Here is a 55,828-nt window from a genome sequence, read left to right on the forward strand (position 1 = left end):
TTAAGTTCATCGTCATCGCCCGCGCTCGTGTGTGTGGCGCCACCACGTGGCGATTGTGACTCGCGGACGGCCGTCGCGGTGTCACTGGGGTACCCGGTTGGGAGCCGGATGACGGGGTCGAACACGGCGGCGAGTCCGCCCCGCCGGCGCCGTCACTCCGTGACGGTGAACGACCCGGTCATCCCCACGCTCCGGTGGGGCCGGCAGAAGTACGCGTACTCGCCGGGGACCTCGAAGGTGTACGCGTAGGTGTGGCCGGTGTCGAAGGTCTGACCGTCCCCCGGGGTGCCGGTCCAGTCGCTCCCGTCGGGCGTCGACGACGGCTTGACGTTGTGGTTGCTGCTCGCCCACTCCCACAGGACGGTGCTTCCGGCGGGGACCGAGAACGTCTCCGGGTCGAAGACGAAGTCGCCGGGGCCGACCGCCACGCGCTGGGCGGCCTCGGTGGCCGTCTGTGTCGGGGTCGCGGTCGTGGTGGTGGGCGTGGCCGTCCGTGTCGGCGTCGCCGTCGCGGTAGCAGTCGCCGTCGCCGTCTCGGTGGGTGTCGGTTCCTCGGTGGGCGTCGCGCCACTGCCGCCGTCGCTCCCACACCCGGCGAGCGCGCCGGTCAGTCCCGCGGCGAGTGACGCCAGGAAGTGGCGTCGGGGTCGACTCATACCCACGTTCGGGCCCGGCGACGCTTAACGCTGGGGCCGACGCCCGTCTGACGCCCCGTGGCGTTTATGGTACCGGACTCGGAAAGGGAGGTATGGCAGAGATACTCGCAGAGAACCTCTCGGGGAAGGACGTGATGGGGGCAGACGGTTCCGAACTGGGAAGCCTCTATAACATCACGATGGACCTCTCCTCGGGGGCGCTGAAGAACCTCGTCATCGAACCGTCCGAGACGCTTCGCAACACCGACTTCGAGTACAGCGACCAGGGGCGACTCGTCGTCCCAGTCGAACGGGTCCGCGCGGTCAAGGACCACATGATAATCGACCGGTAGATGTACGTCCTGGATTCGTCGGCCTTCATCAACGAGTACCACACCGACGAGCAAGTCGCGTCGATACCGCTCGTCCGCGAGGAACTGGAGGGCGAGGCGGCCTTCCGCTTCGACGCCCTCGAGGGGTCCGGGATGCACCTCCACATCCCCGAGGGGAACACCGTCGAACGCATCGAACGCGCGGCCCGCGAGACGGGCGACCTCGCCGAGCTCTCGGAGACGGACATTCGCCTGGTGGCCGCCGCCTTCGAACTCGACGGCCGTCTGGTCACCGACGACTATGCGATGCAGAACGTCGCCGAGAAACTCGACGTGCGCGTCGAGGTCATCGCTCGCGACGGCATCACCGAACAGCGCGACTGGCACTTCCAGTGTGCGGGGTGTGGCCGCGAGTTCGACGAGAACCACGACCGCTGTCCCGTCTGTGGCAGCTCGCTCTCGCGGAAGAACCCGGCCTAGACCGGCCGTTCCCCGAGCGATTCCAGCCCCAGGTCGACCAGCTGCTGGAGCACCTCGTCCTCGGTGATACCGTACCGGCGCGCCAGCATCTCGACGGCCCGGGCCTGGTCGTCGTCACACACGACCGTAAACCGGGTGGGCATACCACGACGTATTCCAACGACCGGCTTAAACACCCGTCAGACAACCGTCATGCGGCGAGCGGGTCAGACCGGGAGGTCGACGCCGACGGCCGAGAGATACTGCGTCAGGAACAGGGTCGCGTTCCAGAGGGCGTGAGTCAACACGGGCACCAGGATAGACTCGGTGTACTCGTAGAGCACACCGAGAATCACCCCGAGCGAGGCGGTGAGAAAGACCATCGTCCACGCGTCGCCCGCCGAGAGCGCGAAGACGTGGCCGAGGCCAAAGAGGAGGCTCGCGAAGACGATGCCGGGGACGACGCCGAACGAACGGCGCAGGAGTCCCTGGACGACGCCGCGAAAGAGGAGTTCCTCGGCCGGACCGACGAACAGCAACTGGAGCGGGATGAGATACAGGAACAGCTCCGGATTGGCCTGTCCGATGTCGATGATCTGGTTCGTCGCCACGGTCGTCGAGACGCCGAAGACCGACTCCAGCATCGAGATGATGGCGTCCAGCACGGCGCCGACGGCGACGGCGGCGCCAAACAGGACCGCGACGCCGCCGAGAACCCACCCCGCGTCGGTCCACCGCGGCGTCCGGACGTGGATCAGGGGCTCGTCATGACGCAGCTTGAGGACCCAGAGCACCGTCGCGAAGAACCCGAGGAAGAAGGTGGCGTTCGCGACGAAGTAGAGCGGCGGCGACTGCCGCAGTGTCTCCTGGGACGGAGAGCCCAGCATCGCGACGAAGACGCTCTGGAAGATCGACCCCAGCAGGAACGCGCCGGCGACGACGGCCAGGGCACGGACGACGTTGACGACCAGCAGTTGCCTGTCTGCGACCTCGACGTACGGGCGAGAGAGGGCCATGCGATGTATGTCACCGGTTTGGGGGCCGACGTTCAAGACCCCACCGGTCGGCCCCGCCGGGACCGTCGCGTCAGTCGATGCGGTAGGTGGTTCGCTCGGCCACGGTACGGGTCTCGTCGGTCTCGACGCCCCGTATCAGTCCCCGGGTCGCGTTCTTGCCCCACTCGACGGCCGGCTGGGTGAACGTCGCGACGTCGGCGAGTTCGCCCACGAGGACGCAGGCGGCCTCCATCGCATAGAGCAGTTCGCCGACGGCCTGCGCGTCGAGCCGGTCGACCTGGAGGTCAAGCGCCGGCCGGTCGGCCGCCGGGAGGCTCGCCACCGTGGCCTCGTACTCGGCGTCGATGAGCTCGCCGAGGTCGGTCCCCGAGAGATAGGCCAGCGAGTCGTGGTCCGGGTCCGGAATCGGGACGTCGGCGCGCTCGCCGGGGCGGACGAACGTGACCACCTTGTCTCCGGGGCCGGCGCGGTACAGTTGCAGCTGGGAGTGCTGGTCGGTCGCCCCGAGCGCTCGCGCGGGCGTCTGGCCGCGACCAGCCTTCCCGAGGCTCTCGGCCCACAGCTGGGCGAACCACTCGGCGAAGACCTCCAGGCGCTCGGCGTAGGGCATCATCGCGTTGACCGACGCGCCCGCCTCCTCGAGGGCGTAACAGACCGCGCCGTAGGCGTAGGCCGGCGAGTCGAACAGCGACGGGCCGAGGTCGTCGGCCACGCTCGCCCCGCCCGCGAGGACGCCCTCGATATCGATCCCGAGGATCGCCGGCGCGACCAGGCCCACCGACGACAGCGCCGAGAACCGGCCGGGGACCCCCTCGGGGACCGGGAGCGTCGGGAGGTCGTGGTCGTCCGCGAGTTCGCGGAGCGGCCCCGCCTCCCCCGTCGTCACCACGATCCGGTCGGTCCAGTCGACGTCGGCCCGCTCGTAGGCGTCGCGGACGACCAGGAAGTTCGCCAGCGTCTCGGCGGTGGTCCCCGAGCGCGAGACGACGTTGATCGCCGTCTCGGCGAGCGGGAGGTCCGCGAGCGTCCGCTCGACGTGTTCGGGGTCGACGTTGTCGAGGACGACGTGGCGCGCCGGGTCCTCGGCCAGGGCCGCCGTGATGGCTTTCGCACCCAGCGCGGACCCGCCGATACCCACGGTGAGGACGTACTCCACGTCGGTGACGGGATCGACGGCCGCGCGAAGCGCGTCGGCGTCGGTGGTCTCGGGCAGGTTCAGCGCCGCGTAGCCGAACTCGTCGTCGGCCATCCCCGCCGCGATGCGCTCGTGTGCCGACGCGACCCGGTCGTCGAGTGGCTCCAGGCCCGCTTCGTCGATGCCGGGGTCCGTCGCCGCCAGGGCGGGACCGATGTCGAGGTGCATACGCGGGGACTCTCGCCCCGCCCACAAATACTGTTGGCACACGGACTGGCGGCTCCTGTCGACGCTGCCGGGACGAAACACGGCGTTTAACCACCTCCTGGCCCCTAGCCCGGGTGATGACAGACACGTCGACGGAGTCGGCGGCCGACGCCGTGCCGGAGCCCTACGACGGGCTCCCTGGGGCGTTCCCCTACGCGTTCCGGGCCAGCGAGTCGTGGCTCTTCAAGAGCTACGTCGCAGTCGCCGTCCTCCTCTCGCTTGCCATCGCGCTGGTGTTCGTCCTCGGACTGGTGGTACTCCTGGGTCAGTCGGCCGCCGTAACCGGGGGGACGTTCACCTTCTCGCGGGCCTTCGTCATCGTCGTCGGCCTGCTGGTCGTGGCACCGCTGGTCGCGCCGGTGTTGCTCGTCGCGCGCCGCCACCGCCGGACCGGGTCGTCGCGGCGGTACGACCGCGCGCTCGCGCTCTCGGCGCTCGTGTTCGTCGCGTCGCTGTACGTCGGCCTCGTCGCGTCGGTACCCCCGAGCCTCCAGGAGCCGACCGACAGCGCCGTCGTCGGCCTGCTCTACTCGCTCCCGCAGCTTGCCGGCCTCGTGCCGCCGATCCTGGCCGTCGGCCTGATGTACGCCGTCCACCGCTCCCTCCGGGGCGACGTGGACGCCTGAGGCGGGGCCGTGCCGGGCCGCTTCGAAACCCCGAAGAGCGCGCACCGACTACCGGGCGACATGACCACGAAGGAGGGAACCTTCCTCGTCGTCCACGCCGAAGCGGCGACGGCCACGCTCCGCGACGTCGCCGACGCACAGGTGCTGACACTCTCGGAGAACCCCGGGGTCGAAGCCGGCGAGGTCGTCGAGGCCACCGTCGAACCGGAACCGCCGATGGAGGTGACCTACACGGCCGAGATACGCGACCGGCGGACCATCCCCGTCGAGCGGGTGGCCCTCGAGCCGACCGCACAGGTCAGGTCCCTCGCGGCCGAGCAGTCGGTCGGCGAACTGACCACGCGCGAACGGGCCGGCGAGGGCGAGATCCACGTCCTCACCGTCGCCGACGAACAGACAGACGCCGCCGCCGCTGACGTCCTCGAGGACGAGGCGACGGTCACGCGGGCCGCCCGTCTCGGCGTCGACCGGGTCGAGGTTCGGACCGCGACCGGGGTCGTCAGCGTCCGGTACCTTCCGGACTGACGGGCCGTGGGGCGGTCGGCCGGGATTGAGAAGGCTTATTCGGAGTCGTACCACACCGTCGCGCATGGTCGAGTACGAGGTCCCGGAGGTCGATTACACCCAGTACACGAACCGCCAGCTGGTGGCGATACCGCTGGCGGTGCTGGTGCTGGCGCTGGCGGTCATCGGTGGCTGGTGGGCAGTCACCGGGGCCCCCGTCGCCTTCGGCATCGACTTCACCGGTGGGTCGGAGATCACGGTCGAGACGACGCTGTCACACGAGGAGATTCGCGCCACCTTCGACGAACCCGTCTCGTCGGTACAGGGCATCGAACAGGCCGAGAATCGCTACATCGTCACGTTCGAGTCCTCGAACATCGGCGACATCCGCGACACCGCGGAGGCGACGGAGGGGATGACCGTCCTGGGCAGCGGCTCTACCTCGCCGATATTCGGCGCGGAGAACCAGCGCCTGGCAGTGCTCGGACTGGGCGTGGCCTTCGTCGGGATGAGCCTGCTCGCGTTCGTCTTCTTCCGGACCTTCGTCCCGAGCATCGCCATCGTCATCTCGGCGTTCTCGGACATCGTCATCCCCGTCGCGGTGATGAACCTGCTGGGCATCAAGCTCTCCCTTGGGATCGTCGCCGCCTTGCTGATGCTCATCGGGTATAGCGTCGACTCGGACATCCTGCTGAACAACCACGTGCTGCGCCGGTCGGGCAGCTTCTACGAGTCGACCTACCGCGCGATGCGGACCGGGGTGACGATGACGATAACCTCCATCGCCGCGATGGCCGTGATGGCCGTCACCGCGACGCTCTTTGGCATCGACCTGATGGCAGACATCGGCCTCGTGCTCGTGCTCGGACTCTCCGCGGACCTGATGAACACCTACATGCTCAACGTGACGCTGCTTCGCTGGTACAAGTACGAGGGGGTGAACCGATGAGCACGCTGCGGGACAACTGGCGCATCGCCTTGCTCGTGGTCCTCCTGCTGGCGAGCACCGTCGCGCTGTTCGTCCCGGGCACGCCGCCCGGGGCGTCCCCCGACGACGGCGCGGCCGCGGAGGACCAGTTGACCAATCTCCAGTACGGCATCCAGCTCAGTGGCGGGACGCGCATCCGCGCGCCCGTCGTGGGGATGACCGCCGAGGGCGTCGACGTCGCCTTCGACAACGAGTCGGCCGTGACCGAGGCCGTGGCCGACGAACTCGGCCTGGACCCCATCGACGTGCGCGCCGCGAACGAGACGCGGACCGTCGAGGTCTTCACGAAGAACGTCACCGAATCGGAGTTCCGCGCCGCACTCGAAGCGGAGGGCTACCAGCCGGAGACGATACGCGACGGCGTGACCGACGAGACCCGGAGCCAGGTCGTCGATAGCGTCCAGCGGCGTATCACAGAATCGGCGCTCAGCGGCGGGTCGGTCCAGGAGGTCAACGTCCCGGGCGGCCAGACGTTCATCAGCATCACCGCCCCCGACAGAGACCGGAGCGAGCTGGTCGGGATTCTCGAGGAACGGGGCGTCGTCCGCGTCTACGCCGTCTACCCCGTCGAGAACGGGAGTCACGCCCGCCAGCAGGTCCTCGACCAGGACGAGTTCGCCGGCATCGGGACCGCGCGCCAGAGCGACTCCGGACCGGGCGTGCCGGTGACCGTCGAGGCCAGCGCCGCCGAGGAGTTCGCGAGCACGATGGCCGCCAACGGCTTCGACGGGCAGACGGTCTGTAATCCGAACAACTACAACCACACCAACCCCAGCAGCCTCAACTCGAACGAGCGCTGTATCGTCGCGACGCTGAACGGCGACCCCGTGTTCGTCGCACCCGTCACGCAGGGACTGGGCGAGTCCTTCGCCAACGGCGAGTTCGTCAACGACCCGACGTTCGTGATGTCGACGAGTTCGATGGAGGAGGCCCGCGAGGTCGAACTCAGCCTCAAGTCCGGTCGCCTGCCCGCGCCGCTCGACTTCGAGAACGACGACAGCCTCTCGCTGGACCCCGCGCTCGCCGAGGGCTTCCAGCAGAACTCCCTCATCACGGGCATCATGGCCGTCATCGCGGTCAGCCTCGTGGTGTACGTCCGCTACGGCCGAATCGAGGTGGCGGCCCCGATGGTCGTCACCGCGCTCTCCGAGGTGTTCTTGCTGCTCGGCTTCGTCGCGTTCGTCCAGTACCCGCTGAACCTCTCACACCTGGCCGGGTTCATCGCCGTCATCGGGACGGGGGTAGACGACCTCATCATAATCGGAGACGAGATCCTCCAGCAAGGGGAGGTCCGGACCGGCCGCGTCTTCGAGAGCCGGTTCCGCAAGGCGTTCTGGGTCATCGGCGCCGCGGCGGCGACGACCATCATCGCGATGAGCCCGCTGGTCGTCCTCCCGCTGGGCGACCTCTCCGGGTTCGCCATCATCACCATCGTCGGCGTCCTGCTGGGCGTGCTGGTCACCCGGCCGGCCTACGGCGACATCCTGCGGAACCTCGTGCTCGACGAGGACTGAGGGGGTCGCGTTTTTCGACGGCACAATCAGGCACGGGCCAGCGACGCGCCTGCACCACGTTCGTGTCAAACAATGCAAAATATTTATAGAATGATTTATTACCCCTGCCGTCCTATCTTCACTTCCCGCTGGAACGCGGGGACACACTGGACGACGCATCTCAGACCATCCGTACAGGAGGAGACGGGATGCGTTGGGGGCAACAACCAAGCGATCCGTAACAGGATTCCGAGGGTAACGCTCTGAAGCAGAACCGCCACAGCCCACACCCGCTCCGGCCGGCCGGAACGGTGTGAAGGCCAAGTACCGGACGTCGGGTGACCGGCGTTCGGGAATCCAGCACGCCGACAAAAGCTGGTGAAAGCCCAGCTAAAGTCCGCGAGGACAACGCCGGTGCAAGCCCGGCTAACGTTGGCATCGCTGCTGGACGGGCCGAACGGGCTGTCGAAAACATCTGCCGTCCAGGTCCAAACCGTGTCCAGGGGGATTCTTCCGTCGCTACCGCCCGTGAGCGGCTGTGACGTCGCGCTCAGAACTCGCCCAGCGACGCCTGCTGGGCGGCCGCCAGCACGTCCGTGCATGTCGACCACGACGTCCGCGCACACGCGGGCAACTCGCCCTCGCGCTCGACGTACTCGGCCAGGAACTCGCGGGTCGCGGGGTCGCTGGGATAGCCCGACCCAACCGGCCCGTACTCCTCGGTCAACCGGTCGACGTGAGCGTCACGGGCGACCTTCGCGACGATGGACGCCGCGCCGACCAGCGGGTCTATCTCGTCGGCCCCGTGTTCGGCACGCAGATCGACGACGGGGTCGACCCGGTCGGCCACGCGCCGCCCGAACCGCTCGGCGTCGGTGTCGCCCGCGTCGACAGTCCCCGAGAGGTGCTCCGTGGCGACCCCACCGAGCGCCTCGGCGTGGGCATCGACGGTCAGCGTGTTCATATCCGTCTCGGGGTCGTCGATGCGGGCGACCGGGACCTCGGCGACGGCGACGGCGTCGGCGACACCGCGGATCGTCCGATCGAGTTCCTCGCGGCGCGCCGGCGCGATGGCTTTCGAGTCGCCCACGCCGTCGGGGAGCACTGCCGGGTCGGCCCGGACCGCAGCGGCGAACATCGACCCGAGGACGGGACCCTTGCCGGCCTCGTCGACGCCGAATCGCATGGCTGGTCGGTTCGGGGGCCGAAAGATAGTCGTTGTGGTCGGTGGCCACGGGCGCCACTCCACACTCCGTTACTCCGGTGCAGCCTCGGTCTCGGCCCCTTCGACGCCATCTGCATCGCCGCGTCGCTGCGCGAGTTCCCGGTCGATCAGCAGGAGCCCGGGCCCGTCGTCACCGACCAGTCTGAGCTGGTCGAGGATGTCCTGTGCCGTCGCCTCCTCCTCCACCTGCTCGGCGACGAACCACTGGAGCATATTCTCGGTCGCGTTGTCGTTCTCCTGGCGAGCGAGCGCGACCAGGTCGTCGATCAGCCTCGAAATCTCCACCTCGTGTTCGTACGCGTCCTCGAAGGCGGTCACCGGGTCCGGCCACGCCGTCTGTGGAGCGTCGATGGCATCCAGCATCACGCGCCCGTCTCGCTCGAGTACGTAGTCGTAGATCCGCATCGCGTGTTCGTGTTCCTCGTCTGCCTGGGCCCGCATCCACGACGCGAATCCGGGGAGCCCCTCGTCCGCGAAGTACGCGGCCATCGAGAGGTACAGGTACTCGGAGAATAGCTCGGCGTTGATCTGTTCGTTCAATGCATCTTCGATCGGGTCTTTCAGCATAACTCCCGAGACTACTCACCAACACAGCATCACTATTGGGGTCGACCCACCGACGCTCGGCGAATGCCTTCGATACGACCGCCTGAAGGGTGCCGAGAGATACCCGTGCCGAAACGACGACTCCTCCCCCACGAAGTCCGCGGCCCTACTCTTTCAGGAACGCCGCTTTCTCGAACGGCTCGTCCTCGCCCTCGACGTCCACCACGTCGAGCGCCGTCACCGCCGCACCGACGCCGAGTAGCCCGGCAAGACTCGGCTCGGTCCGGCCCTCGTCGCTGGAGACCAGTTCCTTCACGTAGAGGCCCCCGGCCCCGTGGATGCGGATGTCGGCGTGCCGGTCGTCGAGGAGTTCCCCGGACACGTCGTACACCTCCCGCGTACGCGTGAGGTCGGCCCGCCGGTGGGCGACGCGCTGAGGCGTCTCCTGGTGGACCGTCGCACCGGTGAGTTCCTCGAGGGCGGCCTGCAGAGTCTCGGCCTCGACCGGCGCGTCGAACTCGACGTCCATCCGGTAGGTCTTCGAGGCCTCCAGTTCCTTCACCCGCTCGACCATCTCGTAGGTCGCCAGGCGCAGGCCCTCGACCTCGACCTTGCCGTCGGCGAAGTCGTTGACCCCGCGCTCCAGTCGGTCCGTATCCACGTCACGCACCCGCGGTTCGTCGACCTCGATGACGAACGGGCGGCCCGACTCGAGCATCAGGGCGTCGACGTCCTCGCGGCCGGCACCGTGGAAGGTCGCGCTCTCGCCGTCCATCGCCTCCAGCACGACGGGCGCGGTCAGTTGCTCGACGCTCTCGTCGTAGCGGTAGCCCGTGCCGTCACACCCCTCGCAGGGTTCGCCCTGCCAGAGGCCGGTGCCGTTGCAGTCGTTGCAGGGCCACTTCGTCTGGGGGATGTGCCGTTCGAGCTTCCGGTAGCGGCCGTAGACGAACGCGGAGTTGACCTGCACGTCGACCTCGTCGGTCGCCAGGTCGAGCGTGAACTGGACGTCCGGGCGGCCAAAGTCCACCTCGGCGCCCGTCCGCTGACCGATGCGCTTGCCGACCTCGCGGTTGAACTCCGTCTTCAGGGCCTCGCCGGCGTCCTCGTCGAGGCCGACGTCCTCCCGGAGGAGGGCGTCGTTCTCCTCGAACAGTGGCGGGACGCGCGTCCCGACCTGGTAGGTCGAAAAGTCGTAGCCCCGGGCGGCGGTCGCGGCCTGCTCGGCCCACCAGTCGAACCGGTCGGTCTCAGTCTCACAGACCCAGCAGTCCTCGGCCGACTCGAACGGGTCGTCGTCCTCCAGGGCGAGCGTCACCCGGAGCGCGTGGCCCCGTTCGGCGTTCGCGAGGCCGAAACTGCGGTCTGCGAAGAGGCGGCCGAGACAGGAGTCACAGAGCGGACCAGTCGCCAGGGCGGCCCGGGCGTCCTCGAGTAGCGTCATTGTCGGGGTGACGCGACGGGTCCGTAACTGCGTTTCGACCTCTGTCGGGGCGGTCTGGACCCGCGGGCCCATCTCAGACCACGAAGTTTTGTACCGGGTCGAGCCTAAGCGGACGTCATGGCCGACCCGGAGTACGAGATCGACGACCTGGACCGACGCATCATCTACGCCCTCCAGGAGGACGCCCGACACACGTCCGCCAGCGAGATCGCCGAGTCCCTCGAGGTCTCGGCGCGGACGGTCCGTAACCGCATCGCCAAACTGGAAGAGGCAAGCGTCATCCGAGGGTACGACGTCGACGTGGACTACGAGGCCGCCGGCTACCAGCTGCACACCCTCATCGTCTGTACCGCCCCGATCCACGAGCGCGAGGAGATCGCGCGGCGCGCACTCGACGTCGAGGGCGTCGTCGCCATCCGGGAGGTGATGACCGGCGCGGAGAACGTCCACATCGAGGTCGTCGGCACCGACGGCAACGACCTCAGCCGCATCGGTCGGGACCTCAACGAGATCGGCCTCGAGGTGGTCGACGAAGACCTCATCCGCAACGAGTACACGCGCCCGTTCCACCCGTTCGACGTCGCCGCGGCTGGCGACGACCAGTCGTGATTCCGACTATATAATATATATTCCTATAATTTCCGAGTCGGAACTGTATCCTAGTGTTTTATCCGATTTCGGAATGTACGTTCAGATAGTAACGGTGGCCGACCACAGAAGTGAGCCGATCGGGCGCGGGTGACCGACCGACCCGGTACCCGGCGCTCACCTGCCGACATCGAATCGACCTGTCGCGTCACCGTTACCCCCCTACCCGATGACACTTCGACCCTCACTCCGAGACGCGCTCGCCCGCACCACCGGACCACCGACCCTCCTCGTCGTAAGCGACTGCCACGTCGGTTCGACGCTCGCGTCGGCGTTCGACGACGGCGCCGACGTTCGTCTCGTCACAGACCACGAGGGCGTCGCCGCGACGGTACGCGACGGCGTCGACGTGACAGTCGGTGACGTGACTGCACTCCGAACGCTGCAAGCGGCCGACGGCGCCACGGCCGCTGTCGTCGCGCTACGGCGGGACCGACAGGCGATACTGGTGACACAGCTGCTCCGAGCGCACTTCGACGTCGAGACGGTCGTCGTCCTCCTCAACGACCCGGAGCGCCGGGAAGCAATCGAAGACATCGCGACGGCGGTCGTCTGTGGCGCTACGTCCCTCGCGACGGAACTCCAGCGCGCGGTCGAGACGACGCTCACGGGATCGGAGCCGATCTGACGATGACGAAGGACCTCGAACGAGACCTCGGTCTCCCGGCCGTCCTGGCCATCAGTATCGGCGCGATGATCGGTAGCGGCATCTTCATCCTGCCGGCGCTCGCGCTCGAGATCGCCGGACCCGCGGTCATCTTCGCGTACGCGCTCGCTGGCCTCCTCGTCGTCCCGGCTGCCCTCTCGAAGTCGGAGATGGCGACCGCAATGCCCGAGGCGGGCGGGACGTACATCTACATCGAGCGCGGGATGGGGCCGTTGCTCGGAACCGTCGCGGGCGTCGGGACGTGGTTCTCGCTGTCGTTCAAGGGCGCGCTCGCGCTCGTCGGCGGCGTCCCGTACCTGCTCTTACTGTTCGACCTGCCGCTGAAACCCGTGGCGCTGGGCCTGGCAGGAGTGTTGATACTGGTGAACCTGTTCGGCGCGAAACAGACGGGGCGGCTCCAGGTCGCCATCGTCGTCGTCATGCTCGCGGCGCTTGGCTGGTTCGCCGCCGGGAGCGCGTCCAGCGTGCAGTCTGCCAACTACGTCGACTTCTTCGACGCAGGTATCGGTGGCCTCCTGGCGGCGACCGGACTGGTCTTCGTGTCCTACGCGGGCGTCACGAAGGTCGCGAGCGTCGCCGAAGAGGTCGAAGATCCCGGCCGGAACATCCCGCTCGGCATCCTCGGGTCGCTGGCGTTCACGACCGTGCTCTACGTGGCAATCGTCGCGGTACTGGTCGGAATAACGGACCCGGGCACCGTCGCCGGGTCGTTGACGCCGGTCGCCGTCGCCGCGGAGGTGACGCTCGGACAGGCCGGTGTCATCGCCGTCATCCTCGCGGCCATCCTCGCGCTCATCTCGACGGCCAACGCCGGTATCCTCTCCTCGTCACGGTATCCGTTCGCGATGAGTCGGGACAACCTGGCGCCGCCGTCGCTCTCGTCGGTCAGCGAGCGGTTCGGAACCCCGGTGACCTCGATCACCCTCACGGGTGCGGTGCTGCTGGTGCTCATCGCGTTCGTTCCGATTCTGGAGATCGCGAAACTCGCCAGCGCCTTCCAGATTATGGTGTTCGGACTCATCAACGTGGCGCTCGTCGCGTTCCGCGAGGGGAACGCGGAGTACGAGCCCGAGTTCACGTCCCCGCTGTATCCGTGGGTACAGATCTTCGGCGCCGTCACCGGCGTGGCCCTGCTGACGCAGATGGGGACCGTCGCCCTGGCCGGTGCCGCGCTCATCACGCTTGGCAGCGTCGTCTGGTACGTGCTCTACGTCCGGCCCAGAGTCCGCCGAGAAGGCGTCGCGACGGACGCGATCCGTCGCCAGGTCGGCCGGGACGCGCTCACCGACGTCGAGTCCACGTCGGGCGAGACGCCCCAGGAGGTGCTGGTCGCACTCACGAAAGGCGGCGACGAGGCTCGCGAGCGGGCACTGATCGCACTGGGCGCAGACCTCGTCCGACCGGACGACGGCCGCGTGGTCGCCGTCCGCTTCGAGGAGATCCCCGATCAGGCACCGCTGACCGAGGACGCGACCGCCCAGTCGTCGTCGGATCTCGCGTTCGAAGACCGGGCGGAGGCCCTCGCGACGGAGTTCGGCGTCGACGTCGAGGCCGACGAGATCGTCAGCCACGACACGAAACACGCCGTCGTCAACTTCGCCGAGCACCGCGGCGTCGACGCGATACTGGCCGAACACGAGGCCCTCCGACTCCGCTCGCGGCTGTTCGGGGACCCCATCGACTGGATCGTCAGACACGCCCCCTGTGACGTCCTCCTGGTCGACAACCTCGGCTACGAACGCCCGAGACACGTCGCAATCTCGGGCGACGGCGGCCCCTACCCGCCGCTCGCGGTACGCGTCGCCGAGACCGTCGCCACGGCCAACGATGGACAGATATCGCTGTGGAACCCCGCCGAGGACACCGGGCCCGACCAGCGCGCGGTCACGAGAGACGACTACCTGACCGAGCTGTCCGAGATGCTCTCGGTGCCGGTCACGGTCGAGTCGTTCAGGACGGACGGTGGGCGAACGGGGCAACCGGAACTGCTGGTCCGGCGCGGGGCCGACCACAGGCTCCGACACGTGCTGTTCGACGAACGACCGACGGTCCCGAGCCCGGGGTGTACGACCGTCACGGTCTACCCCCACGAGTCCGACCGCCCACCGCTCGCACAGCAACTGCTCGAACGGGCGCTGTTCTGACCGGTCGAACGTCGTGCGCAGTCACGGGATCGGGCGTAGTGGTCCCGCTGGCCGGAGGCAGACGGTCAGTCGCTCGCGTCGACGAGCAGGTCGAGCAGCGGTTCGATAGTCTCGAACTGTCGCCCCCGCGACAGCTCTCGACCGAGGCTGTCCCACTCGACGAGTTCCATCTCTATCAGTTTGGGCAGATGCGAGTGGTAGATAGACACCAGTTCATCGTTCGAGAAGTCCGTCGCGGAACTGGTCACCGTGGCGGTTCCGTCGTCGGCAACGGCCACCAGCAACTGCCGCCGCAGTGGATGCGAGAGTGCCTCGAACGCCGCATCCGTCTCTCCACCCGTACGCGCCCCCAGGAACGTTCGTGTACGCTTCTTCTTCGATTGCACAGGGAGCGGTTGGTTCAGGAGAGCCTAAACTGTACACCGTGACTATTCACGGCACCTTACCGGGGTCCGGCGACGTCTCGAAGAGGACGCGAAAGAACTCGGCCTCGGCGTTTCGCAGGTGGCGGTGGAACGTCGTCGTGGTCACGTCCATCTTCTCGGCCAGTTCCGTGCCGGTCCGCCGCCGAGGCTGTTCGAAGTACCCGGCGTAGTAGGCCCGCTGTACCGTCGTCCACTGGCGCCCGGTCAGGTGTTCCTCGGCGAGTTCGCTGAGCAACCGGGGGGTGTAGACGAGCCGGCGCTCCTCGAGCGAGAGGTCGGGGTACAACGCGTGTCCGGCCTCGACGACGCCGTCGACGTCGGCGGCGGCGGGGAACTGCGCTACGACGTAGAGCGCCTCCTCGGTGAGGGTCGCACCGGTTATCCGGCCGTCGAGTGCGCCGAAGGCCGCACTCAGCGACTCGCTGCTGGTGTGGACCTCGACGAGCAGGCTGTCACCGGACCGCTTGAGCAGGTCGACGTCGAGGACAGTCGGTCTGTCCCGGACGGCACGGACGAACGCGCCCGCTTCGACGCCGCTGACGGTCCAGTACTGCAGCGGCGTGCCGTCCTCGCGGTTGACCGTTCCCTCGACGGTCAGCTCGACGTCGTAGCCGAGTTCCTGGAACCGCTCGCCGAGGTGTTCGGAACGAAATGTGAGTTCGACGTGCTGGTCGCTCTGGAGGCGTTCGGCAGCCTCGAGCGCGTGCAGGCCGTGGCCGACCATCTCGCCGAGTTCCGCCAGCAGCGCCCGCTCGTCCGCGTCGAAGGCGGCGGGCTGTCTGGCGTAGACCCCGAGGACGCCATAGACGACGTCACGGTGGACGAGCGGGATGGACGCGTACGACCGGAACTGCAGGGCCTCGGCCGCCGCCTCCCAGTACGCGGCGGGGAGGTCGGTGATGTTCTGGACGGCCTGCACCTCGCCGGTCTTGGCGGCCGTCGCGGCCGGGCCGTCGTCGACCAGTGGTGCGTCGGGGCTCTCGATTATCGCCTCGATCTCCTCCGCACCGACCCCCACAGCACTCCGGACCGTGAACGCCGTATACGACGCCGAGAACTCCCCGAGGACGGCAAAGAGGTAGAGGTCCGAGTCGGCGACGAGGCGACAGATGTCGCGTTCGAGCGCCTCGCGCGTCCGCGCGCTCGTGACGGCGTGTGAGACGCCACGGACGACCGAGTTGACCCGGTTGAGCCGCATGAGTTCGGTTCGCTGTCCCTCCAGGTCGGCCTCGCGAGCGTGGTCGACGCTGACGTCCGTGACCGCCAGCCCGACCCCCTCGACGGACCCGTCTTCCGTCGTAATCGGGACGGCGTCGACGGCGACGCGCTCGACGGCACCGGCCACACCGTCGCGTTCGTATCGGGCATCGACGACCGGGGTGGCCGTCGCTGCGGCCCGAGTTATCGGTGACCGGGTCTGGGAGAGCGACCGCCCGTCATCGTCACGGACGTCCTCGAAGAGCGAGTGAGCCGGCAGGTCCTGGAGGGAGTCCTCGGCCCGCCCGAGCAGGTCGCCGAGACTGTCGTTCGCGAACGCAATGGTCCCGTCGGCGTCCACGATGGCGATGCCGACCGGGCTCGACGCGAACAGCTGCAAGACGAGTTCCGTCAACGGCAACCCGAACCGGTCGGCGAACGCGGGGCCGTCCGGGGCCCGGCCCTCGGCGCCGGTCGGGAGCCACCACACGCGCCCTTTCGCCCCGACCTTCTTCGTCGCGAGTCGGTCGGCCGCCGCCAGCCGTCGCAGCCGGTTGTACGCCGTCCGTCTGGAGCAGCCGACGCCGGTCGCCACCTCCGTGGTCGTCAGCGGCGTCCCGTCCGCGGCATCCCGCTCGAACAGCGCCAGGACCGCCGCATTCGCCTCCTCTTCTGGAGGGGGAGCCATACCGTACTCACGGAGAGCCAGGAGATAGCCGTTCCGTTGCCGACGGTCAGTCCGCGCCGGACGGCGGCTGTGTCACTCGGACCCGAACAACCCGCCGGGCACGTCGGTCACCGACACCGCGACGTCCCGTTGCGGGAACGGAATCTCGATGCCCTCGGCCTGGAACCGGTGGTATATCTCCCGGTTCAGGTGGTGGGTCGCCCGGGCTGTCAGCGCGGGGTTCGACACCCAACAGAGCAGTTCGAAGTTCAGCGAGGAGTCCCCGAACTCGCGGAATCGAACCCGCGGCTTCGGGCGGTCGATGACGAGGTCCTGGCCTCCGGCGGCCTCGAGCAAGATCGCCTCGACGGCGTCGATATCGGTGCCGTAGGCGACACCGACCGGCACGCGGATGCGGCGCTTGCGCCGCGGCGTCGACTCGTTGACGATGGCGGCGCTGTTCAGCGTCGCGTTCGGGACGGTCACGAGGATGTCGTCGCGGGTCCGGATGACCGTCGAGCGGACCGAGATGTCCTCGACGCGGCCCCGCTCGCCGGTCTCCAAGACGACGAAGTCGCCGACCTTGTACGTGCCGTCGAGGTACAGCGACAGCGACCCGAAGAAGTTCGCGAGCGTGTCGCGGGCGGCCAGGCCGACGATGATGCCGACGACGCCGGCCGACGCCAGCAGGGGCGTGACGTCGACGTCCCAGAGCACGAGCAGGAGGAAGACGCCGACGCCGGAGACGATGGCGCTCCAGACGTTCTGGAGGATGGGGACCACCTGGCGGTCGACGTACCGGCTGTCGGTGACCGCTCCGGAGACCTTCCGCCCCAGACGGACCAGCAGGAGCATCCAGACGACGATGACGACAGAGAGCGTCCCGGCCTCGAGGGGGACGGCGACGTCCGGGGACACCTCGTACACCTGCGTGCCGACATAGAGGCCGCCGACCGAGAGGGTGAGATAGAGCCCGGTGTGGACCGTCCGGAGGACGATGTCGTCGACCTCGCCGTCGATACGCTCGGTGACCCGGCGCATGTACCGGTCGCCGAGCACGTTGACCAGCGCGGCGAGGACGAGGCCCGACGCCACGAGGACGGCAAAGCCCTGCCAGACCGGCAGGGCCGCCAGGGCCTCCATGAGAGCATGTGCCAGTTGCATATCAATCAATGAACATCGCGGTATAAATACTGGCCGCTCCGGCCGACGAACGGGAGGCGGCGACCGGGCCGGGAGCGTCCGCGAAACCGAACCGCCTATGTCCGAGAACCGACTGCACCGTGCATATGAACCCGATGCTGGTCGCCGTCGTGCTGGGGGTCCTCCAGGGCGTCCTGGAGTGGATCCCCGTCTCCAGCGAGGGCGGCGTCGCGCTGGCGTCGACGGCACTCACGGGCGTCTCCTCGGCGGCCGCGACCCGACTGGCGCTCTTTCTCCACGCCGGAACGGCCGTCTCCGCCGTCGTCTACTACCGCGCCGAGGCCCGCGAGATAGTCGCCTCCGTACGCGACCTCTCCCGGCGCCCCTTCGCGTCGGAGACGGCCGACCTCTCGTTCATCGCGGTGGCGACGGCCGCGACGGCCGTCACCGGGCTCCCGGCGTACCTCCTGCTGGACGCTGCCGTCTCAGAGCTCGAGGGCGGCCTGTTCCTGGCGTTCGTCGGCGGCCTGCTGGTCCTGACGGGCCTGCTCCAGCGGTTCGCCGTGGCCCTATCGCTGGGCGAACGGGAGATTCCGGACGGTCTGGACGCCGTGTTCGTCGGCGTCCTGCAGGGACTGGCCATCCTCCCGGGCGTCTCGCGGTCGGGAACCACCGTCAGCGCCCTGCTCCTGCGGGGCCACGAGGGCGAATCGTCGCTCCGGCTCTCCTTCCTGCTGTCGATTCCGGCCGCGCTGGCGGCCAACGCACTCGTGCTGGTCGACGACGGCGTCCCCGCCATCGAACCGGGCGAGGCCGTCGTCGCACTCGGGATCAGCGCCGTCGTCGGGTACCTGACCGTCGGTGCGCTGGTCCGCCTGGTCCGGACGGTACCGTTCTGGGCTGTCTGTACCGTCTTCGGCGGCCTCGGCGTCGTCGGGGGCCTCCTCGTCGCGCTCTGAGAACACGATGGAAGTTATATATCGTTCGGCGACAACGCTCCAGTAGTTGCGGCCATGAGTGGCGACGAACAGAAGGTAGTGGACACGTCCGGCGACTTCCAGTACGTCGTCCGGGACGGGGACCCGGTCGCGGACCCCCAGTGGCAATCCTGCCGGTTCGTCGTCACCAACAAGCGCCTCATCCTGGCCACCAACGGCGGCAAGCAGCAGATCCCCCACTCGAAGATACGCGTCCCCAGCGACCCCGACACTGTCGTGCCGGACGGGCTGGCGGGCGACACGGCAGCGCTCGAGATCGGGAACAACGTGCTCGTCGTCGACGCCAGCTCGGTCGACGACTTCGAGACCGAGTACTGCCGCGCGACGCTGCACGGGCAGGTCATCCTCGCGCGGGACCCCGCCGTCGTCGGCGGCGTCGTGCAGGACGACGCCGAGTGGAGCAAGGCCCGGTTCCGGCTCGAGGACGACGTGGTCCGCCTGCAGTTCCCCGGCGGCGGGTCGACGACCTTCGAGGTTGAGGACGTCGGGACCATCGAGACCGACGAGAGCGTCGTCATGGGCGAGACGCGGGCGGTCATCGAGGTGGAACACACCGACGAGGAGGACCGCAGCGTCGAGACGCATCTCTCGGGCATGCCCCACCACACGAACGCGCTCGAGACGCTCTTCTCGCGGGTCGTCGAGCGACACGAAGACGACTACGAACTCACTGACCTCGAGAGCCAGGTGCTGATGGGGCTGTACTCCGGCGTCTCGCCGTTCGAGATGGCCGACTTCGTCGGCATCGGTCCGGACGAGGTCGAGGAGATCTACCAGAAACTGCTCGACGTCGGTGCCGTCGACAAGGTGCGGACCCGGACCGAGGTGACGCTGAACGCCCAGGGGCGGAATATGGCGAGTGAAGCGATGAGTGAGCAGTAGCGAGGGGCGCGAACGAGTGGAGCGAGTGAGCGGCCCTCGAAACGCGAACGGCGACCGGCGGGAGCCGTGAGCAATAGCGAGGCCCTGAGCGCAGCGAAGGGCCTCGACGCGTAACGGTGAGCAACGCGAACCGCGGTACAAGTCCCGAAAAGCGCGACCGCAGGGAGCGGCCCGCGAAAGCACAGCGGGAAGCGACCCTCGAGACGCGACCGCCACCCATCGTGGCCGGGCACACCCGCCGCTCACGGACGTCTGCCCGACGAAAAGCGACGGCGACCGGTCAGAGGGCCTCTTCGCCCTCGACCGCGACGCCGTAGTCCGTCTCGACGAGGCTGAGGTCGGCCGGGAGCGACGACTGGTCGACTGGCGTCAGTTCGAGCATCTGGCCGTCCGCGGTCTCGACCCACTCCTTCTCGGAGTCCTCGTCCCAGTTGATGGGTGTCCACTCGCCCGACTCCAGGCGCCGCCAGAGCTCGAGGGTGCTGTAGTAGCGCCCGCTGTCACTCCGGTAGATCGTGTCAGAGGAGGTCATACCGGGAGCATGTGTCCCAGAGCTTGTAGGGAACCCGCCTAGCCTTGTTAACCGCAGCGAGGTGGTAGGGCGTGGGTCAGGTCCCCTCGTCGGCCGCGACGGCCTCGAGCGTCCAGAAGAACCCGTAGTAGGCGACGATGCCGCCCAGCAGCGTGAGGTAGTAGAGCCACTGCGGCGCGCTCATGAGCACGTCGAGGACGACGGTGACCACCGTCACCCACGCGATGGCGAAGACCATGTCGACGACCATCCCCGAGCGGTGCTCCCGGATGTGCCGGCCGATGGCTTCGAGGCGGCTCATCGGGCGCCTCCGCAGTGGCGGGTCGCCATCGGCTCAGTCCTCACCGTGCTCGTCGACGACCAGCACCGGCCGGTGGGTCGAGCGCAGGACGCGCTCGGTGACGCTCCCGAGGAGTGCGCGCTTGACGCCCGAGCGGCCGTGGCTGCCCATGACGACGACGTCGATGTCGTTGGCGTCGGCGTAGTCGGCGATGACCGAGTGGGGCCGCCCCACACGGACCTCCTCGACGACCTCGAGTCCGTGTTCGGCGGCCGCCTCGGCGACGACGCCGGTGGCGGCGTTGGCGTTCTCCTCCAGTTCCTCCATGTCGCCGAAGTGGCCCTGCCGGATGCGGTCGACCTGCTCGGTCCCGAGCCCGAGGTTGACCGCGTCGATGTCCACGACGTAGAGCGCGTGGATCGTGGCGTCGTACTTGCGGGCGAGGTCGACCGCGTGGTCGACCGCGGCTTCTGCAACTGTGCTACCGTCCGTCGGAATGAGTATGCGTTCGTACATTGTTAGTCGTCGGAGGGGGTACCGCCGCTGCCACCGCTCACGATGTCTTCGGCGGTCTGTTGCTGGCCCATCGGTTCGGGGCTGTGACACTGGCGAACCAGTCGCTTCGTCTCCATGTCGGGTTCGGGCGTCGCCATCGAGACGAGGATGGTGACGACGAACACGAGCGGCGTGCCGACGAGCGCCGCGCCGATCGGCGGGACGTACTGTGCGTAGATGGGCACGAGCGCGCCGCCCTCACCGGCCACCGCAGCGAGCGAGCCGATGTAGTTGGGTAGCACGCTGTTGATGATGGAGCCGATCCAGAGGAGCAGGCCGACGGACATGCCGGCCAGCGCGCCCTGTCGGTTGGTGTTCTCCCACCACAGACCGAGGAAGAACATCGGGAACAGCACCGTCCCCGCGAGCGAGAACGCGTACGCGACCAGCTCGCCGATGAGCGCCGGCGGGTTGAACGCCGTGACGGTGACCAGCGCGCCGATACCGATGATGGTCGCGCGGCCGATGAGGATCTGCTGGCGCTGGGTCGCGTCAGGGTTGATCAGTTCGGAGTAGATGTCGTGGGCGACGGCCGACGAGGCGGTGATGAACAGCCCCGCCGTCGTCGCGATCGCGGCTGCCATCGCGCCGGCGGCGACGAGGCCGACGAACCACGACGGCAGGTTGGCGAACTGCGCGGCCAGGACGACGATGACGTCGCCCTCCGCGCCCGACATGCCGCCGGCGTCCGCACCGGCGAACACCGTGTCCGGCGAGATGTTGTTGACCGCCGCGAACAGGTCGACGCCGAAGGCCGCCATCGCGGGGGCGGCCCAGTACAGCAGGAGGATGAAAAAGAGGCCCCAGACGGTCGACCAGCGGGCGGTCCGCTCGGACTCGACCGTGTAGAACCGCACGAGGACGTGCGGGAGGCCACAGGTCCCGAAGATGAGCGAGAACGCTGTCGCGACCCACAGGTAGTAGGAGTTTCCGCCGATGAACGGCTCGGAGAACTGGCGGCTGAGCTCGGAGAAGAGCGCGCCGTACTCGATCTGTGGGAGGACCGTCGAGTAGCCCTGCGTCCAGCCGACGACGTAGACGCCCGCGAGGAACGCGATGATGAGGATGACGTACTGCACCGCCATGTTCTTGGTCGCGCCCAGCATCCCCGACAGCGCCAGGTAGCCGACGGTGATGGTCATCATCACGACGATCATCGGGATGATGTCGAGGCCGAAGACGTACTGGCCGACCAGGCCCATGCCGCGGGCCTGCCCGACGGAGTAGACGTACGCGATCAGTAGCGTCGTGAACGCTGCCAGCGCGCGGGCGGTCGGCGAGTTGAACCGGTCGCCGACGAAGTCCGGCGCGGTGTACTTCCCGAAGCGGCGCATCTGGGCCGCCAGGAAGATGAGCAGGACGAAGTAGCCGGTCGTCCAGCCGACGATAAAGGCCAGGCCGTAGAAGCCCGCGAGGGCGACCAGCCCTGCGAGGCCGAGATACGACGCGGCGGACATCCAGTTGGCCCCGATGGCCATGCCGTTCTCGATGTTCCCGATGCCGCGGCCGGCGACCCACATGCCCTCGGTGTCGGCGACCTTGAACAGGTAGCCGATGACGAGGAAGGAAGCCATCATCAGGAAGACGATGATGGCGGGCAGGAGCTTAAAGGAGATGTCGAGCGCCTCGGCCTGTAGCGGGACCGTCATTCCGCGACCCCTCCGTCGGCCGCCGCGGTTTCACCGGACGTCTCCTCGTCGTCGGCGCCGGCGCCGGGCTTGCTGTGGTCGATGCCGTACTTCTGGTCGAGCTTGTCCCGCTGGCGAGCGTAGACCGCCGCGAGCACGAGCGCCCCCGTCGGCGCACAGAACGCGACCAGGAAGTAGTGCAGCGGGAAGCCCAGTCCGGGGATGATCGTCGACGTCATCACGCCGGGGGCGACGGCCGTCGCGGTCACCGGCCCGAAGACGATGAGCGCCCAGACGACGAAGCCGGCCCAGACCACGCGCAGGTGGTCGCGCATGAACGCGGTGCTGGGCTTCAGGATGTTCACCTCCCTGTCGAGGTAGTCCGTGTCTCTGTGCTCCTGTGCAGCCTGTGTCACCTGTGCCGTGCCACCGTCGGAGACGAGTGATTCGTCTCCCGAATCGGTGTGCGAGTCAGTGTCTGTCATGTTCGTATCTTGTGGTGTCGTGTCGTGTCTGTGTCTCAGTGAGCCGGTGAAATCGGTCCTGGCGCGGTCAGTCGCCCCGGACCTTCGCTTCGATGTCTTCGACCACGTCGGGGTTGCGCAGCGTGCTGGTGTTACCCAGTTCCTCGCCGTTGGCGATGTCCTCGAGCAGTCGGCGCATGATCTTGCCCGAGCGCGTCTTGGGCAGTTCGGGCGTGAAGATGACCTGTTCCGGCCGTGCGATGGGGCCGATGGCGTCCTCGACGCCCGTGATGATGCGCTCGCGCAGGTCCTCGCTCTCGTCGTAGCCGTCCTCGGTGATGACGTAGGCGTAGACCGCCTCGCCCTTGATCTCGTGGTTCCCTCCGACGACGGCCGCTTCGGCGACGCCCTCGACGCCGACGATGGCGCTCTCTATCTCCATGGTCCCCAGGCGGTGGCCCGAGACGTTCAGCACGTCGTCGACGCGGCCCAGCACGGTGATGTAGCCGTCGTCGTCGATCTTCGCGCCGTCCTCGGGGAAGTAGACCCACTCGTCGCGCTCGGGGTTGGAGTACTCGTCCCAGTACTCGTCGATGAACCGCTCGTCGTTCTTGTAGAGCGTCCGGAGCATCCCGGGCCACGGCTTGTTGACGACGAGGTAGCCCGCGCGGCCGGCCTCGACGGGGTCGCCGCTGACGTCGACGATGTCGGCGCTGATGCCCGGCAGCGGCGGACCCGCGGAACCGGGTTTCATGTCGCCGATGCCGGGGAGCGTCGTCAGCATCATGCCGCCCGTCTCGGTCTGCCACCAGGTGTCGACCACCGGGCACTCCTCGTTGCCGATGTGCTTGTAGTACCACTTCCAGGCCCGCGGGTTGATGGGTTCGCCGACGGTGCCCAGCAGGCGCAGACTCGAGAGGTCGTGGGCCTCGGGGAACTCCTTGCCCCACTTCATGAACGCCCGGATGGCCGTGGGCGCGGTGTACAGCTGCGTGACGTCGTAGTCCTCGACGATTTCCCAGAGGCGGTCCTTCTCGGGGTAGTCGGGGGTCCCCTCGTACATCACGGTCGTCGTCCCGAGCGCGAGCGGGCCGTAGACGATGTAGGAGTGGCCGGTGATCCAGCCGATGTCGGCCGAACACCAGTAGGTGTCCTCGGGCTTGATGTCCAGCACCGCCTGGCTCGTCCAGGCGGCATACGAGAGGTAGCCACCCGTGGTGTGTTTCACGCCCTTTGGCTGGCCGGTGGTCCCCGAGGTGTACATGAGAAAGAGCATGTCCTCGGCGTCCCGGGTGACCGGGTCGACCTCGGCGCCCTCGTACTCGGCGACGAGCTCGTCGTAGTCGTGTTCGCCGTCTTTCATCGGGTGGTCGTAGTCGTCGTCGAGACGGTCGACGACGACGGTCTCGACGTCGTGGCCGACGTCCTCGAGGCCCTCGTCGGCCTTCTCCTTGTGCTCGAGTGGGTCGCCGCGACGGTAGTAGCCGTCGCAGGTGACCAGGAACTCCGAGTTGGCCGACTCCATCCGCGTCGCCAGCGCGTCCGCCGAGAAGCCCGCGAAGACCACGGAGTGTGGCGCGCCGATGCGGGCACACGCCAGCATGGCGATGGGCAGCTCGGGGATCATCGGCATGTACATGGTGACCACGTCGTCCGCCTCGACGCCCAGGTCTCGCAGCGCGGCCGCGAACTCGTTGACCTCGCGGTGGAGGTCGTCGTAGGTGTAGGTGCGCTCCTCGCCGAGCTCGCCGATCCACTCGATGGCGGCCTCGTCGCCGCGCTCGTCGAGGTGGCGGTCCAGGCAGTTCGCCGAGGCGTTCAGCTTGCCGTCGACGAACCACTCGTAGAACGGCGCGTCGCTGTCGTCGAGCACCTGGTCCCACTCCTCGTCCCAGTCCAGCAAGTCGGCAGCGCGCTCCCAGGCCTCGGGCCAGTTCTCCTCGAACTCCTCGTAGATCGACTCGTCGGAGACGTTCGCCTGTTCGACGAACGACGCCGGCGGCTCGAAGACTTCCTGTTCTTCGAGTCGCGCCTCGAGTTGGACATCGTCATCTGACATGGTCTATCACCCACAATTAACAGCGGCCATATAAACGGGGTGTCTAACTATCTCACGGGGTGACAACAATTCGGGGCGAGGTCACTCCGCGAGCGAGAGGGGCTGTCGGCTCGTCGCCTCGGTGAAAAACTCCGTCAGCAGCGCCTGCTGGGCCTTCCTGAGGTGGTTGTGCAGCGTCGGGGAGGCGACGTCCAGCGAGTCGGCCAGTTCCTCGGCGGTGGTGCCGCGGGGCCACTCGAAGTAGCCGCTGTGGTAGGCCGCCCGGAGCACCGTCTCCTGGCGGTCGGTCAGCCGGTCGTCGAACCGCTCGCGGAAGCCGACGTCCGTCTCGACGGGGCGTTCGGCCTCGCGCTTGGCGGTGAGCGTCGTCTCCGGGTAGGCGTCGACGACGGCGTCGACGACGGGCCGGACGTCCGCCTCGCCGGGCAGGTCCACCAGGACGGCGGCCGACCCGCCCTCGGCCGAGAGGTCGCGGATGCGGGCGCCGCTCTCGACGAGCGTCAGCGCCGGCGCCGCGCTGACGACCACCTCGATCAGGGCGCCGTCGCCGTAGTTCTCGATGAGCCGCGAGTCGGTGACCGTCGGGTCGTCGACGGCATACGAGAGCACCTCGGCCGCGGGCGCGCCGTCGACGACGAGGTAGTACAGCAGCGACTGCCCGCTGACGGGGACGACGCCCGAGAGGTCCACCGAGCAGTCGAGCTCGCCAGAGAGGCCGACGGTGAAGGCGGTCGGGTCGCTGCAGTCGAACGCCAGTTCGGTGACGACGTCGGCGAGCAGCAACCGCTTGCGCTCGATGGCCGTCACGGCGTGGCCGACCTGTGTCCCCAGCGCGATCAGCGACTGCCGTTCGGTGTCGTCGACGGGGGCCTCGGTGCCGACGGCGAGGACGCCCGTCGCGGCCGCGTCGCCGACGATCGGGACGAACGTGAGCGAACCCTCGGTCCCCTCGGCGGTCTGGGCCTCGCCGTCGTCCAGCACCCGCCGGAGGTCCGTGCCGTACTCGACCAGCTGCGCCTGGATGCGCTCGGAACCCAGGCCCGCCCTGCAGTTCTGGGCGAGGCCGTCGCCGGTCCGCTCGGCCGTCCACGCGAAGCGAAAGCCCTCGGTGTCGGCGAGGCGGTCACACACCGTCTGTTCGACCTCCGTGCCCGTCGCCGCACGGTGCAGCGCCTCACCGACCTCGGCTGCGACCCCGACCGTCCGGTGGAGCAGCGCCGACCCGCCGGCGTCGGCGCCGTCGGCCATCGCCGCGACGGTCGCATCGCGGTCCGGGTCGTCCAGCAGCGGTTCGAGGCGGGCGAGGCGGTCCCAGCCCCCGAGCGCACAGACCACCTGCGGGGGGACGCCGTCCGCGAGCAGACCGGCGGCGAACCGCCAGCGGAGGTCCCGCGAGGAGACGTCGCCGACCTCCGGAACGCGGTCGGCGACCTCGCCGACGAGCATCTGGAGGCGGCGGGCCGACACGGAAAAGAGCGGGTCGGCGGTGGCGCTGTCGGTCGCACTCGCGTACTTCCGCAGGTCGTGTTCCACCCCGCCCGGCAGGTACGCCTCCCGGGTGACGCCGTCCTCGCCCCGGACCGCGAGGAAGAAGTGGTCCCCGTGACTGGCGACGTCCTCGAGGCGCACGCGCGTCATCTCGGCCGGTCGCAGGCCGACCTCCGCACCGAGTCGCAAGACCAGGTCCTCGCGGTGGGTCCCGGCAGCGCGACGGAGGAGCTCGTAGCCGCGCTCGCCGAGGACGTCCCTCGTCGGTGCCATGTTGTTTCGGAAGTTCATCAGAATGCGAAATAAATCTACCGCAATCGGTGCCGTCGAAGGCAGAGTTTCGTTATATCGTGGAACGAATGCGAAACCGAAGGTATTTAGACTGGTTTCGCTTTGTTCGATGTCGACGAACCAGTCACTCGTCGTTCGTGGCCGACTGGAGTTCGCCCAGAATCTCCGGGTTGCGGAGGGCGCTGGTGTCGCCCAGGTCGTCCCCGTTGGCGACGGCCGTCAGGAGGCGCCGCATCACCTTGCCCGAACGGGTCTTTGGCAGGTCCGGCGTGAAGACGATCTCCTCGGGCGTGGCGACACCGCCGATGGCGTCGGCGACGGCCGCCTCGATGCGGTCGTGCAGGCCCCCTTCGTCCTGGCCGCGTTCGGGCGAGACGTACGCGTAGATGGCCGTGCCGGTCGTCGCGTGGTCGGCGCCGACGACGGCCGCCTCGGCGACGCCCTCGACGCCGGCGATGGTCGACTCCAGTTCCATCGTGCTGAAGCGCCGGCCGGCGACGTTGATGGCGTCGTCGACGCGCCCGAGGAAGGTCACGTAGCCGTCCCCGTCCATCGTCGCCCCGTCCTCGGGGTAGTAGCGCCACTCGTCGGCCCTGGTCGGGGACTCGCCCCACGCCTCGCCGGCAAGCAGCGACGTGGGCATCCCCGGCCAGGGGCGCGTGACGACGAGTTCGCCGGCCTCGTTCCGGTCGACCGCTTCGCCGGCGGGGTCGACGACGGCCGTCTCGATGCCCGGCAACGCGCGGCCGGCCGACCCGGGCTTCATCTGGTCGACGCCGGGCAGCGTCGAGACGAGGATGGCGCCCGTCTCGGTCTGCCACCAGGTGTCGACCACGGGGCACTCCCCGCCACCGATGTGCTCGCGGTACCACTTCCAGGCCCGCTCGTCGATGGGTTCGCCGACCGTCCCGAGCAGGCGCAGACTCGAGAGGTCGTGGGCCTCGGGGTACTCGGCGCCCCACTTCATGAACGCCCGGACGGCGGTCGGCGCGGTGTAGAACACGTCGACGGCGTACCGCTCGACGAGTTCCCACAGGCGGTCCTTCTCGGGGTGGTCCGGCGTGCCGTTGTAGAGGACGGTCGTCGTCCCGAGCGCGAGCGGCCCGTAAACGATGTAGGAGTGGCCGGTGATCCAGCCGATGTCGGCCGAACACCAGTAGGTGTCCTCGGGCTTGATGTCCAGCACCGCCTGGCTCGTCCAGGCGACGTGGGCGAGGTAGCCCCCGGTCGTGTGGTCGACGGCCTTCGGTTCGCCGGTGGTCCCCGAGGTGTAGATGCGAAAGAGCGGGTCGTCGGCGGCCTGCGGGACCGGATCGACCTCGGCGCCGCGGTGGGTCGCCAGCAGGTCGTGGTAGTCGTAGTCGTCGGGGCCGAGGTGGACCTCGCCGCCCAGGTGGTCCAGTACGACCATCGAGACGTCCTGGTCGACGGCGATGCGGGCGTTGTCGGCCTTGTTCTTCTGGGCGACGGCGCTGCCCCGTCGGTAGTACCCGTCGCAGGTGACGAGGTGGGCAGAGCCGGTACGCTCGATCCGCTCGGCCAGCGCGTCGGCCGAAAAGCCCGCGAAGACGACGTTGTGGGGAACGCCGAGTCGCGCACAGGCCAGCATCACGACGGGGAGTTCCGGCACCATCGGGAGGTAGACGGTGACGACGTCGTCGGGCCCGACGCCCCGGTCGCGCAGCGCCGCCGCGACGGCGTTGACCTCGCGGTGGAGTTCGAGGTACGTGTACGTGCGCGACTCGCCGACGTGGCCCTCCCAGACGAGCGCCAGCTGGTTCTTGCGCTCGGGGAGGTGCCGGTCGATGCAGTTGTACGCGGCGTTGAGCCGGCCGCCGGGGAACCACTCGAAGGGCGGCGTCTCGCCGCCCCGGAATACCTCGTCGTAGGGCGTCTCCCAGTCTAAGAGGTCGCCGGCCCGGTCCCAGCAGTCGGGCCACTCTGCGTCGAAGGCGTCGTAGAGGCTGGCGTCACGGACGTTGGCCTGCTCGAGGAACCACTCGGGCGGGTCGATGGCCGACCGGTCCGACAGGGACACGTCGCGACCGGTACCGTCGCCGGGTGTCATCGTTTACTCCTGTGGACGAGTTGCTAAAAGGATTCCTGCTAATCTCTTTTGCCGGCGCGGAGCGCTCCGTACTCACGGCGTGCGTGAGTGTCGAACCACCGAAGGGCCGGCCGCCCACGTGTTTCCCCGGCCTCGTTCACTCGGGGGGCGTGAACTGTCAGCGATCCCTGGACGTCGCCGCCGGCGGTCGCTCGAAGTAGTCCGGGGGACCGTGGCGCAGTCGCCGTCACTCGGAGGAGCCGGAGATTGTAGAATTGATAATTTCAACACAAATTTTATATCCTACTGTTTTCGAGTAATTATCAATAGCGTATCGACTGTGGAAAATGGGTATGGGCACCTGATACTGAGATTGCAAACAAATGAGTACAACGACACAGCGAACGCGGCTCGGGGCACTGGTGATGGCGGTCGTGGTGACCACGGCGGTACTCGCAGCGACGGTAACGTTCTCTGCGAGCGCCAGCGCGGCCGTCAACACGGGTACGTTGGAAGTGACCGACGACCCCGTCCAACCGGACGGGAGCATCGAGGTCACGGGGGATCTGGATTCGGAGAGTGCCGTTACGTTTCTGATCCAGGACCCTGACGACAACGATTACGCAACGGTCACTAGAACGGGTCTGAGTGGGACCTTTACAGAAACTATCGACCTGTCCAACCTGGACTTCGGTGACGGTCTGGACGACGGCGAGGCCACGATATCGGCGGACACAGGGTCCGAGTTCAACTCCAAGAACGCTGACTCGACGACGTTCGTGGTCGACGACGAGTACCCGACGGTGAGCATCGACGCTCCGGACGGTGGTGCCGAACTGACCGACTTGTCCGACGCGACGATCGAGGGGACTGCATCCGACGACAGCGGACTGAAAAGCGTCGAAATCGCCATTCAAAGAAGCAACGGGGACTACTACCGCGGGTCGTCGTCGTGGGGCGACAAAAAGTTCCTGAGCGTGGCCACGGAAGCCGGTGATTGGAGTTACGACATGGAGAGCAACGGAATCACCGGCGACGACTCGTATACCGTGACGGTCAGGGCGACCGACGAGGCCGGAAACACCCGAACGGGCTCGTCCGGGCCGCCGGTTCCGTCCGGGGACACGTTGCAGGTGGAGTACACCGTCGACACGACCGCGCCGGACCTGACCGACAGCGACGTGACGGTGACAGAGAAGGGGGCCGACGACACGGTGTCGGTCGGTGATACGGTCAAGGTCTCGGCGACGGTCACCGACGCGACCGCAGGCGTGGAATCCGTCGAGGTGGACGCCTCCGCGCTCGGTGGCTCGGAGACGCTCAGTCTCTCGAAACAGGACGGCGACACGTACTACGATTCCTTCACCGTCCAGAGCCCCACTGCGAGCGACGGGTCGGTGTCGCTCGACGTCAAGGCGACCGACGAGTTCGGAAACACGGCGTCTGGCAGCGATAGCGTGACGCTGGAGACGGAGATATCCTCTGTCGAGACGCTGACGGTCGATCATAACTTCGTCGGCATCGTCGACGATACGGACTCAGTCCGGGTGACCGCGACCGGCGTCGAGGACCCACAGGGCAACGCCATCGCGAGCGGCGACGCGAGCACCGAGACGGCCACGCTGGAGATCGCGGGGACGAGTTACTCGGTCGACGTCGACGGGGGCGAGATCGACGCCACCATCGACCCCACGAAGATCCCCGACGACACGGCGACCGGGGAGGCGACGGTCTCGATCGCCGAAGCCGACTCGCAACCGCCGACCGACGTCACGCTCGTCCACGAAGCCCGGGGGTTAGACGGGGGGTACCAGCTCGCCGGCACGCCGATGGACGCCCAGGACGTCGTGTTCCAGGACGTGAGCGACGTCACCACCTACGACCCGACCGCGGAGAACACGAAGTGGATCTCGCCCGACGAGCAGCAGGCGGGGTCGGGCTATTACGTCCACGGTGAGTCGTCGGACGCCCGTGTCGGCTACACCTTCGAGGAGAGCGGTGAGCTCCGCTCTGAGAAACTGCACGAGGGGTACAACCTCGTCGCCGCGACGCCGGATCTGAACGTCAACGACGGCGCACAGATCGGGTCCGACCTCGGCGACGGCGTCACGGTCGACGGGAACGCCGACGTCACGGTCTACGTCCGCGACGAGAGCGTCGACCTGACCGACCCGTCCGGCAACGCGGATACGTCCGCGTTCACGGAGGTCTCCGGTACGACGACGGTCGACGGGTTCGACGGTTACTTCGTCTACGTCGACTCCGGCGAGGAGATCCGGACGGTCGACGACGAGGGCTACGACGCCAGCGAAGGGAGCTGACCGGATAGATTGTGCAATTCGACGGGCGCCCTGTCGTCGGTCACAGCGAACAGCCGGGACGCCCGGCCTCCATCTCGATAACTCGCTATCTCGCCATGCAAACTCGATGTAGGTTGTTTACGAGCACCGTGTTGTGGACCCGTGCGGGGAACGAAACGCGAGCAAGGGGGCGAAAGCCCAGAGAGCGATGAGTCGGGCAGCCACGGTCAGCGTCGGCCTCCTCGTCCTCGTGCTCGTGGTCTGCGCCACCGGGGCGGGCATCGGCCAGTCGCTCGCCCAGACGGCCCCACCCAACTCCTACTACGGGGCCGCCGAGTCCAGCACCGGAACCGAAGCCCCGGAAGGGACGACCATCGTCGCCGTCGCGAACGGCGAGGTACAGGATTCGATCACCGTCGACCCGGCGGGCCAGTACGGGAGTTCGGAGCCGACCGGGGACAAGCTCCGCGTGAGCAGCGACGTCGATTCGGAGGTTACCTTCCACGTCGGCGACGCTGACGGGGCGCAGGCGACGGAGACGGACCCCGACCCGGAGGGGGAAGTCGAGCAGTTGGATCTCACGTTCCCCGCCGGGACGTTCGGCGGCCCGACGCCCACACCGACACCGACGGAGACGGAGACACCAACGGAGACCGAGACAGAAACAGCGACGCCGACAGAGACCTCGACCGACACCCCGACAGAAACCGAGACAGAAACCCCGACAGACACTCCGGCCTCGACGGATACGCCGTCGTCGGAGTCCGAGACGGAGACCCGGACCGAGGCGGCCGACGAGACGGCTACTGCCACGCCCTCGACGAGCACGGCCGGCACCACGACGCAATCGGGCGGGCAGCCCGTCGGAACGAGCGAGAACGGGACGGTCGTGGTTCGCACCGCCTCGCTCAATCGGACGAGCGCGAGTGTCGGCGGGACGGTCGCCGTCGTGGCGACGGTCGCGAATACCGGGAACGACAGTCAGTCCGTCACCCTCCCGCTGTTCGCGAACGGCGCGTCGGTCCAGACCCGGACGACGACGGTGGGTGCGAACGGAACTCGGCAGGTCGAGTTCCGGTATCGAGTGAACCAGACCGGGAACGTGACGCTGCGCGTCGGGCCCACGACGGCGGGCACCGTCACCGTCGGACAGAGCGGTGGCCTCGTTCCCTGGGGGCTCCTGCGTACGATCGGGCTGTACGTCGGCCTGCCGATCGCCGTCATCTACGCCATCCTGAAGGCGCTGGCCATCTACTACGGCTACTGAGTTCGGGCTACCGGTTCGGATGGGACCCCCGACCGCGAACACGGCCGACGGCATCCGACCGGTCGACGGCATCCGACCGGTCGACGGCACCTTTTTCGTCCGTCCATCCGTCTCCAGAGACATGAGCGACGAACTCCCGGCGGAGCTCCACCCGGAGGACCTGCCCGACGACCCGGACGTACTGAAACGACTGGTCTGTGACCTCTACATGACGGCGATGGCCTCCGAAGAGCTCATCGAGGCCATGGAGGGGGGCCCCGCGGCAGACGAGACGAATCTCGGGTGGCTCTCCGAATATCTCGAAGCCGGCGGTCCGGCCGGACACGAGCCCCAGGAGTAGCCTGCAGGAACCGCGCAGGAGTCAGCACCTTCTGACGGCCGTAGAGGAGACCTGCCCCCATCGTGATTTGAGAGGGGTTCGATACGTCGCGACCGGCGGTGCCGTGCGGTCACTGCCGCCGTCGCGCCAGGAATATCGAGCCACCGATGGCGAGAACGGTCACCAGGATCGTGAACCCAGGGCCGGACCCGCCAGTCGAGGGTTCCGGGGACGGCGACGACGGGTCGAGGACACCGTCTGCTGACGGTGTCGCCGCCGTCCGCGTACTCGAAGACGTGGTGGTCGGTCGTGTGCTCGACTGGTGCTCGGTGACAGTATCGGTCGATGCTGTCTCCGTGTCGGTAGTTCGGTTGGTCCCGGTCCGGACTGCCGTCTCGGTCTGCCTTGCCGTCGACGTCTCAGTTACCGTCGTCGTCTCAGTTACCGTCGTCGTCGACGTCGCAGTCGCACCACCGGCCGGTCCGCCACCACCTCCAGTTCCGCCGCTGGTCCCTCCCGAGGACTCGGTCGCCGTCGACTCTTCCTCGACGGATAGTTCGACAGGGTCACTGACGCGGAGGTGTCGACTGTCCTGGTCGGCATGGACGACCTGGTCGAACAGCTCACCGTTTCGTTGCTCACGCGGGGCCACGTGCTCCTCGAAGGGGTGCCAGGCGTAGCAAAGACCACGCTGGCGAATACGTTCGCACATGCGAGCGGGCTCAGCTACAAGCGAGTGCAGATGGCGCCAGACATCCTCCCGGCCGATATCACGGGAACGAGCGTCTATCGCGAGCAGACCGGGGAGTTCGAGTTGCGCAAAGGCCCGGTGTTCGCGAACGTCGTCGTGGCCGACGAGATCAATCGGGCGACGCCCAAGACCCAGTCGGCCCTGTTGGAGGCGATGGCGGAAGCACACGTCTCCATCGACGGGGAGACACTGGAACTCCCGGACCCGTTCCTCGTGATCGCCACGCAGAACCCGATCGAGATGGAAGGGACGTTCGAACTGCCCGAGGCCCAGCGCGACCGGTTCCAGCAGAAACTGACCGTCTCGCTCCCCGACGTAGAGATGGAGCGGGAGCTGCTCGCGCGGTTCGACGGCTCGCCGACGATGGGGGCCGAAGATATCGACGCCGTCGTCTCGCCTGCAGACGTCCGGGCAGCGCGCGACGCGGTGACCGACGTCCGCGTCGAAGACGTCGTTCGCGACTACATCCTCGAGCTCGTCGGCGCCTCGCGTGACCATCCCGACGTCGCCCACGGCGCGTCGCCCCGGGGGTCGCTGGCCCTGTTGCAGACGGCGAAGGCCCGGGCGGCCATTCGCGGCCGTGACTACGTCATCAGCGACGACGTGAAGTCGATGGTCGAGCCCGTGCTTCGCCATCGGTTCGTGCTGACGACCGACGCCGAGTTGAGTGACGTCACGCCCAGCGAGGTCATCGACGACATCAGCTCGTCGGTCACACCACCCGAAGGCAAAGTGACGGAGACCGACCCTGCCGGCGAGATTGCCGAAGAATCGGAGTGACTGCACAACCCAGCCGGGTTCGACAGGAAGGCCGCCTGTCATCCCACGTATTAATACTCAGGAGACCGGGTGTGTAGTCATGTCAGAGATACCCACATCGCTGCGTCTGCTGTTCGAAGCGTCACTGGAACGGGATGGCGACCGGTACGTGATCCCGATCCCACCCACGCTCGTCGAGAACGGGTCGCTGTCGACCCGGGAGAGCTACCGCATTGCGCTGCTGGACCAGGTCGGAGAGACAGAGCAGGGTGCCACTGAGTCGACTGCCGCGACGCACGAGCATGAACAGCAGTCGCGGGAGCCGGGCGAATTCTCCGGGCCGCCAGTAAGTGAAGGCGAGACCCGCAAGGTCACCATCGACACGCTCGGTGACCAGGGCGACGGCATCGCCAAGGTCGAACGCGGCTTCATCGTCATCGTGCCGGAGACCCAGCCAGGCGACGAGGCGACGGTCGAGATTACGGACGTCCGCGAGAACGTGGCATTTGCCGAGACGATCGGTGACCCGACGGTTCGGTGAGACAGGGCACGCAGAGAGACCGGGTGTCGCGGTTCGATCGGCTACGCACTGCGTTCGTCTTGCTCGTCCCATCGACAGGTGACGAGCGCCTCGACGTCGCCGTCGGACTGCGCCGTGACCTCCAGCGAGACTGGCCGGTCCAGTCCTCGTGCGAGCCCGACGGCCAGAAACGACGCGATCGGGTGGTCGAACGTATCGAGCGGGCCATAGACGGACCCACTGATGGCGACGGTCAGTCGCCCCTCGTCGGGGTCGCTCTCCGCCGACGCCGATCGCGCGAGTTCGAACTGCTCGACGAGGGCCTCTGTGAGTTGGTCGCCGAGCTCGTCCGGGGCAGCGCCCACCGGACCGGTCAGTGCCTCTTCGAAGGCGCGAAACAGCCGCTTTCCGCTCGGGTCGAGTGCGAGTCCACGTCGCGCTCCGTCGTCGGGCACGACGATCGTCTGCCCGAGCGCCTCGTCGTCGGGTACTGCAGCGTTCTCGTGCTGGGGGACGAACAGCCGGACGCTGCTGTCTCCGGTCTCGAGTGGCACGTAGCGCCGTGCATCTGACAATCCGAGTTCGCCGACCAGCGCCGCTTCGTTGCCAGCGAGCGTCGCGTAGACGTCACGGCCGACGTCCGCCGAGACGAACTGCTCCGGCGTGAGAAAGTACGTCAGGACTCCGCCGAACAGCCCGATACCGCCAAGGGCGAACAGGATCGTGCTCGCACGTGGAACAAGGAGGGCGCCAGCGGCAGCGCCGAGGCCGACGGCGGCGAGGCCGAGTGCCGTCTGGCGATACGTCGTCCGTTTCGCCTGTGTGTAGGACTCGCGGAGTTGTTGATTCTCCTCGGCAAGGAGTTCGAGCTGCGTCGCCAGCTCGTCGCGAGTCGGTGAAGCGCCCTCTTGGCCCCCCTCGTCAGTCTCAGCGGATCGATTCGTACTCATCAGGCGACACCAGTCAGGTTCCTGTGCGTGTCTGCTTCCTGTAGCCGGATTACTGTGTCGCTTTCTGTCGTTTCCATCACGGGTGGTGTCCGGAAACGGAAGCGGCGTCGTAGACGCACGCGTGCGTAGATGGGCGAGCATGGATCCGGGTCGGACACCGAGACGTTGACCCGAGGGACTCCCGACGGGATCGCGCTCACCGCGTTTTCGCGAGCAGGGAGACCCGTGGCGCCGGGGCGTCAGCCGCAGGCCGAAATCCCACCGGACGGAGCCACCAATCGCGAGTCGGTCACGGCCACCACCGCATGTCGTGGGCCGACCGGACACGCTCGAGAATCCCCTCGATCTCGGGCAGCGTCGTCGTCGGTTCGGGTGGGGTCTCGGGTTCGATGAGGGTGCCGACCTCTAGGTCGGCCAGTTCGGCGATGAGCGCCAGCGTCGTGAACGGGAGGCCGTCCTCGATACTGTATCCGCCCGAGAGCCCTGTGACGATGCGTCCGTCACAGACGTCCGAAGCAGTCTCCCGTGCGTGACGGATCAGCATCCGATAGCCAGCGGCCGTCAGCTGTAAATCGCTCGTGAAATCGGAGACGTGGGCGTCGTGCCCGGCTTCGACGACCAGACAATCCGGGTCGAACGTCCGCGTTGCGGGGACGAATACGTCGTTCACGACGCGCTCGTACGCGTCGTCGCCGGCGCCGGGCGGAAGCGGGATGTTGATCTGGGTATCGACGCCGTCGCCGGCGCCCGTCTCGTCGATAGACCCGGTATTCGGGAACTGTGTCTCCGGGTCCTGGTGCGCCGAGATGACGAGCGTGTCCGGGTCGTCGTAGAAGATCTCCTGGGTCCCATCGCAGTGGTGCGCGTCGATGTCCCAGATCACGACCCGGTCGTATCCGTGTGCCTGCTGGAGGTGCCGGACGAGAACCGCAGTGTTGTTGACGTAGCAGAATCCGTGTCCGGTGTCCCGGCCGGCGTGATGGCCCGGCGGCCGGACCATCGCGTACGCGGCGTCGTACTCGCCGTCTGCTACCAGGTCCCCCGCTCGGCAGAGGCCACCGGCAGCGAGTCTGGCTGTGTCCCACGTTGCTCGAGTCACCCGCGTATCGCCACTCAGCGCGCCCCGGCCGCGCCGGGAGAGACGACGCAGCCGCGAGAGATACGATCTCTCGTGGACCCGGAGGAGGTCGTCCGTGGTGGCGCGTGACGGCGACCGGACGTCGATCGCCGGGTGGTCGAAGAGCCCCTCCTCCTCGAGTCGCGCAAGGGTGTAGACGAGTCGTTCCGGCCGCTCGGGATGCGTCGGCGTGATTTCGTATTCGAGGTACGCGTCGTCGTAGACGAGTGCGAGAGCCATGGGGTGGTCCTATCTGAGGTTGTCGAGGAGAGAGGTATCGACCCGGGGTGGAACGTGGGCCTGGATGTCGACGAGCTGTCCGACGTCCTGTGAGTCACGAATGATCGCAACCCGGCGGTTGTGCGTGATCTCGACCGGCGGTTCGTCGAACGCGCCGACGCGACTCGCGATCTGCCGTGTCTTCTCCGTTGCGAACTGTCGCAGGTTCCGCTCGGAGAGGCCACGTTCGATGTCGACCACCTCGATCTCGTCGACGCCCTCCGAATTGAGACAGAGTCTCCCCTGGTCGGTATCGATGTGAACCGACACCTGAATGGAGACCGTCGCGAGCGCACAGCCGATCGCATCCGCGAGGGGTGCGTGTGGCGGTACCTGAATCGGCCTGTCGCTCCGGGCTCGAAGAGCCGTCCCGAAATCCCGTGCGAACTCCCCGCCAACCACGATGTCGCCAGTCCCGACCTGCTCCGAGAGCCGGAGCACCCGGGTCGTGATCTCGTCGAGTACCGCGTTTGCAGCGGTGGTCGGGTCACCCAGGTCCGTCAGCACGCGCCGACTGGCCGCCGTGTCACCCGCAGTGGACTCACTCCTGTGTGGCTGCCTGGACGACTGTGCGCCGACAGTGACGGCGTCGGCGACAGTTGCCGCCTGGCCACCGAGCGCGCCCGGCGTCGCGGTGGCGTCTGTGACCGCGCCAGATGTCGACAGGATCGAATGGGCCCCGAACGGCAGCACGTTCGAATCGACGCCGCGATAGCGGATCGGGAGGTGGTCGGCGTACCCCACCGTCGTACCGATGAACCCGTCCCGGAGCGGTGTGACAACGGTCCGATCCCGGCCGAGAAAGAGCGCCACACGCGCTTGCGATGCCGTGTCAGCGCCCCCGGAAGACCCACCGGACCTGTCGTCGAGTCCCGCCGTTCCGGACAGGGCGAGCAGGCCGAGCGCGCCCGCGGCGTCGACACAGCCGAGGACGTGCGCCGGTGTTTCCAGGACGCTTGCCGCGTCGCCGACCGTGCCGTTCCCCTTGAGCAGGAAAAGCGGTGCGTCGACACCGACGGCCTCGAGCGCGCTGCGAGCCGCCTCGACAGTGTTCGTCAACAGTGGGCGAACCCGCGCGTTCCCGACAGTCGTTGCGATACGCTTCGTGAATCCGAGCCGCCAGTCCGTCTCCTGGCTGAGTGCGACACGGTCCGCGGGGTAGTCGAGCATCGCGGCCAGCCGGCGTTCGACCTCGGGATTGCGGGGTGCGAACTTGCCGGTCACCGCGACGACATCGCCGGTCGGCTCGGTGTCCAGGGCTGGGTCTTCGGTGACCCGACCACGGGCGTCGACGGTGCCGGCTGCACGGATCGTCTCGTCACCGAACTCCACCTCGTGTCCGTCGAACCCGTGGCCGGGAGCGATGACGTTGCTACAGCTTGGAAGGGATCCCTCTGTGGCTGCCACCGCCGGTGCAGCCGTCGAGAGAACCACTCGCTCGACGGGCCGCTCGCCTGCTCGCTGCAAGAGCGTTCGAAGGAGCTCGGTGAGCGACGTCTCCGTGTCCTGTGAACCGGCGAGGACGGCGCTCGCTTGCAAACCGCCGGTATCGAGACAGACGCCGGCACAGCGCGCCCCACCAAGGATCACCCCGACGATCATCCTGACTGAATCGATTTCTCATTCCACCCCGGGGCACCTAAGTGATGGGGGCAGCACCGAACGCGACGCCGCCAGAGGACGCTGCGTCTCGACCGGAAGGGTCCCTGGCACAGCCGCCGACACGGGCCGTCGGTGCAGGCGACTCGTCGGAACACATTTATTTCAGGGACGGCCGAGAATTGGTGTAATGGCTTTCGAGGCGTGTGACGATGGGACACTGCGGTACGCCGGTAATCGAGTGTACGACGAGTCAGAGCACGTCGACGGCACCGACGCACTGGACCGGGCCTCGGAGCGGCCCTCGCAATTCCTGACCGAGTCCTACTGGGGTCATCTATCGCACATCAACGACGTCATCCACGCGGCGACCGTCGAATATTTCCGGTCGCTGGGCTCGGAGTTTACACTGCTTCCGCTGACGACGCGCCTCATTTCCTCGCCGGGGGCGGTGTACGGCAGCGAGACCACAGACTACACCGACGACACGAGTCCGATCACGCTCGAGTGGTTCGACACGGACGAGCAGCTCTACCTCTCGGAGTCGTCACAGATCTACCTCGAACTGGCGCTCTTGCAGTCCGACGTGTCCCAGGTGTTCTCTATCTACAACTCCTTTCGCAAGGAACAGGCAGACGAGACGCACCTCTCGGAGTTTCACCACATCGAATACGAGGGCCAGATCGACCAGCAGCGAAACAAGGAGATCGTCACCGAGCTGCTGACCGCGATACTCGAAGCACTGCTCACCGATGCGCGGTCGGCACTGGCGGAGTTCCTCCCGGCCACGGCGATCGACGCGCTCGAAGCGCTTCGACGGGACCCCGTCGAGTCGATTACGCTCGAGCGTGCACTGGCGTTACTCCGTGAAGACACGGGTGACGAGCGATACGAGGAATTCACCGCCGAACACATCGACACGTGGGAAGAGGTCAGGCTGACCGAGCTCTTGGGCGGGAAGATCGTCTGCCTCGAGGAGTTCCCGCTCTTCGAGGTCCCGTTCTACCATGCAGAGGCCGAGAGTGGAGACGGGCGACGGCTCGCGAAGAACGCGGACTTCATCTGGCCCGGCTACGTCGAGACCGTCGGCAGCGGGGAGCGAATCGCCGACGTCGCCGCGGTCGAGGAGAAAGCTGCGGCCTTCAACCTCCCCGAAGACGACTACGAACCGTACCTCCGTGCCCGAACCGCGGAGTCCTACGTTCGCACCTCGGGCTTCGGTATCGGCTGGGAGCGACTCCTGCAGGGGCTGTTACGGATGCCGACGATCAGCTCGGTCACGCATTTCCCGCGGACCCACCGCTTTCCCCACCCATGACCGGCGCAGCCGACGTGCCCCGGGCACCGCGGCAGTCGCGCGGACGGTTCGGGCACAGCATCCAGGCGTCGGGGGTGAGACTCCGTGTCTGAATCACTCGGCCCGGCAGACATCAGGGAGCTGTCCTACGTGGATTTCATGGCGTTCCTCGACGAGACCAACCGGCCGCCAGGGGGCAAGACGGCCGTGCGGGAGCTGATTCGCCGATCGAACGTTCGGGCACAGGACCTCGTGCTGGACGTCGGCTGCAACACGGGGTTCGTCTCGTTCGAGCTGTCTCGCGTCGCCGAGTGTCCCGTCGTCGGGGTGGACGTAAGCGAGACGATGATCGAACGGGCGACCGCGCGGCTGGGGCGCGGCCATGCCAAGGAGGGTGTGCCGGTCACGTTCATGCGAGGCGACGCCACCCAGCTCCCGTTCGCGACGGGGCGTTTCGATAGAGTCGTCTGTGGTGGCTCGACGCCGTTCGTGTCGGATCCGCTTGCGGCCCTCCGGGAGTATCGGCGAGTGGTCCGGGACTGGGGATTCGTCGGAGAACTGAACTTCTACTACGAATCGAGCCCACCGGAGTCGCTGCTCACAGAACTCGCCGAGCGGCTCGGGACCGAAATCGAACCGTGGACGCTGGACGATTGGCTCACCCGGTACGACGAGGCCGGCTTCGAGCGCTACGACGTGGTGACGAACCCGGTCGAGCAGGTGACCAGGACGGATATCGACGGGTACGTCGACCGAATGGTCGAGCGGCACGCGTACGACACCGACGTCGAGGCGGCGATTCGAACCCGCCTGGTCGAGTTGATGGACCTGTTCAATCGGAACCACGAGCACCTGCAGTACGGCGTGTTCGTCCTTCGAAAGCGACCGGTCCCCGAACAGGTGTCGCTATTCGACGCATGATATCCGTGCCGTGGCCGACGCGGTTTCCCGAACGTGGAGATGGGGCGGGACGATCGCCGCGTCAGTGGTCGACGGCCCGGGTCAGGATGAACACGAACAGGCCGATGAAAAAGCCGCCGACGAACCCTTCGAACTCGGCGAGCAGGCGAAGGAACGTATTGTCCACCGTCGTCCCGCCACCGACGACAAAGCGGACGAACCCCTCGAAGCTGAACACGAGATAGCCGACGAACGGGATCGAAGCGGGGTACGGGTCCGCGTGCCCGGCGAGTTCGAACGCCAGGAGGTAGACGAGTGCGAATCCGAGGACGGTACACAGCGACGACGCGACGACGCGGAACGGCCGTTCGCCGAATCCGGAGGTGGCGTCGTACAGGAAGTTCGTCGCCACGCGCCAGGCGAGCACGAGCCGGACTCGGAGCGACTCACCGGGCGACGAATCGAGGAGTTGGGCCAGGTAGCGACGCCGTCGGTATCGCATCTCCTTGATGAAAAACTCGGCCTCGGAGTGTGTATCACCGACCGCGTTGGCGCCGTTCCGGGCCTTGAGATACGTCACTTCGAGCCCGGCGGGGTCCAGATCGGGTTCCTCGTAGCCCTCGCCGACGCTGTGCAGTATCCACTCGGGCGCGAGGTGTCCCCGATACTCCGAGAAGTCGAACCCCTCGAACTTCGTGTCGTACACGAAGAAGTACTCGAGCAGGTCATCCATGTCCTCGACGGCGCGAAACTCGACCGCACCGAGAGTCGCTCCCTGGAGGTCGTACAGGATCTCTGTCTCCTGGGCCTGCGAGAGTGTTCCCGCCTGGACCGTGGCATCTTCGAGCACGACAGTGCTGTCGTCGTACCCCGTCCGGGTGAGCGAGACGCCTGCGAGCGTCGTGATGCCGTGACCGATCGAGAGTGAGCCGAATCTACTGCCGCTGAAATCCAGCGTCTCGAAGAGCACCTGTTCGAAGGTCGCGTGGCCATCACACACACAGTCGGTGAAGATCGCGTCGGCTTCGAATTCGGCCCCGAAGAACGCGGCATCGGCGTCGAAGGTTCCCCGTTCGAACGAGACCGTCCCCTCGAATGTACAGTCGGTGAACGTGGCATCGGCCCCGAGCTGACACTCGGCAAACTGGGCACTCCCGCGAAAGTGAGCCCCTGCAAACGAGAGTTCGTCTGCGACGATCCCGGTGAAGTTGGACTGGTCGAACGTGGCGCCGTCGAAGATCCCTCGTTCGTCGAAGGTGGCGCCGGCGAATTGGGAGTCATCGAACGTCGCCGCTTCGAAGATGGCCTCCCGACGGAACACGGTCTGACCGAAGTCGGCCCATCCGTCGAACGAAGTGTAGGGGAACTCGGCGACGCCCAGACAGCGACAGCCATAGAAGTCCGCAGTGACCTCGAAGGTCGCGTCGGCGAGGACGAGCGACCCTTCGATACGGGCCGCGTCGAAACGAACGTCACCGCGAAACCGGGTGCCGGATGCGGTGAGGTCCTGTTCGAACGTCGCATCCTCGGCGATGAACCGCGATTCGACGTCGGCATCGACGAGTGACACCAGCTTGCGGAAGGTCGTCCCCTCGGCGTCGACGGTCTCGAGCGACGCCCCGTCCAGCAGCAACGGTTGGTCCAAGGTGGCGTTCGAAAGATCGAGGCGACCGGCGACCGAGGCGTATCGCAGGTCGATCGGATACATGTCCGGTGCGTCCACGAGGACGTACTCGAGGTCGACAGCGGCAAGCCGGGCCCCCGCGAACTGTTTCGACTGCTTGCCGGTTTCCTCGAGGGCCGCGAGGAACGCGTCGCGGATTCGCTCAGGCGCCACCTCCCCGGCCGGGCGGTGAAAGGGGCAGTACGGGGAGTCGTCGTCCGAATCGTGCGGGCATTGCCACCCGACCAGGTCCGCCGAGAGCAGTTCGTCGACAGACGCCTCGTCGAGCCCGAAGCGACATGATTCGCCCATGCGACGCTCTGAATCACCGGCGGCCTCGGTATTAAAAGGTCGCCTCGAAGCAGTTCGCGTCACCGTGTCTGTTGTCGAGCGACGGTCTCGACGGTGACAGAGTCGTGTGGTATCTCAGCGAGCATCTCGTCTACGAGCTCAGCAGTCAGATTACGCTGCCAGGACGTATCCAACGTGAGCGCGACGTACTCCTCTTCCGGCCACGTGTGCACCGCTAGATGGGACTCGACGAGCAACAGCACCGACGTGAACCCCTCACCCCCTGATTCGAACTCGTGGTGGACTTCGTCGAGGATCGTGAGGCCGGCCTCCTCGCAGGCGTCCCTGAGGCGGGACATCAGCCCCTCTCGCTCCCGGAGTACGGCTGGCGGAACGCCGAAGACGTCACAGACTCGAACCTCACTCTCGCGCATAGTGTCCGGTCGTCCGAGGGCGGTAAAAAACCCGCGTGAACCGGCATCGCCGACCCCTTGTGCGCTCGTTCTCCCAAACGTCTTGGTTGTCCTCCTCTAACGGTTCTCTGAGCAGGTCTGCGAGTGACATGAACACCTCTCGCTACGACCTGCTCGCTTCTCAAACTCGCTCAACTAGACAGTGCTATATGAGTAGGTTTATCTTGATTTCGGCATGAATTACCGCTCACCTAAATGGTTCATCAGTGGGAGTGCCGGGAGTGTGAATTCACAGCCTGGTCGTCGAACCAGAGTGAAATTGCTGACGTTGTGAAATCGCATCTGTTCTCCCACTATAAAAGCGCGGTCACGTCGGACGAACTTGGCGTCAGCTGGGAATGTCCGTACTGTGACCATACGAGCCAAGGCTACGATACCGACGAGAGCGTAGACAAGTTCAAAGAGCACCTGCTCAAACACGTCTCCGCGCTCATTGATTCGGGCGTCCACGTGGCTGATGAGATTGATCGAGTCGGCAACGTGCTGGTCCTCTCAGCACTGGAAAGCGCGGGAGCTGACAATGCCCGTGTTCATTTCACCTCACCAGCCGATATCGCGGTGTTTGTCACCAATGACCCGGCCGAGCGCGTTCGACTACTCGATAACAGACTCCAGTCGTGGCCTGCGTGGACGACGATTCTCACGACCAAATCGCAGCCATTCGCCGATGTCACGGATGTAGACCTGGACACGGCCCCACTTGACGTTGCTATTCTGGATAAGGGAATAAGTATAACAGATCTTGGTGAAACGATCGCCCGCGTCTTGGACGAACAGCAGACGAGCAATTCTCGGGTAACTGTTGGGTTCGATATTCTCAGCGAATTGCTCAGTCTGTTTGACACCGAGACCGCGTTCAAATTTGTCCACGTTCTGAATTCTAGGTTGACACATATGGACGCACTCACCCACTACTACCTGAACCCTAACTCACATCCCAGCTCAGAAATCAACGTTCTCAAAGAACTGTTCGACTTGCGAATTCAGGCAAATGGATCACGCTTTACGACTCTCTGATACTCCGCTCTCGGTCACTCCGAGTTATGCTGCTCAGTATAGTCAGCCGGATCGTTCACATACGTGTAGTCGACGCCTGTTGTCACCAGCTCCCCCGAAGAGTCGTCACATATCCGATCAAGTACCGCTTTGGCGCGATCTCGTGCTTCTTCGGAACCCCGTTCACGGCTGAGATACACGCGCAGGCGCTTTTCCAACTCAGGGCCTCGAAGCTCTGTTAGTGCCGCTTCGGCCAGTCGTGCGGTCTCCTCATCGGACTCATCCAGCACGGAGAGCAGGCATGTGATTACCTCAGATCGGTAGCGCTCGCCTGTGATGCGGCTTAACAGCCAGATTGCTGTCTGGCGGTACGCCCGGCGTGTCCCGTCGGCGACGATATCGAGTAGCGCTGGCACCGTTGCCTGCACATCCGCCCGAGCCAGTTCTTCCACGACGGTCCCACGAATCCGCTCGGCCTCCGCCGTTGAGGCCGTCGTGAGCAACTCTAGCAGTGATAACATCGCCGCCCGTTGGACCGTCGACGAATCGTCATCGAGAGCCTCAATGAGCACAATGACCGGTTTCACTGACCCGAACTGCCCGAGTTCATCAACCGCAATGAGTCGAAGCGCCTCCTCGTCGGCCTGTGTCACGGGAATTAGCTCCGCAAGCGTGCGATCGGTACCGATGGCCCCGAGCGCGTTAGCGGCGGCTTCTCGCACCATCTGTTGGTCATCGGACAACCGTTCGCTAAGTGGCGATACAACCCGCGGGTCCGATAGTCGGCCACACGCCCGAGCCGCCCGGCTTCGGACACGAGGGTCCGGATCGGTCAATGCCGAAACCAGCTCTGGGATGGCCGCCGTTGCGTCACGTTCACCGAGTGCCGTCGCGGCGACTATCCGGAATTCGGGGTACTCAGCTGACAGCCACTCGGTAAGCAACCGCGTTGTGGTCCGCTCGTTGGACTCCGGGAGTTCCATCCCGGCAAGCTCCTCTACTAAGTGGTCGAAGCTTTCCTCGCCACGCTGGTATACTGCGTCGATCGCGGCCGCTCGAACACTATCGTCCTCGTCCGTTTTTACTGCGTTGACAAGTGCCTTGACGGCCTGCTGACGCTCGTCGGGGTCGGGGATTTCCGTAATATTCCCCAGCATTTCGGCTGCTCGTCGTCGGACATAGACCTTCTCGCTTAGCTTTAGATGGGCAACAAGCTTCAGGACTTCCGACTCCCGTTCGAGTCTATAGAGAAACGTTCCATTGCCATCCAAGTCGTCATCAAACATCCTTGGAACCCCCAGATACTACTATCAATTACCTACTGTTCTATTCGCTATTAAACATATTGCCAGCTCACTGATTCGACGAGTGTCACTCGACGAGAATCGCCGGCTGGCGGGCTTCTGGCGCACCGTCTTCATCGGGATCTCCACTTCGTGGCCGGTAAGAAAGGCGGCCGCTACGATCTGGGCCAGCACGAGCCGTATCCCTAACTGACCGGTCAACACCCCTGGGAGGGTGTTTACTTCGATTTTGAGGCCGACTCCGCGAGCGTTCTACCAGTTCCGATAGATGTTCAGCGAGTCACACAAGATACAGAGGGTGGATTCATCACGCAGAGTCTCCTAGTGTGTACTCACACTATGGTTTATGAGGTGCCGTCTCTTACCCCCGAACATGAGTAGTGAGCGTGTCGATTCAGAGAGCAAGGTCTCTGGGAATCAGGCGAATATTCCTGCTCGCATCCGACGAGAGCTCGATATCGTCGATGGCGACAAACTCCGCTGGCACATCGAGGACGATGGAACCCTCCGGATCGAAGTCGTTCAGCAGCGTCGCGGCACGTTCGGTGAGTTCGACGGCTACGGCGGTGAACAGGAAACAGCGGTTACGACCGAGCACGATGCATGGGGCGTCGACGTCGAATAGATGCCCCGGGCACTCGTCGATACGACAGTTCTCTTTGCCGCGGCGTATCGTCCCGACGGCGCGCACGACGACGCGGTCCCAATTCTTCGGGGTATCGATGCTGCCGACCTCCCCGAAGCGGTGGTCCTCGATTACGTTCTCGCAGAAACGCTGAACGGGTTGACGACTCACACAGGTCACGATGCTGCGACCGACTTCCTCAGCCGGATCGAGGAACACACCCGGTTCCACATCGACTCACTAACCGGAGATGCCTTCGCTACGGGAAAAGCGCTCTTCCGGCGGTACGAGCCGTTTTCGTTCGTCGATGCCTGCATCGTCGCCTACATGCAGACCGAAGGACTCGGCTACCTCTATGCGTTCGACGACGACTTCGACGCTGCTGAGGATGTCTACCGCCTCGATACTGCTTCCAATCCTCACCAACCAGAGTGAGCGATACGCGCCCTGTATGCAGCAGGAATGTCGAGATCTGTCATCGAGTGAGAGTTTCGAGAAGGCCCCACAGGCATATTTACTGTGTCGTCCGTGAACGTCCGTACGGTGCCATCTGATTCGTTCGTCGTGCCACCACCGGTGGAACGCGGTGACAGGGTCGCCGTCGTCAGTCCCGCAGCCGGGCTCGCCAGCGAGTTCCCCGCGGTGTTCGAACTCGGACTGTCGCGGTTACGTGACGTATTTGACCTCGAGCCGGTCGTCTTTCCCAGCGCTCGGCAGTCGAGCCCGTTCCTCGAGGAACAGCCACGCGCTCGGGCCGCGGACATCCACGCGGCGTTCCGAGACCCGTCAATCACGGGTGTCATATCGACGATCGGCGGGTACGACCAGCTCCGGGTGCTCGAGTACCTCGATGCGGAGACGCTCCGGACCAATCCCACGCGATTCTACGGGATGAGCGACAACACGAACATCGGGCTGTTCCTCTGGAAGGCCGGTATCGTCTCGTACAACGGGGGCCAGCTCATGAACGAACTTGCAGTGAGGGGCAAGCTGCCAGCCTATACGGAGCGATACGTCAGTGCGGCGTTGTTCGACGGGTCGCTCGGCGAGGTGGCTCCGAGCGACGTGTGGACTGACGAACCGACCGACTGGTGGGGCGACGACCCGCTACCGACGACGCCCCCGTCGTACCGACCGAACCCGGGGTGGGAATGGGCTGGCGGGACCCACCGCGTCTCCGGCCCAGTGTGGGGCGGGTGTCGAGCGGTCGTCGACCAGCATCTCGCTTGCGAGCAGTACCTACCTGAACCGTCGCGCCTCGAGGGCGCGATACTGGCGCTCGAGATCGCCACAGACCTGCCCAGCCCGGACCAGGTTGCGACGTCGCTGCTGTGTCTTGGGGAACGTGGCCTGCTGGACCTGTTTAGTGCCGTCGTCATCGGCCGGATCCCGGGCCGCAATCGTACCCGACAGCCGTCCCGGGCGCAACAGGACCAGTATCGGGAGTCGGTCAGGTCGGCGATACAGCAGCAGGTGGCCCGGTACAATCCGGATGCACCGCTCGTCTTCGGACTCGACTGGGGACACACGACGCCGACCGTACCGCTACCGCTCGGTTCGGACGTGGAGGTCGACCCGCAGCGGAACCGAATCGCTGTAGTTTGAGGAGACGTCTCGCGACTGTAGTCACGGGTGGGTGTCCTCTCCGGCAGTTGACCACCTCTACCACGTATTCGACTGCTTTTCTCGGTGAATCGAGTCTTACGCTTCGTGGGTACCAAGCCGTTGTTGGAGTCCGTATCGCCAAATGTCCACCAGTGCTTGCTTGTTCTCCGGATCTACCCAGGAGGTATGAGTGGTCGATCTGCTTGCTTTTCCCAGATCAGGCAGTTCGATGATGTCTGCATTTCGTCGATGACGCCACACACTGAAAGAAGCCTGCCAGCGACATGGATGGGGGGTTCAGAAACGAACGGTACGGAATCAGAACAGTATCGGACGCATCTTTCGTGAGGTTGGCTCAGCACAGTATCTTAGATGGAATCCGTTTATCTCGAAACTATCGCCACGTGCGGCGTAACGTTATTGCTCGCGGCTTCTGACTGTTGGACCATGATAGACCAGTTCTCACACATCGGAATCAAAGCGCAGGATCCGCACACGACTGCGACGTGGCTGGAAGAACGACTCGACGCAAAGCGACTCGACAGCGGGGAGTTCGGATTCGATGGCTGGGGGCAGTCGGTCGAGTTCGTTGGACTCGAGATCGGTGACAAAAACGCGTTCATCGTCGATCCGACACCGTATGAGGCAGCAGGCGTGGTCGAGGACGTTGACGAGGGCATCGCTCACTTCGGCCTAGCCGTCGACGATTGTGAAGCAGCGATTACCGAAATGATAGCGCGCGGCGGTGAGCAGTTACTCGAACCGTTTGAGCTCGGCGACACCCGATACGGGTTCTGCGACGGCCCGGCAGGATTCCGAATCGAGTTTGTGGAACCACTCAGCCCCTGAAATCGAGAACTCCAAAGCCAGCCGTCCTCGAGTATCTGGAGTTGGTCGAGATCGTGGCCCAGGAAGACCTCTTTGGCATACACAGCGCGTATGCAGCACAAGTAGATTGTACAGCTCCTGGAAGACATAAACCAAACATGGTCCTGTGGCGCTGTTGCGCGTCGCAGTCCGACGGTCGTCTCCGCCGTGACCACGGAGATAGCACTGGTGCGAAGCATTCCGAGTTCAACTCGATTCTGAGTCGGTGCCAGGTAGGGTTGACCTGTGACCCCAGCCGGCCATCGGACTGGCCGGCCACCTCGTTACGGTTCCCGAACTTCAATCGCAGCGACTTTCTGGCCGTTTCTCAGCAGCGAAAGTTCCGCTGGGTTGGACGGTGCACCGTTCGAAAACCTCGTGCTCCGTGTTCCGCCAGCTGGAACCGTGAGTCGGTGTGTATCGAACACGTAATCCCCGACTCTGAGATCCAGCTCCACCTCGGCCGTGTCTTCCCCGTCGTTCGTCACGGAAACTGGAATTTCCATCGACTCGTCTGTGGTTGCTGAGGTCGTTTCGACCGCAACGTCGAGATGTGGATCCTGAGCATCCCGTGCGAGGATTTCGTCCGCAGTTGGAGCGGTCCCATTCCACGGACTCTCCCCGCCGAGGTGTCCAACACCGTCCGTGGAAGGGCGATCGGAGTCACACACCGTGTCAGGATCCCCGTCGCTGTAGGCATCGACGAGGTTCTCGCAAATCATGCGCTGATCTTCGGGGCGTGGATTCGTCTCCCGGCCCGGAACCTTTGATTCTCTGAGGAAGTCGATCGCGTCGAGCACGTTGCCAGTGAACACGTTCCCGTAGATCGCGTGACCTGTCCCAAATCTGCGCTCGAACGCGGTTTCGGGCTCACCTAGATGCGCCGGATTACTCATCGTCCCCCATGGTCCGATTTCGATCCCCGACCCCTCGGCGTCCTGGATGATGTTCCATCGCACGGTGCAATCGAAGCCATTCAGTATGATGGCCGACGCGAAGGGGCTATCGTCGGACTGGATTCCGCCGGCGTCAGTACAGTACTCGATCGTGACGTTCGAAACGCCCTCCTTACAATCGACGAGTTCGGCGTGTGGATGCCCCTCGCTGTTGTCGATGTGGTGGACACGGATGTTCCGTGTCCGGTCGTACTCGTCGTACCCGCGCTCGACCCGATTGTCGGCCGCCGTTCCGAGATAGACGATCTCGCCGTTGTGTCCCTCAGTGTCATCGAAGAGCCAGCGTGCACCCGCTGGCCCGATAACTTTGAACCCACCGATGGTCGAGTCTCTGAACTGAACGCTGTTGATTAGTGATTGACTGGCGTTGCCGATCCGGTGCGGGGACACGACCAACCCCGTGAGATAGGTATCGGAATCGTCCGCTCCTGAATTAATCGAGATGAGCTTATCTGGGTGATATGAATCCGGGTTTCGTGGCTCGTCCGGATTGTGCAGCCCATCGACGGTGAGGCCAGTGAGATGAACGTAACTTCCATCAATCTTGACACAGGCTGTTTCCGACCCTTCCGGTGGTTTCAGAATGGCCTCGGGTGGACCCGTCAGTGTGATCGGATCCTCTGCTGTCCCGCCATCGTGAATCTGCACTGATTCGACGTAGGTTCCGGGATGGACATAGACAGTGTCGCCCGGATCAGCGACGTTAATCGCGCGGTCGATCGAGCCGAGTGGGTCGTCCTCGGCGCCGGAGTTGAGGAATCCCCCGTCCGGTTTCACGTGGATGGTCTTCCCGCTGGTTTCGTCGGAGGGAACGCCTTTTTCAGCCGGGACGTACTGTGCACAGCCGGCGAGTGCACCGACGATCGCCCCGCCCACGCCTCCAATCATCTGTCGCCGTGAGAACTCCCTACGCATACGTCCGTGCTGGCGTTGAATGTTCTCGATGTGAAACCACTGTCGTAGGCGGCCATATGAACTATGAAAACAAAAAGATAGTCGTCAGCGCCGCGTGTCCGTTCAGTCTGCACACGCACTGAGTAGCCATTGCATCCTGTTTTGGATGAAACCAATTCCCTGATAACGGTTCTATGACAGGCTCTGTCCTCATCTAACGTCTCTCTGAGATGATCTGCGAGTCACATGACACTTCTCGCTACGCCCTCCTCACTTCTCAATCCCGCAACTAGACAGTGTCTTGGAGAGTCAGTTATCGCGGGACTCGTGGATTGACCAACTATGCCTACCGCTCGACCTCCGTATAGAGACGTAGATATGCGCTATCGGTCTGTATCACAGCGGCCCCTGTCGGCGTTCTCGTATGCAACCGAAATCGAAGCGGTCACTCAGCCTGTGCCGTATCTGCGTCGTCCAGCAGCAGGCCCAGGTCCAGCAGCAGTCGGTAGCAGAGATAGGAGACAGCCCCAAACAGGAGCAGGAATCCGACGATAGTCTCGAGCAACTCGAGACGGGAGTCGAGCACGAGTACGGTCGCCCCACTCAGGATCGCCACGCCGGTGAACGCGACTGCTGTCCCGATGGATCCGGTATCCGACCACACGTCTGCGACGAGGAGGGCACCGAGCGTGGCTTCGGCTGGAAGCAGCGCGACGAGACCGGTATCCGCTGCCGGCAGGGCAACGAGTGCGAACTGCCCGATTGCGACGGGGACGATCGGTGGAAAGACGAGCCAACTGAGTGCGACAACCACCCAGGCGAGGATACCGAGGGCGCCGCCGAGTTGCCAGAACGCCACCAGCACAGCCAGGAGCGCGATGGCCCCGGACGGACGCCACGCTGTGTCCCATCGACTGTCCGCGAGCCAGGCAGCGCCGAAACCGAACCGAGTCGTCGACGAGTCTGATCCATCGACCGGCTCGGACGCTGACGTCGACGTCACTGCTGGACCCTCCGGCGCTGGTTTCCGGCAGACAGGACGGCCGACAGCCGGTCACTGGGGCCGACCTCGAACGCACTGACGCGCTCCAGTGCAGCCAGTTCCCGCCGGAACTCCTCGAAGGCCGTGTACCGCCGGTAGGCGTCGTCCAGGTCGCCGAGCGTGTCGAGGTCATAGAGGACGCTCGGCGTGAGGAAGACGACCACCTGGCCGTTGCCACGGCGGGCGACTTTCACCGCCTCGCGGAGTTCTGTGCGGTGCTCGTCGTCGGTGACGATGATCGGTCCGGACCGAGCCATCGAGTCGGACCGCTGCCGTCCTGAGGCCGGCAAACAGCGGTTGCTCGGCGACGCGCTGGACGTACTGGTCACCCGCAGCGAAGAAGGGCTGTAGTTTGGCACTGAACGGGCTATCGTCCGTGAGGTGATTGGCCGTCCGCCGCGCGTGGGCCGGGTCGATCGGCTCAGCGGACCGGCCGTCGGTAGTACTGCTCGTTGGCTCGAGGGCTCGCAGCTGCTGGGCAATCGTCCGGTAATGGCTCTCGTCTGCGTTCGGGTCGAATATATCAGAGACCCCGCCATCGCCGATACCGTACCACCCGAGCGGGTCGCCGAGTTCCATCGCGTTCTCGACGAGCGCGAGGGCGAGCTGGCGAGCGTAATCGAGTTTGGTTTCCCCGTCGCGGCCGGTCGCCATCGTCGCCCGATGATCGACGACGAGGGCGGTTTCGAGGTCGGTCTCGGCCTCGAACTCGCGGACGTGGGGTTCGTTCAGCCGTGCCGTGGCCTTCCAGTCGATCTGGTGGGCGCTGTCACCAGCGACGTACCGCCGGACTTCTGCCGGCGTGAGTCCACTCCCGGTCGTGCCCGTCGAGTGTTCGCCGAAGCCGGCCGCGAGTTGCTCGCCACCTTCGCCGACGTGGATGTCGCGGGGCGCACGCGGTTCGACGGTGACCGTCGGGGTGGTGCCTCGGGTGGTCGTTACCCGGAACAAGTCCAGTGAATCGGTGACGGTAACGACGGGTTCGTCGAACTCGAACTGGCCGGCGATGGGCCAGGACAGTGTGAACGACGCCTGTGTACGTGCCTCGCCGGGTTCGAGCGAAGACGACGTGCTTCCCCCGTCGCTGCCGATCGGCGGCTGCGTCCGAATCTGGACGCGGACGTCGACAGCGTGGGAGGTCTCTGCGATGAGTCTGCCCACCGTCGTCTCCTCGGCTGTCAGTCGGGTGCGATCGAGGTCTTGCTCGACCGAGAGTGCGTCGACCGCGTCGTTCGTCGACCTGATGAACCGATACTGTCGCGTGAGGAGCCACGCGCCGATGGTCCCAGCCCCGACGAGCAAGACGGGACGCTCGAGAACGAATGCCCACACACAAAGTGCGACGAGGACTGCGACGACCACCCAGTATCGGCGCGTCACCTCCATGTGGGTTTCCGGACGGGAGAGGCGTAGTTAAGTGTTACAGGATTAGTCCCCGTCCTCAAAGAGCAACGTAGTGAGCGGAGCGAGCGAGTAGCGCAGTAGGGCGGGATACAGCCGTACGCCCAGCTCAACCAAACGTTCAAGTCTAGACACGACCAACCAACCGATAGTGATCGAGGAGGCGTTCAAATACACTGTCGAGCCCGAGGACACCCCTACTGCCAGGAGTGCGTGGAACGCGATTCAAGTTGTGGGGAGTTCAAGACCGATTCCGTCAGTGTCCCTGTGGATCGAGCGTGGCAGATCGGCTGCCAGAAAGATATAACCGACGAGAGTGTCTATCGAAGCATATGAGTATCGCCCGTGACGACGATGTGCTCGGTGGCGAGCCTCGAATCGACGGCACGCGTATCGGCGTTCGCCATGTGGCTGCACGGGTAATCGATAGAGGGCAGTCTCCCGCTCACGTCGGGGATCAACTGGATGTCTCTCTTGCAGAGGTGTACGAGTCTCTGTCCTACTACTATGCACACATCGACGAGATGCGTGAGCTCGAAGCGGAGAACGAAGCAGCGTTCGAACGAATGCAGGAGACGTCACTCAAACCCAAAGAGACCATCTAGTGACGGGCGCTCAGATCCTCCTTGACGAACACGTCGGTCGAGTCTTCGAACGACTGCTTCGAGAGCGCGGACACGAGGTTGCACAGGCGAAAGATCGATTCGGAGAATACACGAGTGACAAGGAACCGGTGTCGTGGTGTGGTGAGTCTGGGACCGTCCTCGTGACCAACAACGCAAAGGATTTTGAGCCGCTGCACCACGAGTACGACCATGCGGGTATCTTTCTCTACTACGAACAGAACCTACCAGACACAGACCCAGAAGGACTTGCTCGAACCGTTGACGAGATTTTTAATCAGTATGGCGTCGAGGGAGTTGAAAACCAACTCGTCGATCTCGGTGAGTGGTACGAATGGCTCCACGAGTGAGAGTCGACTATCTGTTCTGCGTTTCTCGTCTGTACCGAGCGGTGCGTGTCGACGAGTTCGGATTGACACTCAGGGAGACCTATTCCACGGCTTCAGTCACTCCGCCCTCATCGCACTGTGATGTGAGGCGTTGATCTCGCTCTCGTACTCTTCGGCGATGATCTCTAAGACGGGTTCGTATGCCGAGTGGTTCTCCATCATCTGGTCGACAGCGTCATCTAACGGGATAACAGGGTTGCCGTCGACCCAAGCAGCGTCTTACTGTCGCTCTTTGGGAACAACATGTAGTGAATCGCCTCGGGGGTCAAGCCCCGAGGCACTCGCCTTAATTATCTGTAGAACTCGCTGACTGCTCGCTTCGCTTTTGGCGGTCGTTGTTTCGGACATCCAAGCGGCCATCGGAGCGTGTCGGGAGCACTGGCCGAGAACACACTGGCCAAGTAACCGCCAACCGTCGGACCGGAGGACAGCCGCAGACGGCCCGACCAGTGGCGGCGTTCGTGACACCGACGACGCGATGCTGGCGACGAAATCGTCCACGCCGTTCTCAGTTCCGACACTCCTGGCGGAACTTATATTCACCACTACCGACAACGACCAGTCGAGAGGCCGGTCACGGGATGAGCGACACCGAAAAGAAGATCGCCGACACGCAGGGCCAGTACTTAGAGGCGGTCTCGCAGGGTCAGCACCTCACGGACGCCGAGTGGCAGAACTGCCGGCTCATCCTCACCACCGAACGCCTCGCGATGATCGCCGACGGCAAGCGCCAGGTCGCGCTGTCGGACATCGACCGCATTGTCGACCGGTTCGACGTCAACCAGCAGAGCGCCGGCGTCGCCGACTACGTGGGCTTCCACGTCGGCGAGGACGTCATCCTGGTCTCGGCGGCCGACCACGCGGCGTTCGAGACGGACTTCTATCGGGCCAGTCTCGACGGCGAGATCATCTTCGTCCAGCACCCCGCCGTGAAGGGTGGCGTCGTCAAGAACGCCCCGTGGACGAAGGGGCGCCTCAAGATCACCGACGAGGCCGTCAAACTCGCCATGGCCGACGGCCAGGCCGTCGTCATCGACCGGGCCGACATCGGCGACCTCGACGTCGAGGACAAGGAAGTCGAGGGGGCCGAGCGGACCGTCATCCAGGTCGAACACAGCGAGGAGGGGATCAGCGTCGAGACCCACCTCGCCGGCGAGGAGTTCCACGCCACCGTCCTCCAGACGATGCTCGAAGAGAGCGCCGAGCAGAACCGGGCCGACATCGACCTCTCGGCGACGGAACAGCGCGTCATCATGGCGCTGCACTCGGGCGTCTCGCCGTTCGACATCCCGAACTTCGTCGGCATCGACATCGAGCAGACCGAGGAGATTTTCGACCGCCTCATCGAGCTCGACGTCATCAGCGTGGTCCGCGAGCGGACCGAAGTGGACCTGACGACGAAGGGGCGGCGGGTCGCTGGCGAGCGGATGGGCGAGCAATAGCGAGGGCCTGAGCGCAGCGAAGGGCCTCGAAAGCGACACGGCGGCCGGAGAACCGTGGAGCAGTAGCGAGGGCCTGAGCGCAGCGAAGGGTCTCGAAAGCGAAGGTTGACACACCCCGCAGAACTGAAGTATTACAGGGTGTATTACTAGCTATGAGCGAGTCGACGCGTATTACGGAGAAGGGACAGGCGACAATCCCCAAACGGCTTCGGGAGAAGTACGATCTGGAACCCGGCGACGAAGTCGTCTGGATGGACACGGAGGACGGCATCGTGGTGAAGAAGCGGACTCGCACCAGCGGACGGGGATTACTCGTTCCCGACGACACCGCTCGAGAGAAGCGCGAGGAGATCGCCGAGGAATTGACAGAACGAGTGCGCGATCGTCGGGACCGGAACTACGAGGAGTCCTGAC

General features: G+C 65.6%; 57 protein-coding genes and 1 pseudogene. 28 read left to right on the plus strand and 30 right to left on the minus strand.

What is annotated here, in order from left to right; translation table 11 throughout:
• Positions 1-152: 152 nt before the first annotated feature.
• Positions 153-656 carry a plastocyanin/azurin family copper-binding protein gene (locus P1K88_RS16865; RefSeq protein ID WP_276411386.1) on the minus strand — a complete coding sequence of 168 codons (504 nt, stop codon included), beginning with the start codon at positions 654-656 and terminating at the stop codon, positions 153-155.
• 92 nt (positions 657-748) lie between these two features.
• On the opposite strand from P1K88_RS16865, the gene P1K88_RS16870 reads away from it, so the two are divergent.
• The gene (locus P1K88_RS16870; RefSeq protein ID WP_276411387.1) at positions 749-988 is read left to right on the plus strand and encodes a PRC-barrel domain-containing protein; all 240 of its coding nucleotides are present in this window, start codon (positions 749-751) and stop codon (positions 986-988) included.
• On the plus strand, positions 989-1,447 hold the full coding sequence (locus P1K88_RS16875) for an NOB1 family endonuclease (protein WP_276411388.1): 459 nt from the start codon (positions 989-991) through the stop codon (positions 1,445-1,447). It begins immediately after the preceding gene.
• Here P1K88_RS16875 and P1K88_RS16880 read toward each other — a convergent pair.
• The 3 genes from P1K88_RS16880 to P1K88_RS16890 all read right to left on the minus strand — a co-directional run bounded on the left by P1K88_RS16880 (position 1,444) and on the right by P1K88_RS16890 (position 3,805).
• On the minus strand, positions 1,444-1,590 hold the full coding sequence (locus P1K88_RS16880; RefSeq protein ID WP_276411389.1) for a CopG family transcriptional regulator: 147 nt from the start codon (positions 1,588-1,590) through the stop codon (positions 1,444-1,446). The two genes, P1K88_RS16875 and P1K88_RS16880, sit on opposite strands and share 4 nt — an antisense overlap.
• A 63-nt stretch (positions 1,591-1,653) precedes the next feature.
• A complete protein-coding gene (locus tag P1K88_RS16885) occupies positions 1,654-2,442 on the minus strand; it encodes a CPBP family intramembrane glutamic endopeptidase (RefSeq protein WP_276411390.1) in 789 nt (262 codons plus the stop codon).
• Positions 2,443-2,512: 70 nt separating this feature from the next.
• Positions 2,513-3,805 carry a glucose-6-phosphate isomerase gene (locus tag P1K88_RS16890; RefSeq protein ID WP_276411391.1) on the minus strand — a complete coding sequence of 431 codons (1,293 nt, stop codon included), beginning with the start codon at positions 3,803-3,805 and terminating at the stop codon, positions 2,513-2,515.
• A 116-nt stretch (positions 3,806-3,921) separates the two neighbouring features.
• Between P1K88_RS16890 and P1K88_RS16895 the strand changes: the two genes are divergently transcribed.
• From P1K88_RS16895 to P1K88_RS16910, 4 genes are all read left to right on the plus strand, one after another.
• Complete coding sequence (locus tag P1K88_RS16895; protein WP_276411392.1) at positions 3,922-4,470, plus strand: DUF8056 family protein; 549 nt, start codon at positions 3,922-3,924, stop codon at positions 4,468-4,470.
• Positions 4,471-4,530: 60 nt separating this feature from the next.
• Positions 4,531-4,995 carry a DUF5812 family protein gene (locus tag P1K88_RS16900; RefSeq protein ID WP_276411393.1) on the plus strand — a complete coding sequence of 155 codons (465 nt, stop codon included), beginning with the start codon at positions 4,531-4,533 and terminating at the stop codon, positions 4,993-4,995.
• Positions 4,996-5,059: 64 nt separating this feature from the next.
• The gene (gene secF / locus P1K88_RS16905) at positions 5,060-5,923 is read left to right on the plus strand and encodes a protein translocase subunit SecF (protein ID WP_276411394.1); all 864 of its coding nucleotides are present in this window, start codon (positions 5,060-5,062) and stop codon (positions 5,921-5,923) included.
• A complete protein-coding gene (locus P1K88_RS16910; RefSeq protein ID WP_276411395.1) occupies positions 5,920-7,476 on the plus strand; it encodes a preprotein translocase subunit SecD in 1,557 nt (518 codons plus the stop codon). Before secF ends, P1K88_RS16910 begins: the two co-directional genes overlap by 4 nt.
• A gap of 529 nt (positions 7,477-8,005) precedes the next feature.
• Here the strand turns inward: P1K88_RS16910 and rnhB are convergent.
• The 3 genes from rnhB to P1K88_RS16925 form a co-directional block, all read right to left on the minus strand.
• Positions 8,006-8,641, minus strand: a complete 636-nt coding sequence (rnhB, locus tag P1K88_RS16915) for a ribonuclease HII (RefSeq protein ID WP_276411396.1) — start codon at positions 8,639-8,641, stop codon at positions 8,006-8,008.
• A 69-nt stretch (positions 8,642-8,710) separates the two neighbouring features.
• Positions 8,711-9,247, minus strand: a complete 537-nt coding sequence (locus tag P1K88_RS16920) for a ferritin (RefSeq protein ID WP_276411397.1) — start codon at positions 9,245-9,247, stop codon at positions 8,711-8,713.
• 145 nt (positions 9,248-9,392) lie between these two features.
• Positions 9,393-10,670 carry a tRNA pseudouridine(54/55) synthase Pus10 gene (locus tag P1K88_RS16925; protein ID WP_276411398.1) on the minus strand — a complete coding sequence of 426 codons (1,278 nt, stop codon included), beginning with the start codon at positions 10,668-10,670 and terminating at the stop codon, positions 9,393-9,395.
• A gap of 117 nt (positions 10,671-10,787) precedes the next feature.
• On the opposite strand from P1K88_RS16925, the gene P1K88_RS16930 reads away from it, so the two are divergent.
• From P1K88_RS16930 to P1K88_RS16940, 3 genes are all read left to right on the plus strand, one after another.
• Positions 10,788-11,279, plus strand: a complete 492-nt coding sequence (locus P1K88_RS16930) for an Lrp/AsnC family transcriptional regulator (RefSeq protein WP_276411399.1) — start codon at positions 10,788-10,790, stop codon at positions 11,277-11,279.
• 208 nt (positions 11,280-11,487) lie between these two features.
• Positions 11,488-11,946 carry an NAD-binding protein gene (locus P1K88_RS16935; protein ID WP_276411400.1) on the plus strand — a complete coding sequence of 153 codons (459 nt, stop codon included), beginning with the start codon at positions 11,488-11,490 and terminating at the stop codon, positions 11,944-11,946.
• 2 nt (positions 11,947-11,948) lie between these two features.
• Entirely contained in the window at positions 11,949-14,129 is a 2,181-nt protein-coding gene (locus P1K88_RS16940) for an amino acid permease (protein ID WP_276411401.1), read from the plus strand.
• Positions 14,130-14,194: 65 nt separating this feature from the next.
• Here P1K88_RS16940 and P1K88_RS16945 read toward each other — a convergent pair whose 3' ends face one another.
• The 3 genes from P1K88_RS16945 to P1K88_RS16955 form a co-directional block, all read right to left on the minus strand.
• Positions 14,195-14,515 carry a hypothetical protein gene (locus P1K88_RS16945; protein WP_276411402.1) on the minus strand — a complete coding sequence of 107 codons (321 nt, stop codon included), beginning with the start codon at positions 14,513-14,515 and terminating at the stop codon, positions 14,195-14,197.
• Between the two features lie 46 nt (positions 14,516-14,561).
• Complete coding sequence (locus P1K88_RS16950; protein ID WP_276411404.1) at positions 14,562-16,439, minus strand: bacterio-opsin activator domain-containing protein; 1,878 nt, start codon at positions 16,437-16,439, stop codon at positions 14,562-14,564.
• 72 nt (positions 16,440-16,511) lie between these two features.
• On the minus strand, positions 16,512-17,582 hold the full coding sequence (locus tag P1K88_RS16955) for a mechanosensitive ion channel family protein (RefSeq protein ID WP_276411406.1): 1,071 nt from the start codon (positions 17,580-17,582) through the stop codon (positions 16,512-16,514).
• 125 nt (positions 17,583-17,707) lie between these two features.
• Between P1K88_RS16955 and P1K88_RS16960 the strand changes: the two genes are divergently transcribed.
• Positions 17,708-18,520 carry an undecaprenyl-diphosphate phosphatase gene (locus P1K88_RS16960; RefSeq protein ID WP_276411408.1) on the plus strand — a complete coding sequence of 271 codons (813 nt, stop codon included), beginning with the start codon at positions 17,708-17,710 and terminating at the stop codon, positions 18,518-18,520.
• A gap of 54 nt (positions 18,521-18,574) precedes the next feature.
• Positions 18,575-19,441, plus strand: coding sequence for a CheF family chemotaxis protein (locus P1K88_RS16965; protein WP_276411409.1), 867 nt, complete (start codon positions 18,575-18,577; stop codon positions 19,439-19,441).
• Between the two features lie 280 nt (positions 19,442-19,721).
• On the opposite strand, the gene P1K88_RS16970 is transcribed toward P1K88_RS16965, so the two are convergent.
• From P1K88_RS16970 to acs (P1K88_RS17005), 8 genes are all read right to left on the minus strand, one after another.
• On the minus strand, positions 19,722-19,973 hold the full coding sequence (locus P1K88_RS16970; RefSeq protein WP_276411410.1) for a hypothetical protein: 252 nt from the start codon (positions 19,971-19,973) through the stop codon (positions 19,722-19,724).
• A 76-nt stretch (positions 19,974-20,049) separates the two neighbouring features.
• Positions 20,050-20,274, minus strand: a complete 225-nt coding sequence (locus P1K88_RS16975; RefSeq protein ID WP_276411412.1) for a DUF8119 family protein — start codon at positions 20,272-20,274, stop codon at positions 20,050-20,052.
• A 33-nt stretch (positions 20,275-20,307) separates the two neighbouring features.
• Positions 20,308-20,769, minus strand: a complete 462-nt coding sequence (locus P1K88_RS16980; protein WP_276411414.1) for a universal stress protein — start codon at positions 20,767-20,769, stop codon at positions 20,308-20,310.
• 2 nt (positions 20,770-20,771) lie between these two features.
• A complete protein-coding gene (locus P1K88_RS16985; RefSeq protein ID WP_276411416.1) occupies positions 20,772-22,457 on the minus strand; it encodes a sodium:solute symporter family transporter in 1,686 nt (561 codons plus the stop codon).
• Positions 22,454-22,921: a DUF4212 domain-containing protein gene (locus P1K88_RS16990; RefSeq protein ID WP_276411418.1), complete on the minus strand. Its 468-nt coding sequence runs from the start codon at positions 22,919-22,921 to the stop codon at positions 22,454-22,456. Before P1K88_RS16990 ends, P1K88_RS16985 begins: the two co-directional genes overlap by 4 nt.
• Before the next feature lie 67 nt (positions 22,922-22,988).
• On the minus strand, positions 22,989-24,959 hold the full coding sequence (gene acs, locus P1K88_RS16995) for an acetate--CoA ligase (protein WP_276411420.1): 1,971 nt from the start codon (positions 24,957-24,959) through the stop codon (positions 22,989-22,991).
• Between the two features lie 81 nt (positions 24,960-25,040).
• Entirely contained in the window at positions 25,041-26,720 is a 1,680-nt protein-coding gene (locus P1K88_RS17000) for a bacterio-opsin activator domain-containing protein (protein ID WP_276411422.1), read from the minus strand.
• 142 nt (positions 26,721-26,862) lie between these two features.
• On the minus strand, positions 26,863-28,806 hold the full coding sequence (acs, locus tag P1K88_RS17005) for an acetate--CoA ligase (protein ID WP_276411424.1): 1,944 nt from the start codon (positions 28,804-28,806) through the stop codon (positions 26,863-26,865).
• 362 nt (positions 28,807-29,168) lie between these two features.
• Between acs (P1K88_RS17005) and P1K88_RS17010 the strand changes: the two genes are divergently transcribed.
• The 3 genes from P1K88_RS17010 to P1K88_RS17020 all read left to right on the plus strand — a co-directional run bounded on the left by P1K88_RS17010 (position 29,169) and on the right by P1K88_RS17020 (position 32,692).
• Positions 29,169-31,106 (plus strand): Ig-like domain-containing protein, encoded by a 1,938-nt coding sequence (locus P1K88_RS17010; RefSeq protein WP_276411425.1) that lies wholly within the window; start codon positions 29,169-29,171, stop codon positions 31,104-31,106.
• A 187-nt stretch (positions 31,107-31,293) separates the two neighbouring features.
• Entirely contained in the window at positions 31,294-32,352 is a 1,059-nt protein-coding gene (locus P1K88_RS17015) for a hypothetical protein (protein WP_276411426.1), read from the plus strand.
• Between the two features lie 121 nt (positions 32,353-32,473).
• Positions 32,474-32,692, plus strand: coding sequence for a hypothetical protein (locus P1K88_RS17020; RefSeq protein WP_276411427.1), 219 nt, complete (start codon positions 32,474-32,476; stop codon positions 32,690-32,692).
• Between the two features lie 109 nt (positions 32,693-32,801).
• On the opposite strand, the gene P1K88_RS18510 is transcribed toward P1K88_RS17020, so the two are convergent.
• Positions 32,802-33,323, minus strand: coding sequence for a PGF-CTERM sorting domain-containing protein (locus tag P1K88_RS18510; RefSeq protein WP_379786708.1), 522 nt, complete (start codon positions 33,321-33,323; stop codon positions 32,802-32,804).
• On the opposite strand from P1K88_RS18510, the gene P1K88_RS17025 reads away from it, so the two are divergent.
• Both P1K88_RS17025 and P1K88_RS17030 read left to right on the plus strand, forming a co-directional pair.
• The gene (locus tag P1K88_RS17025; RefSeq protein ID WP_379786707.1) at positions 33,252-34,202 is read left to right on the plus strand and encodes an AAA family ATPase; all 951 of its coding nucleotides are present in this window, start codon (positions 33,252-33,254) and stop codon (positions 34,200-34,202) included. The two genes, P1K88_RS18510 and P1K88_RS17025, sit on opposite strands and share 72 nt — an antisense overlap.
• Positions 34,203-34,281: 79 nt before the next feature.
• Positions 34,282-34,722: a TRAM domain-containing protein gene (locus P1K88_RS17030; protein ID WP_276411428.1), complete on the plus strand. Its 441-nt coding sequence runs from the start codon at positions 34,282-34,284 to the stop codon at positions 34,720-34,722.
• Between the two features lie 41 nt (positions 34,723-34,763).
• On the opposite strand, the gene P1K88_RS17035 is transcribed toward P1K88_RS17030, so the two are convergent.
• From P1K88_RS17035 to P1K88_RS17045, 3 genes are all read right to left on the minus strand, one after another.
• Positions 34,764-35,651: a DUF7982 domain-containing protein gene (locus tag P1K88_RS17035; protein ID WP_276411430.1), complete on the minus strand. Its 888-nt coding sequence runs from the start codon at positions 35,649-35,651 to the stop codon at positions 34,764-34,766.
• A gap of 289 nt (positions 35,652-35,940) precedes the next feature.
• Positions 35,941-37,008 (minus strand): histone deacetylase family protein, encoded by a 1,068-nt coding sequence (locus P1K88_RS17040; RefSeq protein WP_276411431.1) that lies wholly within the window; start codon positions 37,006-37,008, stop codon positions 35,941-35,943.
• A gap of 9 nt (positions 37,009-37,017) precedes the next feature.
• On the minus strand, positions 37,018-38,649 hold the full coding sequence (locus P1K88_RS17045; protein WP_276411433.1) for a hydantoinase/oxoprolinase family protein: 1,632 nt from the start codon (positions 38,647-38,649) through the stop codon (positions 37,018-37,020).
• 187 nt (positions 38,650-38,836) lie between these two features.
• Between P1K88_RS17045 and P1K88_RS17050 the strand changes: the two genes are divergently transcribed.
• Positions 38,837-39,964 carry an amino acid--tRNA ligase-related protein gene (locus P1K88_RS17050; RefSeq protein WP_276411434.1) on the plus strand — a complete coding sequence of 376 codons (1,128 nt, stop codon included), beginning with the start codon at positions 38,837-38,839 and terminating at the stop codon, positions 39,962-39,964.
• Positions 39,965-40,048: 84 nt separating this feature from the next.
• Positions 40,049-40,864: a class I SAM-dependent methyltransferase gene (locus P1K88_RS17055; protein WP_276411436.1), complete on the plus strand. Its 816-nt coding sequence runs from the start codon at positions 40,049-40,051 to the stop codon at positions 40,862-40,864.
• 61 nt (positions 40,865-40,925) lie between these two features.
• On the opposite strand, the gene P1K88_RS17060 is transcribed toward P1K88_RS17055, so the two are convergent.
• The 3 genes and pseudogenes from P1K88_RS17060 to P1K88_RS17070 form a co-directional block, all read right to left on the minus strand.
• Positions 40,926-42,818, minus strand: a complete 1,893-nt coding sequence (locus tag P1K88_RS17060; protein WP_276411437.1) for a pentapeptide repeat-containing protein — start codon at positions 42,816-42,818, stop codon at positions 40,926-40,928.
• Between the two features lie 59 nt (positions 42,819-42,877).
• On the minus strand, positions 42,878-43,231 hold the full coding sequence (gene speD, locus P1K88_RS17065; protein ID WP_276411439.1) for an S-adenosylmethionine decarboxylase: 354 nt from the start codon (positions 43,229-43,231) through the stop codon (positions 42,878-42,880).
• 58 nt (positions 43,232-43,289) lie between these two features.
• Positions 43,290-43,361: pseudogene (locus P1K88_RS17070) on the minus strand (IS6 family transposase); the annotation flags it as partial.
• 104 nt (positions 43,362-43,465) lie between these two features.
• On the opposite strand from P1K88_RS17070, the gene P1K88_RS17075 reads away from it, so the two are divergent.
• Positions 43,466-44,287, plus strand: coding sequence for a DUF7504 family protein (locus P1K88_RS17075; protein WP_276411441.1), 822 nt, complete (start codon positions 43,466-43,468; stop codon positions 44,285-44,287).
• A 14-nt stretch (positions 44,288-44,301) separates the two neighbouring features.
• On the opposite strand, the gene P1K88_RS17080 is transcribed toward P1K88_RS17075, so the two are convergent.
• Positions 44,302-45,552 (minus strand): HEAT repeat domain-containing protein, encoded by a 1,251-nt coding sequence (locus P1K88_RS17080; RefSeq protein ID WP_276411443.1) that lies wholly within the window; start codon positions 45,550-45,552, stop codon positions 44,302-44,304.
• A 391-nt stretch (positions 45,553-45,943) separates the two neighbouring features.
• Here P1K88_RS17080 and P1K88_RS17085 point away from each other — a divergent pair, with 391 nt between their 5' ends.
• The 4 genes from P1K88_RS17085 to P1K88_RS17100 all read left to right on the plus strand — a co-directional run bounded on the left by P1K88_RS17085 (position 45,944) and on the right by P1K88_RS17100 (position 48,649).
• Complete coding sequence (locus tag P1K88_RS17085) at positions 45,944-46,195, plus strand: AbrB/MazE/SpoVT family DNA-binding domain-containing protein (RefSeq protein ID WP_276411445.1); 252 nt, start codon at positions 45,944-45,946, stop codon at positions 46,193-46,195.
• The gene (locus P1K88_RS17090) at positions 46,196-46,630 is read left to right on the plus strand and encodes a PIN domain-containing protein (protein WP_276411447.1); all 435 of its coding nucleotides are present in this window, start codon (positions 46,196-46,198) and stop codon (positions 46,628-46,630) included.
• Between the two features lie 108 nt (positions 46,631-46,738).
• Positions 46,739-47,800, plus strand: a complete 1,062-nt coding sequence (locus P1K88_RS17095; RefSeq protein ID WP_276411448.1) for a S66 family peptidase — start codon at positions 46,739-46,741, stop codon at positions 47,798-47,800.
• A 447-nt stretch (positions 47,801-48,247) separates the two neighbouring features.
• Complete coding sequence (locus tag P1K88_RS17100; protein WP_276411451.1) at positions 48,248-48,649, plus strand: VOC family protein; 402 nt, start codon at positions 48,248-48,250, stop codon at positions 48,647-48,649.
• Between the two features lie 302 nt (positions 48,650-48,951).
• Here P1K88_RS17100 and P1K88_RS17105 read toward each other — a convergent pair whose 3' ends face one another.
• From P1K88_RS17105 to P1K88_RS17120, 4 genes are all read right to left on the minus strand, one after another.
• Positions 48,952-50,538, minus strand: coding sequence for a right-handed parallel beta-helix repeat-containing protein (locus P1K88_RS17105; RefSeq protein ID WP_276411452.1), 1,587 nt, complete (start codon positions 50,536-50,538; stop codon positions 48,952-48,954).
• A gap of 424 nt (positions 50,539-50,962) precedes the next feature.
• Positions 50,963-51,520 carry a DUF8163 family membrane protein gene (locus P1K88_RS17110; protein WP_276411453.1) on the minus strand — a complete coding sequence of 186 codons (558 nt, stop codon included), beginning with the start codon at positions 51,518-51,520 and terminating at the stop codon, positions 50,963-50,965.
• Positions 51,517-51,723, minus strand: coding sequence for a hypothetical protein (locus P1K88_RS17115; RefSeq protein ID WP_276411455.1), 207 nt, complete (start codon positions 51,721-51,723; stop codon positions 51,517-51,519). Before P1K88_RS17115 ends, P1K88_RS17110 begins: the two co-directional genes overlap by 4 nt.
• Positions 51,689-52,945, minus strand: coding sequence for a DUF58 domain-containing protein (locus P1K88_RS17120; protein WP_276411456.1), 1,257 nt, complete (start codon positions 52,943-52,945; stop codon positions 51,689-51,691). The genes P1K88_RS17115 and P1K88_RS17120 overlap by 35 nt, the downstream gene beginning before the upstream one ends.
• 166 nt (positions 52,946-53,111) lie before the next feature.
• On the opposite strand from P1K88_RS17120, the gene P1K88_RS17125 reads away from it, so the two are divergent.
• The 5 genes from P1K88_RS17125 to P1K88_RS17145 all read left to right on the plus strand — a co-directional run bounded on the left by P1K88_RS17125 (position 53,112) and on the right by P1K88_RS17145 (position 55,827).
• Positions 53,112-53,267: a hypothetical protein gene (locus P1K88_RS17125; protein WP_276411457.1), complete on the plus strand. Its 156-nt coding sequence runs from the start codon at positions 53,112-53,114 to the stop codon at positions 53,265-53,267.
• 25 nt (positions 53,268-53,292) lie between these two features.
• Positions 53,293-53,565 carry a DUF433 domain-containing protein gene (locus tag P1K88_RS17130; protein ID WP_276411458.1) on the plus strand — a complete coding sequence of 91 codons (273 nt, stop codon included), beginning with the start codon at positions 53,293-53,295 and terminating at the stop codon, positions 53,563-53,565.
• On the plus strand, positions 53,565-53,933 hold the full coding sequence (locus tag P1K88_RS17135) for a DUF5615 family PIN-like protein (RefSeq protein ID WP_276411459.1): 369 nt from the start codon (positions 53,565-53,567) through the stop codon (positions 53,931-53,933). Before P1K88_RS17130 ends, P1K88_RS17135 begins: the two co-directional genes overlap by 1 nt.
• Positions 53,934-54,553: 620 nt before the next feature.
• Positions 54,554-55,414: a CheF family chemotaxis protein gene (locus P1K88_RS17140; RefSeq protein ID WP_276411460.1), complete on the plus strand. Its 861-nt coding sequence runs from the start codon at positions 54,554-54,556 to the stop codon at positions 55,412-55,414.
• A gap of 152 nt (positions 55,415-55,566) precedes the next feature.
• Entirely contained in the window at positions 55,567-55,827 is a 261-nt protein-coding gene (locus P1K88_RS17145) for an AbrB/MazE/SpoVT family DNA-binding domain-containing protein (protein WP_276411461.1), read from the plus strand.
• Position 55,828: the final 1 nt, after the last annotated feature.

The sequence above is a fragment of the Haloarcula halobia genome, assembly GCF_029338255.1.
GTDB lineage: Archaea > Halobacteriota > Halobacteria > Halobacteriales > Haloarculaceae > Haloarcula > Haloarcula halobia.

Coding starts and splice junctions, on each gene's coding strand:
- P1K88_RS16865 (WP_276411386.1), bottom strand. CDS start 656: ATGAGTCGACCCCGACGCCACTTCCTGGCGTCACTCGCCGCGGGACTG.
- P1K88_RS16870 (WP_276411387.1), top strand. CDS start 749: ATGGCAGAGATACTCGCAGAGAACCTCTCGGGGAAGGACGTGATGGGG.
- P1K88_RS16875 (WP_276411388.1), top strand. CDS start 989: ATGTACGTCCTGGATTCGTCGGCCTTCATCAACGAGTACCACACCGAC.
- P1K88_RS16880 (WP_276411389.1), bottom strand. CDS start 1,590: ATGCCCACCCGGTTTACGGTCGTGTGTGACGACGACCAGGCCCGGGCC.
- P1K88_RS16885 (WP_276411390.1), bottom strand. CDS start 2,442: ATGGCCCTCTCTCGCCCGTACGTCGAGGTCGCAGACAGGCAACTGCTG.
- P1K88_RS16890 (WP_276411391.1), bottom strand. CDS start 3,805: ATGCACCTCGACATCGGTCCCGCCCTGGCGGCGACGGACCCCGGCATC.
- P1K88_RS16895 (WP_276411392.1), top strand. CDS start 3,922: ATGACAGACACGTCGACGGAGTCGGCGGCCGACGCCGTGCCGGAGCCC.
- P1K88_RS16900 (WP_276411393.1), top strand. CDS start 4,531: ATGACCACGAAGGAGGGAACCTTCCTCGTCGTCCACGCCGAAGCGGCG.
- secF (WP_276411394.1), top strand. CDS start 5,060: ATGGTCGAGTACGAGGTCCCGGAGGTCGATTACACCCAGTACACGAAC.
- P1K88_RS16910 (WP_276411395.1), top strand. CDS start 5,920: ATGAGCACGCTGCGGGACAACTGGCGCATCGCCTTGCTCGTGGTCCTC.
- rnhB (WP_276411396.1), bottom strand. CDS start 8,641: ATGCGATTCGGCGTCGACGAGGCCGGCAAGGGTCCCGTCCTCGGGTCG.
- P1K88_RS16920 (WP_276411397.1), bottom strand. CDS start 9,247: ATGCTGAAAGACCCGATCGAAGATGCATTGAACGAACAGATCAACGCC.
- P1K88_RS16925 (WP_276411398.1), bottom strand. CDS start 10,670: ATGACGCTACTCGAGGACGCCCGGGCCGCCCTGGCGACTGGTCCGCTC.
- P1K88_RS16930 (WP_276411399.1), top strand. CDS start 10,788: ATGGCCGACCCGGAGTACGAGATCGACGACCTGGACCGACGCATCATC.
- P1K88_RS16935 (WP_276411400.1), top strand. CDS start 11,488: ATGACACTTCGACCCTCACTCCGAGACGCGCTCGCCCGCACCACCGGA.
- P1K88_RS16940 (WP_276411401.1), top strand. CDS start 11,949: ATGACGAAGGACCTCGAACGAGACCTCGGTCTCCCGGCCGTCCTGGCC.
- P1K88_RS16950 (WP_276411404.1), bottom strand. CDS start 16,439: ATGGCTCCCCCTCCAGAAGAGGAGGCGAATGCGGCGGTCCTGGCGCTG.
- P1K88_RS16955 (WP_276411406.1), bottom strand. CDS start 17,582: ATGCAACTGGCACATGCTCTCATGGAGGCCCTGGCGGCCCTGCCGGTC.
- P1K88_RS16960 (WP_276411408.1), top strand. CDS start 17,708: ATGAACCCGATGCTGGTCGCCGTCGTGCTGGGGGTCCTCCAGGGCGTC.
- P1K88_RS16965 (WP_276411409.1), top strand. CDS start 18,575: ATGAGTGGCGACGAACAGAAGGTAGTGGACACGTCCGGCGACTTCCAG.
- P1K88_RS16970 (WP_276411410.1), bottom strand. CDS start 19,973: ATGACCTCCTCTGACACGATCTACCGGAGTGACAGCGGGCGCTACTAC.
- P1K88_RS16975 (WP_276411412.1), bottom strand. CDS start 20,274: ATGAGCCGCCTCGAAGCCATCGGCCGGCACATCCGGGAGCACCGCTCG.
- P1K88_RS16980 (WP_276411414.1), bottom strand. CDS start 20,769: ATGTACGAACGCATACTCATTCCGACGGACGGTAGCACAGTTGCAGAA.
- P1K88_RS16985 (WP_276411416.1), bottom strand. CDS start 22,457: ATGACGGTCCCGCTACAGGCCGAGGCGCTCGACATCTCCTTTAAGCTC.
- P1K88_RS16990 (WP_276411418.1), bottom strand. CDS start 22,921: ATGACAGACACTGACTCGCACACCGATTCGGGAGACGAATCACTCGTC.
- acs (WP_276411420.1), bottom strand. CDS start 24,959: ATGTCAGATGACGATGTCCAACTCGAGGCGCGACTCGAAGAACAGGAA.
- P1K88_RS17000 (WP_276411422.1), bottom strand. CDS start 26,720: ATGGCACCGACGAGGGACGTCCTCGGCGAGCGCGGCTACGAGCTCCTC.
- acs (WP_276411424.1), bottom strand. CDS start 28,806: ATGACACCCGGCGACGGTACCGGTCGCGACGTGTCCCTGTCGGACCGG.
- P1K88_RS17010 (WP_276411425.1), top strand. CDS start 29,169: ATGAGTACAACGACACAGCGAACGCGGCTCGGGGCACTGGTGATGGCG.
- P1K88_RS17015 (WP_276411426.1), top strand. CDS start 31,294: ATGAGTCGGGCAGCCACGGTCAGCGTCGGCCTCCTCGTCCTCGTGCTC.
- P1K88_RS17020 (WP_276411427.1), top strand. CDS start 32,474: ATGAGCGACGAACTCCCGGCGGAGCTCCACCCGGAGGACCTGCCCGAC.
- P1K88_RS17030 (WP_276411428.1), top strand. CDS start 34,282: ATGTCAGAGATACCCACATCGCTGCGTCTGCTGTTCGAAGCGTCACTG.
- P1K88_RS17035 (WP_276411430.1), bottom strand. CDS start 35,651: ATGAGTACGAATCGATCCGCTGAGACTGACGAGGGGGGCCAAGAGGGC.
- P1K88_RS17040 (WP_276411431.1), bottom strand. CDS start 37,008: ATGGCTCTCGCACTCGTCTACGACGACGCGTACCTCGAATACGAAATC.
- P1K88_RS17045 (WP_276411433.1), bottom strand. CDS start 38,649: ATGATCGTCGGGGTGATCCTTGGTGGGGCGCGCTGTGCCGGCGTCTGT.
- P1K88_RS17050 (WP_276411434.1), top strand. CDS start 38,837: ATGGCTTTCGAGGCGTGTGACGATGGGACACTGCGGTACGCCGGTAAT.
- P1K88_RS17060 (WP_276411437.1), bottom strand. CDS start 42,818: ATGGGCGAATCATGTCGCTTCGGGCTCGACGAGGCGTCTGTCGACGAA.
- speD (WP_276411439.1), bottom strand. CDS start 43,231: ATGCGCGAGAGTGAGGTTCGAGTCTGTGACGTCTTCGGCGTTCCGCCA.
- P1K88_RS17075 (WP_276411441.1), top strand. CDS start 43,466: ATGGTTCATCAGTGGGAGTGCCGGGAGTGTGAATTCACAGCCTGGTCG.
- P1K88_RS17080 (WP_276411443.1), bottom strand. CDS start 45,552: ATGTTTGATGACGACTTGGATGGCAATGGAACGTTTCTCTATAGACTC.
- P1K88_RS17085 (WP_276411445.1), top strand. CDS start 45,944: ATGAGTAGTGAGCGTGTCGATTCAGAGAGCAAGGTCTCTGGGAATCAG.
- P1K88_RS17090 (WP_276411447.1), top strand. CDS start 46,196: ATGCCCCGGGCACTCGTCGATACGACAGTTCTCTTTGCCGCGGCGTAT.
- P1K88_RS17100 (WP_276411451.1), top strand. CDS start 48,248: ATGATAGACCAGTTCTCACACATCGGAATCAAAGCGCAGGATCCGCAC.
- P1K88_RS17105 (WP_276411452.1), bottom strand. CDS start 50,538: ATGCGTAGGGAGTTCTCACGGCGACAGATGATTGGAGGCGTGGGCGGG.
- P1K88_RS17120 (WP_276411456.1), bottom strand. CDS start 52,945: ATGGAGGTGACGCGCCGATACTGGGTGGTCGTCGCAGTCCTCGTCGCA.
- P1K88_RS17130 (WP_276411458.1), top strand. CDS start 53,293: ATGAGTATCGCCCGTGACGACGATGTGCTCGGTGGCGAGCCTCGAATC.
- P1K88_RS17140 (WP_276411460.1), top strand. CDS start 54,554: ATGAGCGACACCGAAAAGAAGATCGCCGACACGCAGGGCCAGTACTTA.
- P1K88_RS17145 (WP_276411461.1), top strand. CDS start 55,567: ATGAGCGAGTCGACGCGTATTACGGAGAAGGGACAGGCGACAATCCCC.